Source organism: Ancylobacter moscoviensis (assembly GCF_007559435.1).
Lineage (GTDB): Bacteria > Pseudomonadota > Alphaproteobacteria > Rhizobiales > Xanthobacteraceae > Ancylobacter > Ancylobacter moscoviensis.
Window position 1 is genome coordinate 224,421 of record NZ_VMBP01000004.1, and the last position, 56,678, is coordinate 281,098.

The 56,678-nt window shown below is 67.3% G+C and carries 54 protein-coding genes and 1 tRNA gene (1 of these 55 only partly in view); 21 read left to right on the forward strand and 34 right to left on the reverse strand.

What is annotated here, in order from left to right; translation table 11 throughout:
• The first annotated feature begins 38 nt into the window (after nt 1–38).
• Nucleotides 39–1,025 (forward strand): lipoyl synthase, encoded by a 987-nt coding sequence (gene lipA / locus FO470_RS13465; protein ID WP_144343486.1) that lies wholly within the window; start codon nt 39–41, stop codon nt 1,023–1,025.
• 3 nt (nt 1,026–1,028) lie between these two features.
• A complete protein-coding gene (locus tag FO470_RS13470; RefSeq protein WP_144343487.1) occupies nt 1,029–1,499 on the forward strand; it encodes a type II toxin-antitoxin system RatA family toxin in 471 nt (156 codons plus the stop codon).
• Here FO470_RS13470 and FO470_RS13475 read toward each other — a convergent pair.
• Nucleotides 1,478–1,957, reverse strand: a complete 480-nt coding sequence (locus tag FO470_RS13475) for a CinA family protein (protein ID WP_246659598.1) — start codon at nt 1,955–1,957, stop codon at nt 1,478–1,480. The two genes, FO470_RS13470 and FO470_RS13475, sit on opposite strands and share 22 nt — an antisense overlap.
• A 52-nt stretch (nt 1,958–2,009) precedes the next feature.
• The gene (locus tag FO470_RS13480) at nt 2,010–3,188 is read right to left on the reverse strand and encodes a bifunctional 2-C-methyl-D-erythritol 4-phosphate cytidylyltransferase/2-C-methyl-D-erythritol 2,4-cyclodiphosphate synthase (protein ID WP_144343489.1); all 1,179 of its coding nucleotides are present in this window, start codon (nt 3,186–3,188) and stop codon (nt 2,010–2,012) included.
• 187 nt (nt 3,189–3,375) lie between these two features.
• On the opposite strand from FO470_RS13480, the gene dusB reads away from it, so the two are divergent.
• From dusB to hflX, 10 genes are all read left to right on the forward strand, one after another.
• Nucleotides 3,376–4,407 (forward strand): tRNA dihydrouridine synthase DusB, encoded by a 1,032-nt coding sequence (dusB, locus tag FO470_RS13485; RefSeq protein ID WP_186291956.1) that lies wholly within the window; start codon nt 3,376–3,378, stop codon nt 4,405–4,407.
• Nucleotides 4,404–5,534: a two-component system sensor histidine kinase NtrB gene (locus tag FO470_RS13490; RefSeq protein WP_144343490.1), complete on the forward strand. Its 1,131-nt coding sequence runs from the start codon at nt 4,404–4,406 to the stop codon at nt 5,532–5,534. The genes dusB and FO470_RS13490 overlap by 4 nt, the downstream gene beginning before the upstream one ends.
• A gap of 8 nt (nt 5,535–5,542) precedes the next feature.
• Entirely contained in the window at nt 5,543–6,988 is a 1,446-nt protein-coding gene (gene ntrC / locus FO470_RS13495) for a nitrogen regulation protein NR(I) (RefSeq protein ID WP_144343491.1), read from the forward strand.
• Nucleotides 6,989–7,170: 182 nt separating this feature from the next.
• The gene (locus FO470_RS13500; RefSeq protein ID WP_246659584.1) at nt 7,171–9,375 is read left to right on the forward strand and encodes a sensor histidine kinase NtrY-like; all 2,205 of its coding nucleotides are present in this window, start codon (nt 7,171–7,173) and stop codon (nt 9,373–9,375) included.
• 14 nt (nt 9,376–9,389) lie between these two features.
• Nucleotides 9,390–10,757 carry a nitrogen assimilation response regulator NtrX gene (gene ntrX, locus FO470_RS13505; protein WP_144343493.1) on the forward strand — a complete coding sequence of 456 codons (1,368 nt, stop codon included), beginning with the start codon at nt 9,390–9,392 and terminating at the stop codon, nt 10,755–10,757.
• A gap of 119 nt (nt 10,758–10,876) precedes the next feature.
• Entirely contained in the window at nt 10,877–12,253 is a 1,377-nt protein-coding gene (gene trkA / locus FO470_RS13510) for a Trk system potassium transporter TrkA (RefSeq protein ID WP_144343494.1), read from the forward strand.
• Nucleotides 12,254–12,266: 13 nt separating this feature from the next.
• On the forward strand, nt 12,267–13,715 hold the full coding sequence (locus FO470_RS13515) for a TrkH family potassium uptake protein (RefSeq protein ID WP_144343495.1): 1,449 nt from the start codon (nt 12,267–12,269) through the stop codon (nt 13,713–13,715).
• 21 nt (nt 13,716–13,736) lie between these two features.
• Nucleotides 13,737–14,597 (forward strand): D-amino-acid transaminase, encoded by an 861-nt coding sequence (locus FO470_RS13520; RefSeq protein ID WP_144343496.1) that lies wholly within the window; start codon nt 13,737–13,739, stop codon nt 14,595–14,597.
• A 208-nt stretch (nt 14,598–14,805) separates the two neighbouring features.
• Complete coding sequence (hfq, locus tag FO470_RS13525; protein ID WP_013166585.1) at nt 14,806–15,057, forward strand: RNA chaperone Hfq; 252 nt, start codon at nt 14,806–14,808, stop codon at nt 15,055–15,057.
• Between the two features lie 2 nt (nt 15,058–15,059).
• On the forward strand, nt 15,060–16,457 hold the full coding sequence (gene hflX / locus FO470_RS13530; protein WP_418655055.1) for a GTPase HflX: 1,398 nt from the start codon (nt 15,060–15,062) through the stop codon (nt 16,455–16,457).
• Between the two features lie 13 nt (nt 16,458–16,470).
• On the opposite strand, the gene mazG is transcribed toward hflX, so the two are convergent.
• From mazG to FO470_RS13615, 17 genes are all read right to left on the reverse strand, one after another.
• Nucleotides 16,471–17,307 (reverse strand): nucleoside triphosphate pyrophosphohydrolase, encoded by an 837-nt coding sequence (gene mazG / locus FO470_RS13535; protein ID WP_144343498.1) that lies wholly within the window; start codon nt 17,305–17,307, stop codon nt 16,471–16,473.
• A gap of 95 nt (nt 17,308–17,402) precedes the next feature.
• A complete protein-coding gene (locus FO470_RS13540) occupies nt 17,403–18,203 on the reverse strand; it encodes an MBL fold metallo-hydrolase (protein ID WP_144343499.1) in 801 nt (266 codons plus the stop codon).
• Nucleotides 18,204–18,218: 15 nt separating this feature from the next.
• A complete protein-coding gene (locus FO470_RS13545; RefSeq protein WP_144343500.1) occupies nt 18,219–18,992 on the reverse strand; it encodes a TatD family hydrolase in 774 nt (257 codons plus the stop codon).
• Nucleotides 18,989–20,545 carry a methionine--tRNA ligase gene (gene metG, locus FO470_RS13550; protein ID WP_144343501.1) on the reverse strand — a complete coding sequence of 519 codons (1,557 nt, stop codon included), beginning with the start codon at nt 20,543–20,545 and terminating at the stop codon, nt 18,989–18,991. The genes FO470_RS13545 and metG overlap by 4 nt, the downstream gene beginning before the upstream one ends.
• Nucleotides 20,546–20,581: 36 nt before the next feature.
• Nucleotides 20,582–21,616 carry a DNA polymerase III subunit delta' gene (locus tag FO470_RS13555; protein WP_144343502.1) on the reverse strand — a complete coding sequence of 345 codons (1,035 nt, stop codon included), beginning with the start codon at nt 21,614–21,616 and terminating at the stop codon, nt 20,582–20,584.
• On the reverse strand, nt 21,613–22,350 hold the full coding sequence (gene tmk / locus FO470_RS13560) for a dTMP kinase (RefSeq protein WP_144343503.1): 738 nt from the start codon (nt 22,348–22,350) through the stop codon (nt 21,613–21,615). The genes FO470_RS13555 and tmk overlap by 4 nt, the downstream gene beginning before the upstream one ends.
• Before the next feature lie 2 nt (nt 22,351–22,352).
• The gene (locus tag FO470_RS13565) at nt 22,353–23,582 is read right to left on the reverse strand and encodes a D-alanyl-D-alanine carboxypeptidase family protein (RefSeq protein ID WP_144343504.1); all 1,230 of its coding nucleotides are present in this window, start codon (nt 23,580–23,582) and stop codon (nt 22,353–22,355) included.
• Nucleotides 23,583–23,699: 117 nt separating this feature from the next.
• A complete protein-coding gene (locus tag FO470_RS13570) occupies nt 23,700–24,752 on the reverse strand; it encodes a septal ring lytic transglycosylase RlpA family protein (protein WP_144343505.1) in 1,053 nt (350 codons plus the stop codon).
• 299 nt (nt 24,753–25,051) lie between these two features.
• Nucleotides 25,052–25,681, reverse strand: coding sequence for a trimeric intracellular cation channel family protein (locus FO470_RS13575; RefSeq protein WP_144343506.1), 630 nt, complete (start codon nt 25,679–25,681; stop codon nt 25,052–25,054).
• A 92-nt stretch (nt 25,682–25,773) separates the two neighbouring features.
• Entirely contained in the window at nt 25,774–27,033 is a 1,260-nt protein-coding gene (locus FO470_RS13580) for a cysteine desulfurase-like protein (protein WP_144343507.1), read from the reverse strand.
• 126 nt (nt 27,034–27,159) lie between these two features.
• A complete protein-coding gene (locus FO470_RS13585; protein ID WP_246659586.1) occupies nt 27,160–27,744 on the reverse strand; it encodes a cupin domain-containing protein in 585 nt (194 codons plus the stop codon).
• A gap of 6 nt (nt 27,745–27,750) precedes the next feature.
• Complete coding sequence (locus FO470_RS13590) at nt 27,751–28,998, reverse strand: Zn-dependent hydrolase (protein WP_210244923.1); 1,248 nt, start codon at nt 28,996–28,998, stop codon at nt 27,751–27,753.
• Nucleotides 28,999–29,006: 8 nt separating this feature from the next.
• Nucleotides 29,007–30,509, reverse strand: a complete 1,503-nt coding sequence (locus FO470_RS13595) for an aldehyde dehydrogenase (protein WP_144343509.1) — start codon at nt 30,507–30,509, stop codon at nt 29,007–29,009.
• A 51-nt stretch (nt 30,510–30,560) separates the two neighbouring features.
• A complete protein-coding gene (locus tag FO470_RS13600) occupies nt 30,561–31,256 on the reverse strand; it encodes an ABC transporter permease (RefSeq protein ID WP_144343510.1) in 696 nt (231 codons plus the stop codon).
• A 9-nt stretch (nt 31,257–31,265) separates the two neighbouring features.
• Nucleotides 31,266–31,958 carry an ABC transporter permease gene (locus FO470_RS13605; protein WP_144343511.1) on the reverse strand — a complete coding sequence of 231 codons (693 nt, stop codon included), beginning with the start codon at nt 31,956–31,958 and terminating at the stop codon, nt 31,266–31,268.
• A gap of 118 nt (nt 31,959–32,076) precedes the next feature.
• Entirely contained in the window at nt 32,077–32,850 is a 774-nt protein-coding gene (locus FO470_RS13610) for a transporter substrate-binding domain-containing protein (protein ID WP_144343512.1), read from the reverse strand.
• A 32-nt stretch (nt 32,851–32,882) separates the two neighbouring features.
• A complete protein-coding gene (locus FO470_RS13615; RefSeq protein WP_144343714.1) occupies nt 32,883–33,686 on the reverse strand; it encodes an ABC transporter ATP-binding protein in 804 nt (267 codons plus the stop codon).
• Nucleotides 33,687–33,833: 147 nt separating this feature from the next.
• Between FO470_RS13615 and FO470_RS13620 the strand changes: the two genes are divergently transcribed.
• Nucleotides 33,834–34,895 carry an Ldh family oxidoreductase gene (locus tag FO470_RS13620; protein WP_186291957.1) on the forward strand — a complete coding sequence of 354 codons (1,062 nt, stop codon included), beginning with the start codon at nt 33,834–33,836 and terminating at the stop codon, nt 34,893–34,895.
• A gap of 57 nt (nt 34,896–34,952) precedes the next feature.
• Nucleotides 34,953–35,906, forward strand: a complete 954-nt coding sequence (locus FO470_RS13625) for an arginase family protein (RefSeq protein WP_144343514.1) — start codon at nt 34,953–34,955, stop codon at nt 35,904–35,906.
• Nucleotides 35,907–35,970: 64 nt separating this feature from the next.
• On the opposite strand, the gene ctlX is transcribed toward FO470_RS13625, so the two are convergent.
• Nucleotides 35,971–36,900: a citrulline utilization hydrolase CtlX gene (gene ctlX / locus FO470_RS13630; RefSeq protein WP_144343515.1), complete on the reverse strand. Its 930-nt coding sequence runs from the start codon at nt 36,898–36,900 to the stop codon at nt 35,971–35,973.
• Nucleotides 36,901–37,078: 178 nt separating this feature from the next.
• Here ctlX and FO470_RS13635 point away from each other — a divergent pair, with 178 nt between their 5' ends.
• Nucleotides 37,079–37,504 (forward strand): Lrp/AsnC family transcriptional regulator, encoded by a 426-nt coding sequence (locus FO470_RS13635; RefSeq protein ID WP_144343715.1) that lies wholly within the window; start codon nt 37,079–37,081, stop codon nt 37,502–37,504.
• A 246-nt stretch (nt 37,505–37,750) separates the two neighbouring features.
• Here the strand turns inward: FO470_RS13635 and FO470_RS13640 are convergent.
• From FO470_RS13640 to FO470_RS13650, 3 genes are all read right to left on the reverse strand, one after another.
• A tRNA-Ser gene (locus tag FO470_RS13640) sits at nt 37,751–37,840 on the reverse strand.
• A 67-nt stretch (nt 37,841–37,907) separates the two neighbouring features.
• Nucleotides 37,908–38,657, reverse strand: a complete 750-nt coding sequence (locus FO470_RS13645; protein ID WP_246659587.1) for an alpha/beta fold hydrolase — start codon at nt 38,655–38,657, stop codon at nt 37,908–37,910.
• Nucleotides 38,658–38,820: 163 nt separating this feature from the next.
• Nucleotides 38,821–39,096 carry a hypothetical protein gene (locus tag FO470_RS13650; protein ID WP_144343516.1) on the reverse strand — a complete coding sequence of 92 codons (276 nt, stop codon included), beginning with the start codon at nt 39,094–39,096 and terminating at the stop codon, nt 38,821–38,823.
• A gap of 560 nt (nt 39,097–39,656) precedes the next feature.
• Between FO470_RS13650 and FO470_RS13655 the strand changes: the two genes are divergently transcribed.
• The 3 genes from FO470_RS13655 (at nt 39,657) to rimO (ending at nt 42,198) form a co-directional block, all read left to right on the forward strand.
• Complete coding sequence (locus FO470_RS13655) at nt 39,657–40,226, forward strand: hypothetical protein (RefSeq protein WP_144343517.1); 570 nt, start codon at nt 39,657–39,659, stop codon at nt 40,224–40,226.
• 148 nt (nt 40,227–40,374) lie between these two features.
• Nucleotides 40,375–40,704, forward strand: coding sequence for a heme-degrading protein HmuQ (gene hmuQ / locus FO470_RS13660; protein ID WP_144343518.1), 330 nt, complete (start codon nt 40,375–40,377; stop codon nt 40,702–40,704).
• A gap of 135 nt (nt 40,705–40,839) precedes the next feature.
• The gene (gene rimO / locus FO470_RS13665; RefSeq protein WP_186291958.1) at nt 40,840–42,198 is read left to right on the forward strand and encodes a 30S ribosomal protein S12 methylthiotransferase RimO; all 1,359 of its coding nucleotides are present in this window, start codon (nt 40,840–40,842) and stop codon (nt 42,196–42,198) included.
• A 13-nt stretch (nt 42,199–42,211) separates the two neighbouring features.
• On the opposite strand, the gene FO470_RS13670 is transcribed toward rimO, so the two are convergent.
• From FO470_RS13670 to FO470_RS13710, 9 genes are all read right to left on the reverse strand, one after another.
• Nucleotides 42,212–42,976: a bestrophin-like domain gene (locus tag FO470_RS13670; RefSeq protein ID WP_144343519.1), complete on the reverse strand. Its 765-nt coding sequence runs from the start codon at nt 42,974–42,976 to the stop codon at nt 42,212–42,214.
• 16 nt (nt 42,977–42,992) lie between these two features.
• A complete protein-coding gene (locus tag FO470_RS13675) occupies nt 42,993–44,213 on the reverse strand; it encodes an ArgE/DapE family deacylase (protein WP_144343520.1) in 1,221 nt (406 codons plus the stop codon).
• Nucleotides 44,210–45,478: an allantoate amidohydrolase gene (locus FO470_RS13680; protein ID WP_246659588.1), complete on the reverse strand. Its 1,269-nt coding sequence runs from the start codon at nt 45,476–45,478 to the stop codon at nt 44,210–44,212. The genes FO470_RS13675 and FO470_RS13680 overlap by 4 nt, the downstream gene beginning before the upstream one ends.
• 163 nt (nt 45,479–45,641) lie before the next feature.
• Nucleotides 45,642–46,727 carry a BMP family ABC transporter substrate-binding protein gene (locus tag FO470_RS13685; RefSeq protein ID WP_144343522.1) on the reverse strand — a complete coding sequence of 362 codons (1,086 nt, stop codon included), beginning with the start codon at nt 46,725–46,727 and terminating at the stop codon, nt 45,642–45,644.
• A gap of 102 nt (nt 46,728–46,829) precedes the next feature.
• Nucleotides 46,830–47,753, reverse strand: a complete 924-nt coding sequence (locus FO470_RS13690; RefSeq protein WP_144343718.1) for an ABC transporter permease — start codon at nt 47,751–47,753, stop codon at nt 46,830–46,832.
• A gap of 7 nt (nt 47,754–47,760) precedes the next feature.
• Complete coding sequence (locus FO470_RS13695; protein WP_144343523.1) at nt 47,761–48,837, reverse strand: ABC transporter permease; 1,077 nt, start codon at nt 48,835–48,837, stop codon at nt 47,761–47,763.
• The gene (locus tag FO470_RS13700) at nt 48,827–50,404 is read right to left on the reverse strand and encodes an ABC transporter ATP-binding protein (RefSeq protein ID WP_144343524.1); all 1,578 of its coding nucleotides are present in this window, start codon (nt 50,402–50,404) and stop codon (nt 48,827–48,829) included. The genes FO470_RS13695 and FO470_RS13700 overlap by 11 nt, the downstream gene beginning before the upstream one ends.
• A gap of 214 nt (nt 50,405–50,618) precedes the next feature.
• Nucleotides 50,619–51,596 (reverse strand): quinone oxidoreductase family protein, encoded by a 978-nt coding sequence (locus FO470_RS13705; RefSeq protein WP_144343525.1) that lies wholly within the window; start codon nt 51,594–51,596, stop codon nt 50,619–50,621.
• 34 nt (nt 51,597–51,630) lie between these two features.
• Entirely contained in the window at nt 51,631–52,368 is a 738-nt protein-coding gene (locus FO470_RS13710) for a CDP-alcohol phosphatidyltransferase family protein (RefSeq protein ID WP_244616628.1), read from the reverse strand.
• A gap of 167 nt (nt 52,369–52,535) precedes the next feature.
• On the opposite strand from FO470_RS13710, the gene FO470_RS13715 reads away from it, so the two are divergent.
• Nucleotides 52,536–53,747 carry a UbiH/UbiF family hydroxylase gene (locus FO470_RS13715; protein WP_144343527.1) on the forward strand — a complete coding sequence of 404 codons (1,212 nt, stop codon included), beginning with the start codon at nt 52,536–52,538 and terminating at the stop codon, nt 53,745–53,747.
• Between the two features lie 3 nt (nt 53,748–53,750).
• Here the strand turns inward: FO470_RS13715 and FO470_RS13720 are convergent, their stop codons facing one another.
• Nucleotides 53,751–54,710: an AEC family transporter gene (locus FO470_RS13720; protein ID WP_144343528.1), complete on the reverse strand. Its 960-nt coding sequence runs from the start codon at nt 54,708–54,710 to the stop codon at nt 53,751–53,753.
• Nucleotides 54,711–54,880: 170 nt separating this feature from the next.
• On the opposite strand from FO470_RS13720, the gene hspQ reads away from it, so the two are divergent.
• Complete coding sequence (gene hspQ / locus FO470_RS13725) at nt 54,881–55,213, forward strand: heat shock protein HspQ (protein WP_144343529.1); 333 nt, start codon at nt 54,881–54,883, stop codon at nt 55,211–55,213.
• 110 nt (nt 55,214–55,323) lie between these two features.
• On the opposite strand, the gene FO470_RS13730 is transcribed toward hspQ, so the two are convergent.
• Nucleotides 55,324–56,067, reverse strand: coding sequence for an invasion associated locus B family protein (locus tag FO470_RS13730; protein ID WP_144343530.1), 744 nt, complete (start codon nt 56,065–56,067; stop codon nt 55,324–55,326).
• A gap of 313 nt (nt 56,068–56,380) precedes the next feature.
• On the opposite strand from FO470_RS13730, the gene FO470_RS13735 reads away from it, so the two are divergent.
• Nucleotides 56,381–56,678, forward strand: partial view of an extracellular solute-binding protein gene (locus tag FO470_RS13735; RefSeq protein WP_144343719.1) — the beginning only. Its footprint extends 1,403 nt past the window's final position; 298 of the gene's 1,701 nt are visible here — the first part of the coding sequence; the start codon lies at nt 56,381–56,383; the stop codon falls past the right edge of the window.

A 56,678-nucleotide genomic window follows, 5' to 3' on the forward strand; every position in this document is an offset into this window, starting at 1 on the left:
CGCGGTTCCGACCGTCGAGTGCAGCCAGCGGAAAGCGAATGGTCGTCGTTCTCAACACTCTCAACCGCGCTCTCGAAAAGCCTCGTCACCCGGAAAAGGTGAAGCGCGCCGAGACGCCCGTGCTGAAGAAGCCGGACTGGATCCGCGTCCGCGCGCCGGGTACGCCCGGCTGGCAGGAAACGGCGAACATCGTCCGCGCCAACGGCCTCGTCACCGTGTGCGAGGAGGCGAGCTGCCCCAACATCGGCGAGTGCTGGCAGAAGAAGCACGCGACGTTCATGATCATGGGCGACACGTGCACGCGCGCCTGCGCGTTCTGCAACGTGCGCACCGGAATGCCCGGGCCGCTCGATCGGGACGAGCCGCAGAAGGTCGCCGATGCCGTGGCCCGGCTCGGGCTCGAGCATGTGGTGGTGACCTCCGTCGACCGCGACGATCTCGCGGACGGCGGCGCCGAGCATTTCGCCCGTACCATCCGCTCCATCCGCGCTACCAGCCCGGGCACGACCATCGAGGTACTGACACCCGATTTCCTGCGCAAGGATGGCGCGCTGGAGGTGGTGGTCGAGGCGCGTCCCGACGTGTTCAATCACAATCTCGAATGCGTGCCTTCGCTGTACCTCAAGGTGAGGCCCGGCGCGCGCTACTTCCATTCGCTACGCCTACTTCAGCAGGTGAAGGAGCTCGATCCCTCCATCTTCACCAAGTCCGGCATCATGGTCGGTCTCGGCGAGGAGCGGAACGAGGTGCTGCAGCTCATGGACGACCTGCGCTCGGCCGATATCGACTTCATGACCATCGGCCAGTACCTCCAGCCGACGCGCAAGCATCATCCGGTGATGGCCTTCGTGACGCCTGAGGATTTCAAGTCCTACGAGACCATCGCCTATGCGAAGGGCTTCCTCATGGTGTCGTCGAGCCCGCTGACTCGCTCGTCGCATCATGCCGGCGAGGACTTCGCCCGGCTGCGCGCCGCACGCGACGCCAAGCTCGGGACCGCGGTCGCTCCGGCGGTTATCGCCTGAGCGATGCCGGCCTTCCGCAACAAGCGGCGCGTCCGCCATTCGGCGTCGGACATGTTCGATCTGGTGGCGGATGTGGAGCGCTATCCCGAATTCGTACCGCTCTGCGAGAAGCTGCATGTACGCCGGCGCGTGGCGAGCGGGGAGGGCGTCGACATCCTCGTCGCCGACATGGGCGTCGCCTACAAGATGTTTCGTGAGAGCTTCACCAGCCGCGTCACGCTCGACCGGCCGCGCCTGTCCATCGTGGTGGAATATCTCGATGGGCCGTTCAGCCGGCTGGAGAACCGCTGGACCTTCAAGCTGCTGGAAGAGCGGGCCTCCGAGGTCGACTTCTACATTTCCTACGACTTCCGTTCGCGCACGCTCGGCCTGCTGATGGGGGCGATGTTCGACGCCGCCTTCCGCCGCTTCGCCGAGGCGTTCGAGGTGCGGGCGGACGAGATCTATGGCCGTCAGGATCTCGCGGGCGCCTGAGCGGCCAATTCCGCCAGCATGGCAAGCGCGGTGAGCACGGAGAGCCGGCGCACCCCGGCGCGGTCCTGCCCGGCGAAGACCTCCCGGCGGACCAGGACGGCGCCCTTGTCGTTCCCCGCCGCGAAGTGCACGAGGCCAACCGGCTTTTCCGCCGAACCGCCGCCGGGGCCGGCAATGCCGGTGATCGAAACGCCGAGCGAGGTCCTTGCCATGCGCAGCAGGCCGGTGACCATCTCGCGGGCCGTCTCTTCGCTTACCGCGCCGTGGGCGGCGAGGGTGGCCGGCGAGACGCCGAGAACCTCGATCTTCGCCTGGTTCGAATAGGTGACGAAGCCCCGGTCCACCACGTCGGAGGAGCCCGCAATGTCGGTCAAGGCGCCGGCGACGAGGCCGCCGGTGCAGGATTCGGCGGTCGAGACGGTGAGGCCGCGAGCGCGGCAGAGGTCGAGCACCCGCATGGCCTCGATGTCGATGGCGTCCCGTGCGTCGTTCATGGCGGCCTCCCTGTCCTCAGTCGATCCACGGCAGGCGGACAGTGGCCGCCGCCAGCGCGGCGATGCCCTCGCGGCGCCCGGTGAAGCCGAGTTGCTCGCTGGTCGTCGCCTTCACGCTCACGCGCGCCACCGGGAGGTCGACGATGGCGGCGATGCGTTCGCGCATGGCCTCGCGATGCGGGCCGATCTTCGGCGCCTCGCAGACGATGGTGGCGTCGAGATGAGCGATCCGTCCACCCGCCGCGCGCACGAGGTCGGCGGCATGGATAAGGAAGCGGTCCGAGGAAGCGCCCTTCCATTGCGGATCGGAGGGCGGGAAGTGATGGCCGATATCACCGCTGCCGATGGTGCCGAGCAGCGCGTCAGTCAGCGCGTGCAGCACCACATCGGCGTCGGAATGGCCGGCGAGCCCCATCGTGTGGGGAATGCGCAGGCCGCCCAGCACTACATGGTCGCCGGGACCGAAGGCGTGCACGTCGAAGCCGGTGGCGGTGCGGACATCGGCGAGGGCGAGCAGGGCGTTGCGTTCCGCGGTCACGAAATCCTCGGGCGTGGTGAGCTTGATGTTGGCCGGGTCTCCCGGAAAGATCGCGACCCTGTGGCCGGCGGCTTCCGCTACCGCGGCATCGTCCGTCAGGTCGCCATTTTCAGCCTGGGCGCGGTGCGCGGCGAGGATGAGTTCGTAGCGGAAGGACTGCGGCGTCTGCACGCCGCGCACCGCGTTGCGATCGGGTCCGGTGGCAACGAAGCCGGGATCGGTGAGGGCCTTCAGCGTATCGACCAGCGCCAGCGCTGGCACGGCGGCGCCATGCGCGGCAGCGGCGGCGACGGCGTCGGCCACCAGCCGCCCGGAGACGAAGGGGCGGGCGGCGTCGTGGATCAGCACGAGATCGGGCGGATCGGCTGCCAGCGCTTCGAGACCCGCGCGCACGGAAGCCTGCCGCGTCGCGCCGCCGGTAACCGGAGGGCGCACATCGGGAAGCCCCTCGGCGACGCTGGCGAAAAGGTCGGCATGCTCGGGCGAGATGACCGGCTGCACGAAGCGGATGCCCGGCTGGCCGACGAAGCGGGCAAGTGTCCGGCGCAGCACGGGCTGGCCGGCTAGCGTGCGGTATTGCTTAGGTAATCCGTCGCCTGCTCTTTGGCCGCGGCCTGCCGCGACCACGATCACGTCCGTGCGCATGTTCGAGTGCATTCCTCCCGGCAGTGACTGCCGCTTCATCAGCGCAGGCTTGCCCCGCAGCCTCGTTTAGCGCAAAAGCGGAGCCTCATTGCAAAAGATTTGGCATAAGCCATACAGAAGGGTTGATGACGGTCGCGTCGTGGCTATTATATAGGCACCGCTGGTCGGGCTCATATAATGTGCATCGAGTGATCACCGCTTGACCCTTTCCTCCCTCGCAACGGCCAACCTGCAGATCGGCACCGTCACAGTGCCGGGGGCGGTCGTGCTCGCGCCCATGGCCGGTATCACCGATGCGCCGATGCGGCGCATGGCGCTGCGCTATGGTGCGAGCCTCGCGGTGTCGGAGATGGTCGCTTCCGGCGCGCTCGAAACCGGCCATGAGGAAACAGTGCTGCGGTCCGAAGGGGCGGGCGTCGCCGTGCATGCGGTGCAACTCGCCGGCAACGAGCCCGCTTCCATGGCGCGCGCAGCCCGCATCGCGGAAGCCGCCGGGGCGGCGATCATCGACATCAACATGGGCTGCCCGGCCAAGCGCGTCACCACGGGCCTTGCCGGCTCGGCGCTGCTGCGCGATCTCGATCTCGCCACCCGCATCATCGAATCGGTGGTCGGCGCGGTCTCGGTTCCGGTGACGTTGAAGACCCGTCTCGGCTGGGACGACGGCGCGCTGGTGGCGCCTGAACTTGCCCGCCGGGCGGAAGAGATCGGCGTCCAGCTCATCACCATTCATGGCCGTACCCGCTGCCAGTTCTATACCGGCCGGGCCGACTGGGCGGCGATCGCCAGGGTGAAGCAGGCGGTGGGCGTTCCCGTGCTCGCCAACGGCGATCTCGTCGATGCCGAGGACGCGCCGGTCATGCTGGCCGCTTCCGGCGCCGATGGGCTGATGATTGGCCGTGGTGCACAGGGGCGTCCCTGGTTCCCTGGGCAGGTGATCGAGCGCCTGCGCACCGGCCGGATGCCCGCCGATCCCGCACCGGAGGAGCAGCGCGACGTGTTGCTGGAACTCTACGACGGCTGGCTGGGCCATTACGGGCGGGAACTCGGCATGCGCTGCGCCCGCAAGCACATCGGCTGGTCGCTGGCCGCCGCGGTGGCGAGCGCCGGCCGTGCGCCGGAGATCGCCCAGGGCTGGCGCCAGCGCCTGCTTACGCTTGAAGACCCCGTGCGCGTTGCGGAAGGTATCCGCGACGCGTTCGATGACATCGCATGGAGAGCCGCGGCATGAAGTCGGTCCCCTCGCAACGAACCGGCCAGCGTGCCGGCAGCGCGACCGCCGAAGCCGTGGTGAACGCCCTGCCGCACCCCGTCATCACGGTCGCGGAGGATGATCGGCTGGTGGACGCCAATGTCGCCGCCGAAGCCTTCTTCGAGGCGTCGCTGGCCGTGCTGACGCGCCATCGGCTGCAGGAGTTCGTGCCCTTCGGCAGCCCGATCCTGTCGCTGGTGGAGCAGGTACGCACGCGCGGTGCCGCCGTGAACGAGTATCGCGTGGATCTCGGCACGCCGCGCAACGGCGGCGAGCGCATCGTCGACATCCATGTCGCGCCGCTGTCGGAAGCGCCGGGCCATGTGGTGATCATGCTTCAGGAGCGGACCATCGCCGACAAGATGGATCGCCAGCTCACCCATCGCGGCGCGGCGCGCTCGGTCACGGCTCTGGCTTCCATGCTGGCCCACGAGATCAAGAACCCGCTGTCGGGCATTCGCGGTGCGGCGCAGCTTCTCGAATTGTCGGCCAGCGACGACGACCGCTCCCTGACCCGGCTGATCACCGATGAGGCCGACCGCATCGTGAAGCTGGTCGACCGCATGGAAGTGTTCTCCGACGAGCGCCCCATCGAGCGCGAGCCGGTCAATATCCACGCGGTGCTGGAGCATGTGCGCACGCTAGCGAGCACCGGCTTCGCGCGCAACATCCGCTTCGTCGAGGAGTACGATCCCTCGCTGCCGCCGGTCCTGGCCAATCGCGATCAACTCGTCCAAGTCTTCCTCAATCTGGTGAAGAACGCCGCTGAAGCCATTGGCGATGCGCCGGACGGCGAGATTCATCTCACCACCGCCTTCCGCCCCGGTGTGCGCCTCATGGTGCCCGGCGCACCGGCCCGTGTCAGCCTACCGCTGGAGTTCTGCGTGAGGGACAATGGTCCCGGCGTGCCGGAAGACCTCATGCCCCACCTGTTCGACCCATTCGTCACCACCAAGCCCACCGGCACGGGCCTTGGCCTTGCGCTGGTCGCGAAGATCGTGGGCGACCATGGCGGCATCATCGAATGCGACAGCCAGCCCCGCCGCACGACCTTTCGTGTCCTCATGCCCATGTATCGCGCCAGCCGCGGTAACGAGAAGAGTTGAGAGCCGCCATGCCGACGGGAAGCATTCTGGTCGCCGATGACGATGCCGCCATCCGCACCGTTCTCAATCAGGCGCTGTCGCGGGCGGGCTACGAGGTGCGCTCCTGCGGCAACGCAGCCACCCTCTGGCGCTGGGTCAGCCAGGGAGACGGCGATCTCGTCATCACCGACGTGGTGATGCCGGACGAGAACGCCTTCGATCTCCTCCCGCGTATCAAGAAGGTACGGCCGGACCTGCCGGTCATCGTCATGAGCGCGCAGAACACCTTCATGACGGCGATCCGCGCCTCGGAGAAGGGCGCCTACGAGTATCTGCCCAAGCCCTTCGACCTGAAGGAGCTCATCTCCATCGTCGGCCGCGCCCTGTCCGAGCCGAAGAAGCCCGAGAATGCCCTGAAGACCCTCGGCGAGGATGCCGACAGCATTCCGCTGGTCGGCCGCTCGCCGGCGATGCAGGACATCTACCGTGTGCTGGCGCGGCTGATGCAGACCGATCTCACGGTGATGATCGCGGGCGAGAGCGGCACCGGCAAGGAACTAGTGGCGCGCGCGCTGCACGATTACGGCAAGCGCCGCAACGGACCCTTCGTTGCCATCAACATGGCGGCCATCCCGCGCGACCTCATCGAGTCCGAGCTGTTCGGCCACGAGAAAGGGGCCTTCACCGGCGCCAATGCCCGTTCCGCCGGCCGTTTCGAGCAGGCCGAGGGCGGTACGCTGTTCCTTGACGAGATCGGCGACATGCCGATGGAGGCACAGACGCGCCTGCTGCGCGTTCTCCAGCAGGGCGAGTACACGACCGTCGGCGGCCGCACGCCAATCAAGACCGACGTGCGCATCGTCGCCGCCACCAACAAGGACCTGCGCATCCTCATCCAGCAGGGCCTGTTCCGCGAGGACCTGTTCTTCCGCCTCAACGTCGTGCCGCTGCGTCTGCCGCCGCTGCGCGAGCGGGCCGAGGACGTGCCGGACCTCGCGCGCCACTTCTTCCTGCAGGCCGAGCGCGAGGGGCTGCCGCGCAAGCAGATCGACGCTGCCGCGCTGGACCGCCTCAAGCGCTACCGCTGGCCGGGCAACGTGCGCGAGCTGGAGAACCTGATCCGCCGCCTTGCCGCGCTCTATCCGCAGGAGATCATCACCGCCTCCATCATCGAGGCCGAGCTGTCGACGCCGGTTTCGACCGCGGCGCCGGAGGAGACCGGGCAGGACGAGACGCTCTCCTCCTCGGTGGAGCGCCACCTCAACACCTATTTCGGCGGCTTCGGCGAAAACTTGCCGCCTCCCGGCCTCTATCACCGGATTCTGAAGGACGTGGAATACCCGCTGCTTTCCGCCGCCCTGGCGGCGACGCGCGGGAACCAGATCAAGGCGGCGGAGCTTCTCGGGCTCAATCGCAACACGTTGCGCAAGAAGATCCGGGACCTCGACATCCAGATCATCCGCACCAGCCGCTGATCCGGTTGCGCCATCGCCCCGTGAATAAAGCGGGGAGGTGGTCGCCAATGTCACATTTTTGCACCAGTGTCATACCACTGCATCAGTGGGGCAGGCTGATTCCCGGCCCGCCGGCATGGTGATGGATGAGCGACGCTTCGACTCGCGGGCCAAACAGGGACGACGCGCTGGATCTCGGCGCGATGGGTTTTCGATTCTCCCTCTGGGGGCTCGCGCCGCTGGCGGTGCTGCTGGCGCTCGTCATGGCGCTGGCCAGCTTCATCATCCTCATCGGCATCACGCCGCTGGTGCCCTCGCAGGAAGTGGTCATCACCGTCCTGTGCCTCAACGGCGTGATGTCGCTGGTCCTGATCGGCATCATCGGCCGCGAGGTCTGGCGCATCGTCAAGGCGCGGCGACGGGGCAGGGCGGCCGCGCGGCTGCATGTGCGCATCGTCGGCCTGTTCGGTGTCGTCGCGGTGGTGCCGGCGCTGCTGGTGGCGATCCTCGCCAGCATCACCCTCGACAAGGGCCTCGACCGCTGGTTCTCGGTGCGTACCCGCGCGATCGTCGACAACGCGGTCTCCGTCGCGCAGACCTATGTGCGCGAGCATGCCTATTCGATCCGAGGCGACATTCTCGGCATGGCGCGCGACATGCAGCGCATCCGCCCGCTGTGGGACCAGGACCGCAGCCGCTTCCGGCAGGCGCTGACCGCCCAGTCTGTGGTGCGCGGCCTGCCCGCGGCGATGATCATCGACAAGGATCTCAACATCGTCGACCGGGCGACGCTGCGGGTCGGCCGCGAATTCGTGGTGCCGGCCAACCTCGCGCTCAAGGACGCGACCGAGGAGCAGCCGCTGATCTACCTGCCGGGCGACGCCGACTATGTCGGCGCGGTCATCCCGCTGAAGGAGTTCGGCGATCTCTACCTCTACGTCGCGCGCGCCGTCGATCCACGGGTCATCGACTATCTCAAGGAGACGCAGGCGGCGGTGGTCGACTACCGCAATCTCGAGCAGCAGCGCGTTGGCGTTCAGGTCGCCTTCGCCGTCCTCTACGCGGTGATCTCGCTCACCGTGCTGCTGTGCGCGGTGTGGCTGGGTATCCATTTCGCCAACCGGCTGGTGGCGCCCATCCGCCGCCTCATCGGCGCCGCCGATCTCGTCGCTGCCGGCAATCTCTTCGTCGAGGTGCCCGTGCGCCGCACCGAGGGCGACCTGTCGAGCCTTGCCGAGACCTTCAACAAGATGACGCAGGAGCTGCGCACCCAGCGCAATGACCTCGTTCAGGCCCGCGACCAGATCGATACCCGCCGCCGCTTCACCGAAGCGGTGCTGTCGGGCGTTGGCGCGGGCGTAATCGGCCTCGATTCCCTCGGACGCATCTCGATCATCAACCGGCCGGCGGAGAAGTTGCTTGGCGTCGTCGAGGCGGAAGTGCTCGGCAGCGAGCTCGGTACGGTGATTCCGGAGATCTCCTCCTTGCTGGCCGAGGCGATGGAGGCTGGAGAGCGCAGTGTGCAGGGCAATACGACGCTGACCCGCAGTGGCCGCGACCGCGTGATCGCCGTGCGCGTCACCACCGAGCAGTCGCGCGAGGCCGAGCATGGGTGGGTGGTCACGCTCGACGATATCACCGAGCTGGTCGTCGCTCAGCGCACCTCCGCTTGGGCGGACGTGGCGCGCCGCATCGCCCACGAGATCAAGAACCCGCTCACCCCGATCCAGCTCTCGGCCGAGCGGCTGCGCCGGCGGTACGGCAAGGTGATCGAGGGAGACCGCGAGGTCTTCGACCAGTGCACCGAGACGATCATCCGCCAGGTCGGTGATATCGGCCGCATGGTGGACGAGTTTTCCTCTTTCGCGCGCATGCCCAAGCCGGTGGCCGAGGCGCAGGACGTCGGCGAGACGGCGCGGCAGGTGGTCTTCCTCATGCGGGTGGGCAATCCGGACATCGCCATCGACTTCGACGTGCCGGAGAACCCGGTGGTCGCGCGCTTCGACCGCCGGCTGATCTCGCAGGCGCTGACCAACATCATCAAGAACGCCACCGAGGCACTCGGCGCCGTACCGCCCGAGGAACGCACGGAGCTGCCGCGCATTCAGGTGGCGGTCCATGCGGACGAACGGATGGTGACGATCGACGTCATCGACAACGGCAAGGGCCTGCCGACCGAGAACCGGGCGCGGCTTCTGGAACCTTATGTGACAACCCGCGAGAAGGGCACCGGGCTCGGTCTCGCGATCGTGGGGAAGATCATGGAAGAACATGGTGGCGGAATCGAACTCGACGATGCCCCGAACGGACGTGGCGCCTGGATCCGCCTGCGCTTCGCGCGCGACGGGGGCCCCACCGCACACAATGACGGCAACGGCGACGCGGCATCCGCCCGGCTGGCCGGCTGAAGGAGAACGGTTTCATGGCGACCGACATTCTGATCGTCGACGACGAGGCCGACATTCGCGGGCTGGTGGCCGGCATCCTGGAGGATGAGGGCTACAGCGCTCGCACCGCCAAGGACAGCGACGAGGCGCTGGCCGCCATCGAGGCGCGCCGGCCGCATCTGGTCTTCCTGGACATCTGGATCGAGCGCTCGAAGCTCGATGGCCTGCAGCTCCTGGAGGTCATCAGGAAGAACCATCCGGATGTCCCGGTGGTGATGATCTCCGGCCACGGCACCATCGAGACGGCGGTCGCCGCCATCAAGCAGGGCGCCTACGACTTCATCGAGAAGCCGTTCAACTCGGACCGGCTGATCCTCGTGGCCGAGCGCGCGCTGGAGACGCTGCGCCTGAAGCGCGAGGTGCGCGACCTGAAGCAGCGCACCCCGGTAGCGCAGCAGCTCGTCGGCCGCTCCTCGGTGATGAACCAGCTGCGCCAGTCGATCGAGCGCGTGGCTCCGACCAACAGCCGCATCATGATCGTCGGCCCCTCCGGTTCCGGCAAGGAACTGACGGCCCGCATGATCCACGCGGCCTCCTCGCGCGCCGGCGGGCCGTTCGTGGTGATCAACGCCGCGGCGATCACGCCGGAGCGCATGGAGATCGAGCTCTTCGGCATCGAGGGGACGGACGGGCAGGGCCGTCAGGTCGGCGCGCTCGAAGAGGCGCATGGCGGCTCGCTCTTCATCGACGAGATCGCCGACATGCCGCGCGAGACGCAGAATCGCATCCTGCGCGTGCTGGTCGACCAGAATTTCCTTCGGGTGGGCGGGGCGACCCGCGTCTCGGTCGACGTGCGCATCATCTCCTCGACGGCGCGCAATCTGGAGAAGGAGATCGCCGAAGGGCGGTTCCGCGAAGACCTCTATCACCGCCTTGGAGTGGTACCGATCCGTGTGCCCCCGCTGGCCGAGCGTCGCGAGGATGTGCCGGAACTGGTCGAGTTCTTCCTCGAGCACATCTCGCAGGCGACCGGCCTTGCCCGTCGACGCATTGCCGACGATGCGCTCGCCGTGCTCCAGTCGCATGACTGGCCCGGCAATGTGCGCCAGCTGCGCAACAACATCGAGCGGTTGCTGATCCTCGCTTCCGGCGACGCCGAGGCGCTGGTGACGGCGGACATGCTGCCGCCGGATGTCGGCTCGCTTGTGCCCAGCCTGCCGAGCGGCAATGGCGGCGAGCATCTGATGGGCCTGCCGCTGCGCGATGCGCGCGAGGTGTTCGAACGGGAGTATCTGGTTGCCCAGATCAGCCGCTTCGGCGGCAACATATCGCGCACGGCCGAGTTCGTCGGCATGGAACGCTCGGCGCTGCACCGCAAGCTCAAGGCGCTCGGCATCGGCTGAGCGCCTGCTCCTCGCATGATCCATCTCCGGCCGGCTGCGAACCTGCTATAGAGTGAATCGAGCAGGTTGAGCCGAAGGCGCCGGTCGGGCGTTATCGGGCGGGTTCGAGCGGGGTTTTCATGAAGGTCGTCATTTGCGGGGCGGGGCAAGTTGGGTTCGGCATCGCCGAGCGGCTTGCCGCCGAGCAGAACGACGTGTCCATCATCGACACCTCGCCGCGCCTCATCCAGGCGGTGACCGACACGCTCGACGTGCGCGGCTTCGTCGGCCACGGCTCGCATCCCGACGTGCTCGCCCGCGCGGGGCTCGAGGCGGCGGACATGCTGATCGCCGTGACCTTGCACGACGAAGTCAACATGATCGCCTGCCAGGTCGGTCACGCGCTGTTCGATGTGCCGACGAAGATTGCTCGTGTGCGCGCGCAAAGCTATCTGCAGGGCCACTGGCGTGACCTGTTCTCGCGCGATCATCTGCCGATCGACGTCGTGATCTCACCGGAGCTGGAAGTCGGCGAAATGGTGCTGCGTCGCCTCTCTCTGCCGGGGGCGGTCGACACGGTGAGCTTCGGCGACAGCAATGTCGTGGTGGTCGGCGTGCGCTGCCAGGAGGATTGTCCGGTCCTCGACACGCCGCTGCGCCAGCTCACCGACCTGTTCCCGGACCTGCGGGCGGTCGTCGTGGCGGTGAACCGCAACGGCAAGACCTTCGTCCCGCGCTCCACCGACGCGCTGCTCGCCGGTGATCTCGCTTACTTCGTCGCCCAGAGCGATCAGGTCAGCCGCACGCTGTCGATCTTCGGCCACGACGAGCCGCCGGCGCAGCGCATCGTCATTGGCGGTGGCGGCAATATCGGTCTCTACGTCGCGCGGGAGCTGGAACAGCGCAATCCGAAGGCGCGCGTGAAGATCATCGAGGACAGCGCCGAGCGGGCGGAGTCTATCGCTCAGGAGCTGTCGCGTACGGTGGTCCTTCGCGGCAGTGCGCTCGACCGCAGCATTCTGGAGGAGGCCGCAGTCGGCGATGCCGACACGGTGATCGCCGTCACCAATGACGACCGGGTCAACATCCTGTCCTGCCTGCTGTCGCGCGAGCTTGGCGCCAAGCGCATGCTGTCGCTGCTCAACGATCCCGCCTATCCGGCCTTCGCGCGCGGACTGGGCATCGACGCCTATGTGAACCCGCGCCAGATCACCGTCTCCAAGATCCTGCAATATGTCCGCAAGGGCCGCATCCGTGGCGTCCATTCGCTGCTGAACGGCGCGGGCGAGGTAATCGAGGCGGAGGCGCTGGAGACCTCGCCGCTGGTCGGCAAGCCGCTCAAGCAGCTCGACCTGTTCGACGGCATGCGGATCGGTGCGGTGATCCGGGCGGGGAGGGTGCTGCTGCCGCGCGGCGACACCGTCATCCAGGCCCGCGACCGGGTGGTGATGTTCGCCCTCGCCGACAAGGTCAAACGGGTGGAGCAGCTCTTCCGGGTGAGCCTGGAATTCTTCTGAGAGGCGGGACGAGATGATCGCGGTCGTCCGCCACAGCGCGCTCACCGCCGGAGTGATGGCCGGCTTCCTGCTGCTCGCCGCGCTGGTCTCGCTGTTCCGCAACGAGCCCGGCGCCGACGTGTTTCTGCTGACGGCGGTGCTCACCGTGTTCGGCGCCGGCGCCATGTATCTGGCGGTGCGCAACCGCGGCGGGCGGCTGGACCGGCTCGCCGCCTACGGGCTGCTCCTCGTCGTGTGGCTGGGCGTTCCCGTCATCGCGGCGGTGCCCATCGCGGCCACCACCTCCCTCGGCCCGATGGCTGCCTGGCTCGAAGCGGTATCGGCCTTCACCACGACAGGTGCCATCCAGATCCACGACCTCGACAACGTCCCGCGCGCCACGCTCGGCTGGCTGCTGACGCTGCAATGGGCCGGCGGTCTGCTGACCCTGCTCGGTTTTGTCGCCGTCCTCGGACCGGCGGGGATCGGCGGCCTGCCGGATCGCAGCGCCCGCACGAACCTGCTGGGCGTCACCGAGCAGACCGCGCTCGACGACGCGCTCCGGCTGGTCCTGCCCATCTATCTCGGCGCGACGGTGCTCTGCACGCTGCTGCTGTTCATGACCGGCGTGCACATGTTCGATGCGCTGGGCCTTGCCGGGTCGGCGCTGTCGACGGGTGGCCTGTTGCCCGATCCGGACGGCATCGCCGCCTATGGACACTTCGCGGTGAAGATGGTGCTGATCGTCTTCATGCTGGTCGGCGGCACCAGCGTGCTCTGGCATCGTATGTTGCTGTCGCGCCGTTTCCGGCTCGCCTTCGGCCAGTATGAGAACCTCGCGCTGCTCGGCCTGTGCTTTGGCCTGGGCATCATCGCCGCCGCCATCGGCTACCGCACGCCCTATGGCGGTCTCTCCCTGCCCATGGCGCTGGAGGACGGCCTGTTCACGGCGGTCTCGCTGGTGACGACCACCGGCATCGAGCCGCATGGCGGCGCCTTCGCCAGCCTGCCGCTCACCCTCATCATCGCGGTGGTGTTCATCGGCGGCGCGAGCTTCTCCACCGCCGGCGGCATCAAGATCTACCGGGCCGGGATCATGTTCCTGCAGAGCTTCCGCGAGCTTGAGCGGCTGGTCCATCCCAATGCGGTGCGTCCGCGCCGGCTGGGGCAGCAGAACGTGACGCTGCAGATGATGAAGGCGATCTGGATCATGTTCGGCGTCGCCTGCACGGTGATCGCCGCGCTCTCCGCCGCCATCGCGCCGGCCATGCCGAGCTTCGAGGCGGCCTTCGTCTCCATCGTCGCCGCGCTGAGCAATGTCGGCCCCATCTACCCGGTCGGTTGGCAGGAGGGGGTGGTCTGGCCTGAATGGGGCGCTCTGCCGGCCTACGCGCAGATTATACTCGCCCTCGCCATGATTCTCGGCCGGCTGGAGATCCTTGTCGTGCTGGGGCTCGCCAATTTCGCGCTGTGGCGGCGGTGACGCCGCGGGAATGGAACCCTGATGTCGCGCATCGCCTATGTGAATGGACTTTATGTGCCGCACGCCGAAGCGGTCGTGCATGTCGAGGATCGCGGCTACCAGTTCGCCGACGGCGTGTATGAGGTGTGCGAGGTGCGCGGCGGCCACATGGTGGACGAGCGCCGTCACATGGAGCGCCTCGTGCGCTCGCTGAACGAGATCCGCATTCGCCAGCCCATGCCGCTGGCGGCGCTTGGCGTGGTGCTGCGCGAGACGGTGCGGCGCAACCGGGTGCGCAACGGTTTCGTCTATCTGCAGGTCACGCGCGGCGTGGCGCGGCGCGACCACTATTTCCCGGATCCGGAGACGCCGCCATCCATCGTGGTCACCGCCCGCGCCGCAGATCCCGCCAAGGGCGAGGCGGTGGCGGCACAGGGGATTGCCATCATCACCGTGCCGGACAATCGCTGGGAGCGGGTGGACATCAAGACGGTTGGCCTGCTGCCCAATGTCCTTGCCAAGGAGGCTGCCCGGCAAGCCGGCGCACGCGAAGCCTGGTTCGTCGACCGCGACGGCAATGTCACGGAAGGCGGCTCCACCAACGCCTGGATCGTGACTGGGGACGGCAAGCTGGTGACCCGCCCGGCGGAGAGCGGCATCCTGCGCGGCATCACACGCACGGTGATGATGGAAGTCGCCGAAAAGCTCCAGCTGCGCGTCGAGGAGCGTGCCTTCACCGTCAAGGAGGCGCTCGGCGCGCGTGAGGCGTTCGTGACCTCGGCAACGAACTTCGCCACGCCGGTGGTGCGAATCGACGGCCAGTCCATTGGAGACGGCAAGCCGGGGCCGGTGGCGCGCGCCCTGCGCGAGAACTTCCATAAGGTTGCCGAGATCGCCCGCTGATTCCGGCGAAGGGGTTGGGGGTAAAGCTCCACGCCGACGAAGGGACTTGCCAAGTCGAGCCAACTTGGCGAAAGCTTCTTGCGCGATAGGCATGGTGTGCCATGCTTACGCTGCACGTCTTCATGCATGTCCGCCCCCGGACGGGGCGCAAAGGTGAAGGCGACCGCGCCGACTACGAGCAACAACAAACAAACGGATCAAAAAAACCATGGCCGCGGAACGTTCCCAGAACCTCCAGGACACCTTCCTCAACCACGTCCGCAAGAACAAGACGCCGCTCACCATCTTTCTGGTCAACGGTGTGAAGCTCCAGGGAGTCGTCACCTGGTTCGATAATTTCTGCGTGCTGCTGCGCCGGGACGGCCATTCGCAGCTCGTCTACAAGCACGCCATCTCGACCATCATGCCCGGGCATCCGGTTCAGCTGTTCGAACCGGACGAGACCGGCGAGAAGGGCTGAATTTGGAGCTTAAGGGTTCCCGGCGGTCGCCGGCCGGACGTGATGCCGGCCTTCCACCGGAGCATGGCGCCGATGGCGACGCGACCCGCGTCGTCGTGGTCGTGCCTCATCTCACGCGCCGCGGGGCAGGCGAGGACGACCTCCGCCGTTCGCCCGAGGCGCGGCTCGACGAAGCGGTCGGCCTCGTCCTCGCCATCGATCTCAAGGTGGTGTCCAGCCAGCTGGTCGGCCTTTCCCAGGTGCGTCCCGCGACCTATCTCGGCGGAGGCAAGGTCGAGGAGATTGCCGGCATCGTGAAGGCGGAGGAGGCGGGGCTGGTCTTCGTCGACGCCCCGCTGAGCCCGGTGCAGCAGCGCAACCTCGAAAAGGCCTGGTCTGCCAAGGTCATCGACCGGACGGCTCTCATTCTGGAGATCTTCGGCCAGCGCGCCCGCACCAAGGAGGGCGTGCTGCAGGTCGAGCTCGCCCATCTCAACTACCAGCGCAGCCGTCTGGTCCGGTCCTGGACGCACCTCGAGCGCCAGCGCGGCGGCTTCGGCTTCCTCGGCGGTCCCGGCGAGACGCAGATCGAGGCCGACCGGCGGCTCATCGGCGAGCGCATCGTCAAGATCGAGCGCGAGCTGGAGCAGGTGAAGCGCACCCGCGCGCTGCATCGCGCCAGCCGCAAGAAGGTGCCTTATCCGGTCGTCGCGCTGGTCGGCTACACCAATGCCGGCAAATCGACGCTGTTCAACAGGCTGACCCGTGCCGACGTGATGGCGCAGGACCTGCTCTTTGCCACGCTCGACCCGACGCTGCGCGCGGTTCAGCTGCCCTCCGGCGAGCGGGTGATCCTGTCCGATACCGTCGGCTTCATCTCCGATCTGCCGACGCAACTCGTCGCCGCCTTCCGCGCCACGCTGGAAGAGGTCATCGAGGCCGATCTCATCCTGCATGTGCGTGACATGTCCCATGAGGACGCCGAAGCGCAGGCGCATGACGTCGAGACCGTCCTGTCCGATCTCGACATCGATCCGGACGACGATCACCGCCTCATCGAGGTATGGAACAAGATCGACCGTCTGGACGACGAGGGCAAGGCGAGCTTGTTCAACACCGCGTCGCGGCGCGAGGGCGATGCGCGGCCGATCCCCGTCTCGGCGCTGACCGGGGAGGGGATGGACGCCCTCCTCGCGGCCATCTCCCAGCGTCTTTCGCGGGAGCGCGTCAGCCTGAGGGTGGATCTCGACGCGACGGACGGCGGCGGATTGAGCTGGCTCTATCGCCACAGCGAGGTGCTGGAGCGTCGGGAGGATTCCGACGGAAGGCTGCATCTCGCCGTGCGGGTGCCGCCGGACCGCGCCGAGCATATTGAGCGTCGCTTCGGCGCCCGCCGCATCAAAGGGGCAGGGGGCGGCTGAGCGCGGCCCGGCCCTATTCGTCCGGCGCGGCGGTCGTCTTCGCCGCCTGCCAGAGCGCTTCCATTTCATCGAGGCTCGCTTCGGCGGGGCGCCGGCCTTCGTCGGCCAGCCGGTCCTCGATATAGGCGAAGCGGCGGACGAACTTCTGGTTCGTGCCGCGCAGCGCCGCTTCCGGGTCGATATCGAGATGGCGGGCGAGATTGGCGAGCGCGAACAGCAGGTCGCCGACCTCTCCGGCGGCGGCCTCGCGATCTCCGGCGGCGATCTCGGCTTCGACCTCGTCGATCTCCTCGCGGATCTTGTCGAGCACCGGCCGGACATCCGGCCAGTCGAAGCCGACACGGGCGGCCTTGGTCTGGAGCTTCACGGCGCGGGTGAGGGCAGGTGCTCCCGCTGGCACGCCATCGAGCGTGCGCCCTCCTTCGGGTTCCGGCGGCAGGCCGTGGCGGGCGCGCCGCTCGGCACGCTCGGCCTTTTCCTCGGCCTTGATCTCATCCCAGGCCGCATTGACGGCCGCCACGTCGCGTCCGCGTGCGTCGCCGAAGACGTGGGGATGACGGCGTATCATCTTCGAGGTGATCGCCTGCACGACGTCGCCGAAGTCGAAGGCATCGCGCTCCTGCGCCATCCGCGTGTGGAAGACCACCTGCAGGAGCAGGTCGCCCAGTTCGTCGCACAGATCATCGAGATCATGGCGCGCGATCGCGTCCGCCACCTCATAGGCTTCCTCGATCGTGTACGGCGCGATGGAGGAGAAGTCCTGCTCCAGATCCCAGGGGCAGCCGGTCTCCGGCGTGCGCAATGCCGCCATGATGTCGAGCAGGTGCTGGATGTCACGGGAGGGCCTCAAGCTCGGGTCTCCATGAGTCGCATAAGACATATTATGGAAAACATATCCATGATTTTCGACGCCGTTTGACATGAGCGTTGCGCCCTAACAGGCTGTCAGAGCGTGATTTTCATGCCGTCATAAGCCGGCGTCACGCCTTCCGGCAGTTCGTGCGCCAGCGTGCGATAGTCGAGATCGGTGTGCAGGTTGGTCAGCACAGCGCGGCGCGGCTTCAGCCGCTCGATCCAGGCCAGCGCCTCGCTCAGCGAGAAATGCGTCGGATGCGGCGCGATGCGCAGTGCGTCGACGATCCACAGGTCGAGATCGGCGAGATACGCCAGGCTGTCGTCCGGCAGGTCGTGCAGGTCGCTCGAATAAGCGAGTCCGCCGATGCGGAAGCCATAGGACGTGATGGCGCCGTGGTACTGGCGGAACGCCGTCGCCTCGATGACGCCGGCCGGACCATCCACCGCGATCGTGTCGCCGGCCCGGAAACGGTGCTCGGCCAGGATCGGCGGATAGTCGCTGCCGGGCGGCGTCTCGAAGCAGTAGCCGAACCGCTGGTGCAGGATCGCCGAGGTCTCCGCATCCACATGCACCGGAATGCGCTTGCGGTGCATGATGGTCAGCGGGCGCAGGTCGTCGATGCCATGCGTGTGGTCGGCATGCTCGTGGGTGAACAGTACGCCGTCGAGCCGGTCGACCTCGGCATCGAGCAATTGCTCACGCAGATCGGGCGAGGTGTCGATCAGCAGGCGCGTCGGCTGCCCGGCATCCGGCTCGAAACGCTCCACCAGCATGGAGCAGCGCTGACGGCGGTTGCGGGGCTCCGCCGGATCGCAGGCGCCCCACCCCTGCCCGACTCGCGGCACCCCGCCGGAGGAGCCGCAGCCGAGGATGGTGAAGGTAAGCGCCATGGCGTGGATGAGCCTTCAGGATGCGCGGGAGAAGAGACGGAAGAAGTTTCCGGTCGTCAGCGTGGCGATGTCCTCGATGGACACGCCGCGCGTCTCCGCGAGTATACGGGCCGTTTCGACGACATAGGAAGGCTCGTTGCGCTTTCCGCGCCAAGGATTGGGCGCGAGATAGGGCGCGTCCGTCTCCACCAGGATGCGGTCGGCCGGCAGCGCGGCGGCGATCTCGCGCAGCGGCGCGCCGGACTTGAAGGTCAGGATGCCGGAAAACGACACGTAGCCGCCCAGCGCCACCGCGCGGCGGGCGAGTTCCGGCCCGGCGGTAAAGCAGTGCAGCACGAAGGCGAACGCGCCCCGGGCGCTTTCCTCCTCGAGGATCGCCGCCACGTCGTCATCCGCCTCGCGGGCGTGGATGACGAGCGGCAGGCTGGTGCGGCGCGCCGCCTCGATATGCAGGCGGAAACCGGCATGCTGCGCCTCGCGCGGCGCCGTATCGTAATGGTAGTCGAGCCCGGCCTCGCCGATGGCGACCACCTTGGGATGGTCCGCCTCGCGCAGCAGTTCGTCGAGCGTGACGTCGGCTTCCTCGCCGGCATTGTGCGGGTGGGTGCCGACGGAGCAGAACACGTCGTCGAAGCGCTCGGCGATCGCCCTCACCTCCCAGGAACGGCGTACGCGGGTGCCGATCGTGACCATGCGGCCGACACCCGCCGCCCGTGCCCGCGCGACGACCGCCTCGAGCTCCGCCGCGAAGTCCGGGAAATCGAGATGGCAATGGCTGTCGACGATCATGCCGGCTCCGAGGCCTCGGGCTCGACATAGCGCGGGAAGACCGGTGCCGGCGCCGGCAGCAGCGTGCCGCCCTTGAGCCGGCCGGCTTCACCGAGGCTGGCGAAGCCGCGCGCGTCCGGGGAAAGCGCCAGCAGGTCCAGCAACTTGCCGGCGCTCACCGGAATGAAGGGCTGGGCGAGCAGCGCCACCTGCCGGATCACCTCTGCGGTCGTCCACAGCACGGTGCCGAAGCGTTCCGGGTCGGTCTTGCGCAGCTCCCACGGCGCCGCACCGGCGAAATAGCGGTTGGCGTCGGCCACGACCTGCCAGATCGCGCCGAGCGCGTGATGGATCTGCTGGCCGTTCATCGCCTCGCGCACCCTGGCGCCCATGGCGTCGGCGCTGGCGAGGATTTCCGCGTCGTCGGCCGAGAGCGGGCCGGGCGCCGGCAGCGTGCCTCCGAGGTTCTTGGCGATCATGGACAGCGAGCGCTGCGCCAGGTTGCCCAGGTCGTTGGCGAGGTCGGCATTGGTGCGCGCAACGATGGCCTCGTGGCTGTAGGAGCCGTCCTGGCCGAAGGGAATCTCGCGCAGCAGGAAATAGCGCAGCGCGTCGACGCCGTAGGCCTTGGCGAGATCGAAGGGGTCGATCACGTTGCCGACCGACTTCGACATCTTCTCCCCGCGGTTATGGATGAAGCCGTGGGCGAACACCGTCTTCGGTGGCTCCAGCCCGGCCGACATCAGGAAGGCTGGCCAGTACACCGCATGGAAGCGGATGATGTCTTTGCCGATGACGTGCAGGTTCGCCGGCCAGTAGCGCCTGAAGCTCTCGCTCGCCGTGTCGGGATAGCCGACGCCGGTGATGTAGTTGGTGAGCGCGTCGACCCACACATACATCACATGCTCGGGCGCGTCCGGCACGGGAATGCCCCAGGTGAAGGTCGTGCGGCTGATCGAGAGGTCCTGCAGGCCACCCCTGACGAAGCTCGTCACCTCGTTGCGCCGCACGTCCGGGCGGATGAAGTCCGGGTGAGCGTCATAATAGTCGAGCAGCTTCTGCTGATAGGCCGAGAGGCGGAAGAAATAGCTCTTCTCTTCGGTCCACTCCACCGGCGTGCCCTGCGGGCCGAGACGCACGCCATCGGCGTTCACCGTGGTCTCGTCCTCTGCATAATACGCTTCGTCGCGTACGGAGTACCAGCCGGAATAGGCGCCGAGATAGATGTCGCCGCTTTCCACCATGCGGCGCCAGATTTCCTGCGAGGAGGCGATGTGGTCCTCGTCCGTGGTGCGGATAAAGCGATCGTAATCTACGCCAAGAAGTGCGTCCATCTCCTTGAAGCGTGTAGCATTTTTGGTCGCCCACTCGAACGGCGTCAGCCCCTGCTTCTCGGCCGTCTGCGCCATCTTCAGCCCGTGCTCGTCGGTGCCGGTGAGGAAGAAGACGTCGTAGCCGTCCAGCTTCTTGAAGCGGGCGATGGCGTCGGACGCGATCTTCTCATAGGCGTGGCCGATATGCGGCGAGCCGTTGGGGTAATCGATGGCGGTGGTGATGTAGAAGGCGGGCTTCAAGGTCGCTTCCTGCGGCGTGTCCGGCTTCCGCTCCGGTCAGGGGCGCAGGGCCTCGTTGAGCGACGCGAAGATCCGAAAGACGAGGGTCTTGCGGTCGAGATTGTAGACGTCGGCGTCGACCGCGGCGCGGCGAACCTTCTCCCACACCTCCGGCAGGCGTGCAAGGCGCACGGAGGCGGTCTGGCGGCGGCCCGTGGCGTGGTCGCTGATCCATCCCTCGACGGTGCCGACGAAGCTCTCCAGCGCCCCTCCCCGGTCGCCCTGAAGCCGCTCGCCGAGCGTGTGCAGCGCCTTGGGGTCGATGTCGGGAAGGCCCTCCAGCAGCACGTTGGTCGCGTTGCGCACCGCCAGCCCGTCACCGGAGAGCAGCGCCAGTGCCTCGCGCACGCTGCCGCCCGAGGCGTCCGCCGCCTCGGCGAAGCGGTCGCGGTCGAGGTCCGGCATGGTGGGAGCGAGGTTCGCCAGCGCCTCCACCACCTGTTCCCCCGTCAGCGGCCGCAGGTTCACCATGCGGCAGCGCGAGCGTATGGTCGGCAGCAGGCGGCCGGGTGCATGGCTCACCAGCAGGAACAGGGCGCGCGCTGGCGGTTCCTCCAGCGTCTTGAGCAATGCGTTCGCGCCCTGGACGTTCATCTCGTCCAGCGTGTCAACGATGCAGACACGCCAGCCGCCCAGCGCGGCGGTGGAGCCGAAGAAGCTGCGCACCCGCCGCACGGTCTCCGCCGGGATGGTCGCCGGCAGCTTGCCGCTGTCGGAGGGCGTGCGGCGCAACACCAGAAGATCGGGATGGGAGAGGGCCGTGACCTGTCGCGCAGCCGGATGGTCGGGGTCGACGGTGATGGAATGTGCGGGCGCTGCCCCACCGGAAAGCACGAAGCGCGCGATGGCATAGGCCAGCGTCGCCTTGCCCACGCCTTCGGCACCGCCGAGGAGCAGGGCGTGCGGCAGGCGGCCGGCATCCCATGCGGCGCGCACAAGAGCCTGCGCCTCGTCATGGCCGATGAGGCGCCGGTTCTCCCGCGGTGAGGGTGCCGTGCCGAAGCGGTCGGCCTCCAGGGCTACTTCGCTCACGTGGCGGCACTCCGGCGGCGCGCGACAGGCTTGAGCCGCTGGCGGACCGCGCTCCAGACGGTGCTCGCGACCGTATCCGCATCGCCGCGCGCATCGATCAGCACGCAGCGTTCGGGCTCGGCCTCGGCGAGTTCCCGGAAGGCATCGCGCAGGCTGCGGTGAAAGCTCAGCCCCTCGCTTTCGAAACGGTCGGCCGCGATGCCCGAACGGGCCGTGGCTCGCGCCAGCCCCTCCTCCGCCGGTATGTCGAGGATGATGGTCAGGTCGGGTTTGGTCTCGCCCACCGTCACCGTCTCCAGCGCCGCGATCAGGCGGGGATCGATATTGCCGAGCGCTCCCTGATAGACTCGTGTCGAGTCGGCGAAACGGTCGCAGACCACCCAGGCGCCACGCGCCAGGGCCGGCCGGATCGTCGCGTCGAGGTGGTCGGCGCGGGCGGCGGCGAACAGGGCGGCCTCGGCCAATGGCCCGAGAGGCTTGGCGGCGCCGGAAAGGATGAGATGGCGGACGATCTCGGCGCCGGTCGAGCCGCCCGGCTCGCGCGTCGCCACGGCGTCGATGCCCATGGAGGCGAGCCGCTCCTGCAGCCGGCGCACCTGCGTGGACTTGCCGGCGCCCTCCCCGCCTTCGAAGGTGATGAAACGGCCGGGCTTGCGCCGGACGCGCGGCGGCGTGCGCGCCGGCGTTATCTCGGCAGCGGCGTTTGCGGGCGTGTCGATCCTGCGAGGCGGCATGTTCAGCCCGTCAGCTTGGCGTAGCCCTGACGCAGCAGGCTCACGACCAGCTCGTAGGCTCCATCCATCGCCCGCCGCCACAGGGGCCCCTGTGGCACGGTTTCCGCCGCGGCCAGCGGCACGTCCAGCGCGAGCTGATCACCGCGATAGACCTGTAGCCGCGCGAGCACCGCCCCCTTTTCGACCGGAGCGGGAATCGGACCCTCGTAGCGGATGCGCGCGGTGACCTTCTCGTCGCCGGTGCGCGATACCAGCACATAGATCGGTCCCGTACCGACCAGCGGTGCCCCGCCCCGCGCCCCGCCATAGAGCGTTGCCTCGCCGACCACCTGTCCCGGCTCGAAGAGCAGCCGCGACTCGAAGGAGCGAAAGCCCCATTCGAGCAGCCGGCGGGCATCCTCGGCCCGCTCCTTCTCGGTCTTGGAGCCCATGATGACGACGATCAGCCGCTGACCGTTCTGGATCGCGGAACCGACGAGGTTATAGCCGGCGTCCTTCTGGTAGCCGGTCACGAAGCCGTCCGCGCCAAGGCTCATGCCGAGCAGTGGATTGCGGTTGCTTTGACGGATCTTGCTCCAGAGGAAGTCCGGCTCGCTGTAGATCTTGTAGAGGTCGGGATAGCTGCGGATGATGTGCGCGGCGATCTTCGCCATGTCGCGCGGCGTCGTCTTCTGGGCCGGATCGGCCAGGCCGCTGACATTGACGAAGGACGAGCCCGTGAGGCCGAGACGCTTGGCCTCCTCGTTCATCTTCACCGTGAAGGCCAGTTCGTTGCCGGCCATGCCCTCGGCAAGCACGATGGCGGCGTCGTTGCCGGAAGGCACGATGGCGCCGCGCAGCAGGTCGCTGACCTTGATCTGGCTGTTCAGGGCCGCGAACATGGTGGCGCCGCCGGAAGGCGCCCCGCCCCGCCGCCAGGCGTATTCGCTGACCTTGTATTCGGTATCGGGCGACACTCGCCCCTCGGCGATCTCGCGGAAGACGACCGCCATGGTCATCATCTTAGCGATGCTCGCGGGCGGGCTCGACGTATCCGCCGCGCGCTCGAACAGCACGGAGCCGCTCTCGAAGTCGATGAGGATGGCCTGCGGAGAGGCGATGTCCGGCTGCGACTGGGCAAGCGCGGGTACGGCAAGGGCAGCGAGGCCGACGACGAGGAGCGCGGCGCAGGCTATCCGGCGGATGATCGGCAGGCCGGACAGGTGCCGGTTGGGGCCTATCATGCTCAGCATGCTCAACAACCCTCCTCCGGCAGAGTTAGCAGCCGGCGGAGGCCGCTGCAATGCGGCTCCTCGGCGGCGGCGTGGCCGGAGGAAAAGAAACCCCGCGAGGCGCGGGGTTTGGAAGGATCAGTAAAGACCGCGCCCGGAGTCGGCGGTCATTTCGGCGCCGGGCTCGGCATAGCCGAGGACCGGCTGCGGCCCGACAACCCAGCCCGCCGGCATGCCGCCTTGAGCGGGAGCGGCGGCAGGTGCCGGCTTCGGCGCGCGCACCGGCGGCTGCAGGCTCGCCACCTGCACGACGGGAGCGGGAGCCGGGGCAGCGCGAGGAGCCGGAGCGGCGGCCACGACGGGCGCCGGGCGAGGCTTGCTGGCGACGCGTGCCGGAGCCATCGCGGCCGTACGCACCGTCGTCGGGGCGGAGGCCATCTCGTCGCCGTTGCCCAGATCGAACGGGCGGCCCGAAGGCACCGGCACATCGCCGGCCGGGGCGACGCCACGCATGGAGCCGGCGGAGGCGACCATCACGCCGGACATCTGGGCCGGCTGGCCGTTCTGGCGAAGCGTGGAGGCGAGCTGGATATCGTCGGAGCCTTCCAGCGGCGCCCGGCCGACATATTCGACCCGGACGCGGGCCGTGCCGCGATTCTTGAAGCCGAGCAGGTCGGCCGCGCGCTGCGACACGTCGATCACGCGGTTGCCGTGATACGGCCCGCGATCGTTGACGCGCACCACCATGGAACGGCCGTTCGCCATGTTGGTGACGCGCACATAGGAAGGCATCGGCAGTGTCGGATGCGCCGCGGCGATGGAGTGCATGTCGAAGACTTCGCCGTTGGCGGTCAGGCGGCCGTGGAAGTCATCGCCGTACCAGGAGGCGAGACCTTCGGCGCGATAATTGGTCGATTCCGTGGGAACGTAGGTCTTGCCGGCAACGACATAGGGCTTGCCGACGCGATAGGTGCCACCGCCCTTCGGCACCGGCTGACCGGCCGCCACGACGCGCGGGCTGGCGGAGACACCGTATTTCGGGTCGATCTTGCTGGTGAGCTTGGAACCGCCATTGCAGTTGGCGACCAGGAGGCCCACGCCGCAGAGCGCGACGACCCGGCCGATCCGGGCGGCGGTTCCGTTTGCCACCCACGTGCCGCCGGCACGAGCAAAAACTGGAAACGTCCCCATGCACCCCAACCAATCGTGAGCGCCCTGCCCTTCCGTCCGGCTCGTTCATCGTCCGGACAGGCGGAGGCGCACCTCACCCGAGATCGCGACAGAATACCGACGATCCCACTCCTTGTCTCTCAGGAGGCTGCCTCAGTGAGGCGAAAATGGGGCGCGTCGGCTGTTATGGTGAACGAAGGGTAAGTAACGGCAGGGCAAGAGCAATCCACGCAAGGCATGGCACTGGTGTCACGTGTCTGCCTCGAATTCGCCTTGTGGTTGCATGCCGCTGCGTCGTGGCTATGCACCGAACGGAGCGCCTAGTGGAGCTGATCGGTGTAGACGAATTTCGGCATGCTCCAGCCGAAGCGCAGCGCGAGCAGGCGCAGGGCGAGCCCGGTCGCCATGGCGAGGCCCATCAGCACCTCGTGCGGAATGCCGGTCTGCTGGCCAGCAACATAGATTCCGCCAGTCACTATGGAGACGGTGGCATAGAGTTCGGCACGGAACAGCAGTGGCACGTCGGCACAGAGTATGTCGCGCAGGACGCCGCCCACGCAGCCGGTGATCATCCCGGCGGCGACGACGATGATCACCGGCATGCCGAGCCCCATCGCGATGTTGCAGCCGATCACCGTGAAGACCACGAGGCCGACGGCGTCGAGGAACAGGAACAGCCGCCGCAGATGGCGCATATGTCGGGCGATGGCGATAGTCGCCAGCGCTGCCCCGCCGGTCAGCACGAGATAGATCGGATGCTCGACCCACGAGAGCGGATAGCGGTTCAGCAGCACATCCCGCACCGAGCCGCCGCCCAGCGCCGTGATGCAGCCGAGCAGGTAGACGCCCACCCAGTCCATCTGCCGCCGCCCCGCGGCCAGCGCGGCGGTCATCGCCTCGGCGACGATGGCGACGAGGTAGAGGATGTGAAGCAATGCCGCCGAATCCATGCCCGCTGCCCTCCGGTCGTGGCCGCCGCGCCGGGGTTCGGCGGGCGGCCGATTCGTCGGGGCATTCTAGGGCGATCCGGCGCGCCGGGCCGCTAGCGGCCGCCCAGCGACCGGTCGACGGCGCCGATCACCCGGTCGATTTCCTCGGCCGTATTGTAATGTACCGGCCCGACGCGGATGCCGCTGCCGAGGTCGAGAATGCCGAGCCGCCGGTTGGCTTCGAGTCCGTAATTGTGCCCGCTCCAGACCTGAAGGCCATCGGCCGCCCAGGACTTCACGAGGTCCGCCGACGACGCCTCCTCGACGAAGAAGCTGACGGTCGAGACACGCCGGCCGATCGCCGCCGGATCGGTGATGCCGAGGATGCGCACGCGGTTGAACGGTTTCAGGCCGTCGATCAGCCGCTGGGTGAGCATGTCGTCGTGCTGCTTCATCACCTTGAAGCCCGCCGCGAGCTTTTCGCGCAGCCCCGCCGTGCCAGCGGTTCCCGCGTCGAAGCGCGACAGGCCGGCGATGTAATCGATCGCCGCATGCACGCCGGCGAGCTGCTCGCGGTTCGTGGTGCCGGTGGTGAAGCGCCAGGGCAGATCGTTGGAGGCGGCGCGCACCTTGTAGGGGCGCAGCCGGTCCAGCACCTCGCGCCGGCCCCAGAAGATGCCGTAATGCGGACCGAAGAACTTGTAGGCGGAGCAGACGAGGAAGTCACAGCCGAGCGCCTGCACGTCGATGAGGCCGTGCGGCGCGTACTGGACCGCGTCGACATAGACCAGTGCTCCCGCCTCGTGCGCGATGGCCGAGATGGCGGCGATGTCGTTGATCGTGCCGGTCACGTTGCTGGCGTAGCATACGGCGACGAGGCGCGTGCGCTCGTTCATCAGCGCCTTGAGATCGGCGAGGTCGAACTCGTAGGTCTCCGGCGAGAAGTCGAGCCAGCGCACCACGAGGCCCTTGTCCTCCGCCAGCATCAGCCAGGGGGCGACATTGGCGTCGTGGTCCATGCGGGAGAGGACGATCTCGTCGCCTTCCTTCAGGAGCGAGCCGATGCTGCGCGACATGGCGAAGGTCAGCGTCGTCATGTTCTGGCCGAAGAACACCTCCCCGGTCTCCGAAGCGTTCACCAGCGTGGCGGCGGCGCGGTGGGCCTTGGCGACGAGCTCGCCGGCCTCGACGGAGGTGTCGAAATAGCCGCCGAGATTGCTGTTCGTGTGCAGCATGGCCGCCGCCATGCGATCGACCACCGAAAGCGGCACCTGCGTGCCCGCCGGATTGTCGAGGAAGGCGACCGGCTTGCCGTCGCGCTCGCGGGCGAGCCCGGGAAACTGCCGCCGGACATCCTGCACATCGTAGGCCATGAGCATTCTCGCGCTGAGGGGAATGAGGCTTCCTGCTTAGGCAGCGATCTCGGTTAAGTCAAGCAACTTTCCTAAATGGATATATACTTGACAGGCAAGCGCGATGCTGACGATCGCGGCCCGACGCTAGAAGGTGGGGGGCGTGTTCACCCACAGCACCCGCGCCTCCGCCTCCCCATCGTTTCGGTAGCCGTGCGGGAGGGAGGAGTCGAAATAGAACGAATCCCCCTCACCCAGCGCGCGCTCATGCCCGTCGACGACCAGCGTGAAGGCGCCGGCCAGCACGTAGCCGAACTCCTGCCCGCCATGGCTGATGAAGTCCGGGCTGCCGCCGCCGGAGGGGATGACGTGGATGTTGATCTGCAGGAGCTGGTCGGGCCGGTGCGGCACCAGCCGCTCCAGCACGACCTGGTTGCCGGCGCGCAGATGCCCCGTCTCCAGTCGCGGGCGTTCCTTGGCGCGCACGACCGTCACCGCTCCCTCGCCCTCGGGCGCGGCGGCGAAGAGCGTGCTCATATTGGTGTCCAGCGCCTGCACCAGCTTGTGCAACGTCGCGAGGGATGCCTGCGAACGCCCGTTCTCCAGCTTTGACAGATAGCCTTCGGTGACGCCGACACGCTGGCCGAGCTCGCTGAGGCTCAGGCCCATCAGAAGCCGGGCATGTTTGAGTTTGGCGCCGATCCTGACATTGGCGTCGGGCGTTTCCATCATTCCCCCTCAGTGCGGTCCCACGTCCCCCATCGCATGGCGCAGCACGGCCCGTGCCAGAACCTCACAGCCGTCGGCGACATGGATTGGATCGGTCCACTCATTCTCATTGTGGCTGATACCGTCGCGCGACGGTACGAAGATCATGGCGCTCGGCGCCACGGTCGCCAGATTGCTGGCATCGTGCATCGCCCCGCTCGGCAGGCGGCTGGTCGCGATGCCGAGCTCGGCCGCCGAGGTCTCGATGTTCGCCTGCATCGCCGGATCGAAGCGTACGGGGGCGACGTCCATCAGCCGCTCGACCGTGCCCTCCACCCCTTCCGTTCCGTGCAGGGCAACGACTTCTCGGCGAATAGCCTCGTCGATGCGGTCGAGGTGGCTGACTTCCGAATGGCGCAGGTCGACCGTCATGTTCACACGGCCCGGCACGGTGTTGATCGAGCCGGGCTCGACGCTGACGCGGCCGAAGGTGATGCGGAAGGCGTCATCGAGCGCCAGCGCGGCGGTTCGCATGTCGACCGCGAGCCGCGCCGCCGCCATGAAGGCGTCGCGCCGGTCGCGCGCGGGCGTAGTGCCCGCATGGCGGTCCTCCCCGGTGAAGTCCACCGACAGCCACCGAACGCCCTGCACGCCTTCGACAACGCCGACGGAGACCCCTGCCCGCTCGAGCACCGGCCCCTGTTCGATATGGAGCTCGTAATAGCCGGCGATGCGCGCCGTCAGCCGGGTCGAGCCGCCATAGCCGATGCGGTGAAGCTCCGGATAGAAGGGCACGCCGCCGACGCCGCTGATCGCCGAGGTGTCGTAGGAGCGGATGGCGCCCACGAAGCCGCCGGAACCGGTCAGGCCGGGCGAGAAGCGCACGCCCTCCTCGTTCGTCCAGTTGACCACCGTCACGGCGTGTTCTGTCTCCACGCCGAGTTCGTTCAGCGCACGCACCGTCTCCAGCCCGGCCAGGACGCCGAGGACGCCGTCGAAGCGTCCACCATGCGGCTGGGTGTCGAGATGACTGCCGACCAGCACATGGGCGGCGTCGCGCGACCGGCCGGAACGCGTGGCGAAGATGTTGCCGAACGGATCGACGCTCACCTCGCAGCCGGCTTCCCGGGCCCAACGCACGAAGAGGTCGCGGGCCTGCCGGTCCTCGTCGGTCAGCGCGAGCCGGCAGCAGCCGCCATGCGGCAGCGCGCCGATCTCGGCCATCGTCATGAGGTTCGACCACAGCCGGTCGCCATCCGTCAGGCGAGGCGGCCTCACATGCGCGTTCATAGCGAAATCCAGGTCGTCTTCAGGTCGGTGTACTTGTCGAAGGCATGCAGCGAGAGGTCGCGCCCGCTGCCGGATTGCTTCACACCGCCGAAGGGCGTGCGCACATCCACCGCGTCGACGGTGTTGACGCTGACCGAGCCGACATGCAGCGCCCGGGCGACGCGGTGCGCCTGCCCCAGGTCGTCCGTCCACACGGACGCGCCGAGGCCGTAGATGGAATCGTTGGCGAGCCGGACCGCCTCCGCCTCGTCCTCGAAGGTCGAAATGGCGAGCACCGGGCCGAACACCTCCTCGCGCGCGATCCGCGAGAGCGGGTCGACGCCGGTGAAAACGGTCGGGGCGACGAAGCAGCCGCCGGTTTCCGTCAGCACCCGTTCGCCGCCGCAAGCCAGCGTGGCGCTTTCGCTGCCGATGGCGATGTAGTCCATGACGCGGAGCGTGTGCTCTTCCGTCACCATGGCGCCCATGCCGGACGCCGGATCGAGCGGGTCGCCGGGCCGGTAGGCGTCGACCTTCGCCAGCAGGCGCTCGGTGAACGCATCGGCGATGGAGCGGTGCACGAAGACGCGGGAGGTCGCCGAGCAGACTTCTCCCTGATTGAAGAAGATGCCCTGCGCGGCGAAGCCGGCGGCTCGGTCGAGGTCCTTCGTCTGCGGGAAGACGAGGTTGGCGCTCTTGCCACCGCATTCCAGCCAGATGCGCTTCATATTGGAGGCGCCGGCATAGGTGAGGAACCTCTTGCCGATCTCCGTCGATCCGGTGAAGGCCACGCAGTCGATGCCCTCATGCAGGCCGATCGCCTGCCCCGCCTCATGGCCGAAGCCCGGCAGCACGTTGAACACGCCATCGGGAATGCCGGCCTCGGCGGCGAGTTCGGCAAGGCGCAGCGCGGTGAGCGGCGACTGCTCGGCAGGCTTGAGGATGACGCTGTTCCCCGCCGCGAGGGCCGGGGCGCATTTCCATGCCGCCATCTTGAGCGGGAAATTCCACGGCACCACCGCGCCGATCACGCCGACCGGCTCGCGGTCGATCAGCGCGAAGGCCCCCTCGCCCGCTCGCACCACCTCGCCATTCAGTTTGTCGCAGGCCTCGCCGTACCAGCGGAAGACCTCGGCGGAGGTGGGGATGTCCAGCATCGCGGAATCGCGCAGTAGCTTGCCCATGTCGAGCGTCTCGAGCAGCGCGAGTTCCTCGCCATGGGCGAGGATCAGGTCGGCGAGCCGCACCAGCACGCACCGCCGCTCGGCGGGATCGCGCCGCGACCACACGCCGGCCTCGAAGCTGCGCCGCGCGGCGGCGACGGCGAGGTCGACATCGGCGGCATCGCAGGCGGCGACGTCGGCGATCTTCGCCCCGGTCGCCGGGTTGACCGTCTCGAAAGTCCGGCCGTCGGCGGCGTCGCGGAAGCGCCCGTCGATGAAGGCCTGCGAGCGGATGCGCAGTCCGGCGGCCAGCGTCTTCCAGTCGGAGGGAGTCCTCTCGGATAGCGGTTCGGTCATGATGCTTCCCGTGGCTCGACCGCCCGCGGCGGCCGGCGCATGGCGCGCGGCTCAGATGCCGGCGCGCCGCAGGTGGACCAGCAGCCTTCTTTCAAGAAGGCCGAACGAAAGGCGGATGACGCCGACGATCGCGAGGTAGATCACGCCGGCGATGGCGAAGCCCTCATAGGTAAAATAGTAGATCGTATTGAAGTTGCGCCCTGCCCCCACCAGGTCGATCACCGTCACCAGGCTGGCGATGGCGGTGGCGTGGAGCAGGAAGATGATCTCGTTTTCGTAGCTCGGCAGCGCGCGGCGGAACGCGTTCGGAAGCACCACGATGCGCAGCGTCTGGAACGGCGTCATGCCGACCGCGCGCGCCGCCTCGACCTCGCCATGCGGCACCGCCTCGATGGCGCCGCGCAGGATCTGTACGAGATAGGCGCAGGTGCCGAGCGAGAAGGCGATCAGCAGGCAGGTCCACGCCTCGCGCAGCCATGGCCAGAGCACGCTGGTGCGGATGAAGGCGAACTGCGCCAGCCCGTAATAGAGCAGGTACACCTGCACGATCAGCGGCGTCCCGCGGAAGACGTAGCTTACCGCCTCGATGATCGGCGCGGCGACCGGCATCTTGCGCGTCAGCACCAGCGCCAGCGGCACGGCGAACACCGACGCGATGATGGTGGAGACGACCAGCAGCAGCACGGTGTTGCGCAGGCCGGTCAAGAAGAGCGGGATATGGTCGAGGGCGACCTGCCAGGCATACATGGCGGCACCTCAGACTGAGGCCGCGCGGGTGCCGCGCGCCAGGTGCCGGCCGAGTCGGCGGAAGACGAGGTCGGACAGCCCGGTATAGGCAAGGTACAGCGCCGCCACGACCAGCATGAAGGTGAAGGGCTCGCGGGTGGAGCGGCCGATCGACAGCGCGGCATAGACAGCATCCTGCAGGCCGATGACCGACACCAGCGCGCAGGCCTTCACCAGCGTCAGCCAAATGTTCCAGAAGCTGGGCAGGGCCAGCCGCATCAGCGGCGGCAGCACGACGAGGCGTGCCAGCGTCAGGGTCGGCATGCCGAAGGCGACGCCCGCCTCGATCTCCCCCTGCGGGATGCCGAGATAGGCGCCGCGGAACGTCTCGGTGAGATAGGCGCCGAAGATGATGCCGACGGAAACGATGCCGGCGGTGAAGGGCTCGATGCGGATCGGCTCCACCTGCATCGCGTCGGCCGCCGCGTTGAGCGCGGTCTGGCCGCCGAAATAGATGAGCAGCATCAGCACCAGCGGCGGCATGCCCCGCACCACCACCGTATAGATCAGTGCCAGAGCCTTCACCGGAGTGCTGCCCGCCAGCCGCGCCCAGGCGCCGACGAGGCCGATTGCCGTCGCCAGCACCATCGCGCTCAGGCTGAGCACGACCGTCACCAGCATGCCGCGCAGGACGATAGGCAGGAAGTCGGCGAGCACATCCATAGGAACGGGCCTTGTGGGTCGGATCTTGCGGCGTCAGCCGCGGTGCTGGCGTTGGTCGTCCGGTTCGGAAAGCCGGGCGAAGGCCGGCGCGCCGCGAGGGACGCGCCGGCACGGCGCCTCACTCGTAGATGTCGAAGGCGAAGTACTTGTCGTTGATCTTCTTGTAGGTGCCGTCCGCGCGGATTTCCTTGAAGGCCTTGTCCAGGGCGTCCTTCAGGGCGGTGTCATCCTTGCGCATGGCGACGCCGGCGCCCTCGCCGAGGCACTGCACGTCGCGCACCGGCTCGCCGGCCAGCGCGAAGCCCTTGCCGTCGGCGCCCTTGAGGAAGGAATCGGTGATCGCCACCGTGCCGTTGAAGGCGAGGTCCAGGCGGCCCGAGGTCAGGTCGAGATAGAGCGCGTCGGAGTTCGGGTAGACCGTCAGGTTGGCCTTCGGATAGGCCTTCTTCACGTAGCACTCATAGATGCCGGGCACAGCACCGACGGTGACGCCGCCGAGCGTCGGATCCTTGAAGTCCGCCTTGACGTCCGACTTGCCGACGAAGGAAGCCGAGGGGCGATAATAGGGATCGGTGAAGAGCAGCTGCTTCTTGCGCTCCTCGGTGATGCCCATCGAGGAGAAGATGGCGTCGTAGCGGCGGGTCTGCAGGCCGGCGACGATGCCGTCCCAGTCCTGCTGCACGAACTCGCACTTGCGCTTCATCTTCTCGCAGGCGGCCATGGCGATGTCGACGTCGAAGCCGGCGATCTTGCCGTCCGAGGTCAGCAGGTTGAAGGGCGGATAGGCCGCCTCGGTGGCGAAGACGATGGTCTTGTCCTGCGCGGCGGCCGGCACGGCGAGCGCGCCGGCGAGGCAGGACAGGACGAGCCCGAAGGCCAGATGCTTTTTCATGAATAATTCCCCTGTGGTGATTGGAGCCACCGTCAGACGGCGGCCCGGGTCAGAAAGGCACGAAGTCGTTCCGAGCGCGGCTGGCGCAGGACCTCCTGCGGCGGTCCCGCTTCCTCCACCTCTCCCTTGTGCAGGAAGAGCACTTTCGAGGAGACGTCGCGGGCGAAAGCCATTTCGTGCGTGACCACGATCATGGTCCGCCCTTCCTCGGCGAGACCGCGAATGACCTTGAGCACCTCGCCGACAAGCTCGGGATCGAGCGCGGATGTCGGCTCGTCGAACAGCACGGCAGCCGGCTCCATGGCGAGCGCGCGTGCGATGGCGGCGCGCTGCTGCTGGCCGCCGGACATGAAGGCCGGATAGGCGTCGCGCTTCTCGTAGAGGCCGACACGCTGGAGGTAGTGCTCGGCCTTCTCGCGCGCTTCGGCCTTGGACTTTCCTTGCACGTGAACGGGCGCGGCCATGACGTTTTCGAGCACCGTCATGTGGGACCAGAGATTGAAGCCCTGGAACACCATGCCGAGCGAGGAGCGGATGCGCCGCACCTGCGCCTTGTCATGGGAGACGAGGCCCTCCGGGCCCGGCCTCAGGTCGAGCTTCTCGCCCTGGATGCTGATCTCGCCGCTGGTCGGCATCTCCAGCAGGTTGAGGCAGCGCAGGAAGGTGCTCTTGCCCGAGCCGCTGGCGCCGATGATCGAGATCACGTCGTGATTGGCGGCCTCCAGCGAGACGCCGCGCAGTACCGTCAGCGAGCCGAAATCCTTGCAGATCCGGTCCGCCACGATGATCGGCTGAATGGCGCCGGCGGCACCGCTTTCCCTGTCCACGCTCGGCATCGACTGGCTCCGTTTGGGCGTAACTGACATTCAACGTTTCCGCATGTCAAGTATGTTGACATATAGGATAAATATATTCACAGAAGGCATGTCCTGCGCTTCGCCCCTTGGGCGATGCCGTCCTTCGACCGACGCCGGAAACGCCTCATGCGCATCTCGATCGACCGTCTGCACGCCCTTTATGCGAGCGTCGCTCGCGTCCACGGCGCGAGAGACGAGGAAGCGACGATCTTCGCCGACGGCCTGCTGCGCGCCGATATGCGGGGGCACCACACGCAGGGCCTCGGCCTGCTGCCCTATCTCGACGATCTCTACGAGGCCGGCGTCATGCATTTCGGCCGCCCGATCACCGTCGAACGTGAGTCGTCCGCTGCCGCGCTGATCGATGGTCATGGCGGCAGCGGCCATGTTGTCGGCAAGAAGGCGATGGATATTGCCATCGCCAAGGCGGAAAGCGCCGGCGTCGGCTTCGTCACCGTCAAGCGCTCGGGCGATTACGGCATGGCCTCGAACTACGCGCTGCAGGCGCTGGACCGGGGCATGATCGGCATCTCGATGAGCACCGGCCCGCTTCTCGTCGCGCCCTGGGGCGGGCGCGACGCCTATTTCTGCACCAATCCGCTCGCCATCGCCGTGCCGAGCGGCGAGCGCGATCCCATCGTCATCGACATGGCCACGAGCGCCGGCTCGATGGGCAAGGTCGTCCTCGCCGCGCGCGACGGCAAGCGTCTCGACGAGAAGGCCGTCGTTGATGGCGAGGGCGTCTATACCGACGATCCGCTGCGCGTGATCCTGAATGTGATGGACCGCGAGTCGCGCATGTCCGGCGCTCTCCTGCCCTCCGGCCCCAAGGGGTTCGGCATGCTGCTGATGGTCGAGCTGCTCTCGGCGCTGCTCAGCGGCGAGCGCGACTGGCTGGGTGAGCGGCCGGCCGATCCCACCGGCCGCGCGGCCTATTACGCTCACACCTTCATCGCCATTTCGGTGTCGCAGTTCCAGGATCCGGCCGCCTTTGCCGCCGCGGCCGACCGCATGATCGCAACGTTGACCGGTTCCCGTCCGGCGCAGGGTTTCGACGCCGTGCGTTTGCCGGGCGGCGGCGCGGCCGCGACCGAGCGCGAGTACCGTGCCAACGGCATCCAGTTGCGCGACGAGGAATGGGCGATGGTCGAACGTCTGGCGCAGAAGCGCGGCATTCCTCTCGCCTGAGGGTGCCGTGCGAGCCCGCCCTGCTCTCTTTTCCAGAAACCTTCCGAGGCTTCCTTCATGACAGACAAACCCGATCTCGCCGCCCTCTTCGGCTCCAGCGCCTCGACCTTCATGGGCATCGAGGCCTGCACGGACCTGGACAGCCTCAAGGCTCCGGTCGCGCTTATCGGCGCGCCCTGTGCCAGCCCCTACAGCGCGGTCGGCGCCTATTGCCGCCACGCGCCGGATGCGCTGCGTGAGGCGACCGTGCCGCTCGCCGCCAATCTCTGGCACTATGATTTCGACCTCGGCGGCCCGGTCTTCCCCAGCGCCGAGCTCGCGGCGGTGGACTGTGGCAACCTGCCCTTCGACGAGGCCGATGCCGCCGGCAACCGCGAGATCATCCGCAAGGCGATCACCACCATCCGGGCGCGCGGCGCGGTGCCGATCACCGTCGGCGGCGACGATTCCATCCCGATCCCGGTGATCGAGGCGCTCGGCGCCACCGGCGAGAGCTACACCATCCTGCAGATCGACGCGCATATCGATTGGCGCGACGAATATATGGGTGAGAGCCAAGGGCTTTCCTCGACCATGCGCCGGGCTTCCGAGATGAAGCATATCGAGCGGATCGTACAGGTCGGCGCGCGCAGCATCGGCTCGGCGCGGCCGCAGGACTATCAGGACGCGCTGGACTGGGGCGCGAAGTTCGTCACCGGCTACGAGGTCCACAAGCACGGCGTCGAGGCGGCGCTGGCCCTCATTCCGGAAGGATCCAACATCGTCGTCTCGATCGACGCCGACGTCATGGACCCGGCACTGGTTCCAGGCGTCATCGGCCGCTGCCCCGGTGGGCTGAGCTACTATCAGATGACCGACCTCATCAAGGGCGCCGCCGCGCGCGGGCGCATCGCCGCGATGAACTTCGTGGAGTTCATGCCGGAGCGCGATGTGGCGGGCCTCGGCGCGCTCAACGTGGCTCGCCTCATCACCACCTCGATGGGCGTGCTGGCGCGGCAGGCGGCGCGCTGAGAAAGACCGGGCGGCGCCCCTTGCCGGCGCCGCCCTCTTCACCGCGTCGGGATGTCGTCCCGTGTCAGCCACGGGGCGACAGGTGGATGCCGGCGAGCATGCAGCGCACCGAGCCGCCGGCCATTTCGATCGTCGGGACGTCGAGCGGCAGGATGCTGACCGAGCGCTCCAACGTCGCGATCTGATCGGGGCGCAACGCCCGCGCGGCGCGCGACGACAGCGCGAGGATGCGCCCGTTGCGTCCGTGCAGTTCCATGGCGTTGCCGGCGAAGTCGCCGATCTGCTCATGGCTGAGGTCGATGACGGCGCGACCGGTGTCGGCGAGCCGCGTTGCGATCTCGGTGCGACGCGCGGCATCGCGGATCGTGTCGAGGCCGATCAGGCAGAACTCGGTGCCGATGCACATCAGCACGTTGGTGTGGTAGATCGCCCGCCCCTGCGCGTCGACGGCGTCGAACACCACCGGCTCGAAGTTGAAATGGGTGCAGAAGCGCTCCAGCGCTACCTCATTGCTACGGTTGGAACGCGCCGCATAAGCCACCCTCTCGATATGGTCGAGAACCATGGCGCCAGTACCTTCAAGATAAACGCCGTCCTGTTCGAGGCCGGAATAATCTATGATGTCCTGAACCCGGTAGAATTGTTTTAGTGTATCGATGATATCGTTGCGCCGTTCGCCTCGACGACTTGTAGAATACATAGGATATATTGCTATATGTCCACCAGTATGTGTCGAGAACCAGTTGTTCGGGAAGACTGAATCGGGTGTCGCACCGCTCTCGTCTTCGAACAGCTGAACGGTGATGCCCGCGTGTTCGAGTGCTGCCGCTACACCTGTCGCCTCGCGGTAGGCCGCCTCGGCAAGGGTCTCGCGGGCGCCCGTCGCCGGGCAGGTCTGGAACGCATTGTCCGCCGCCGTCGCCTCGTTCGGCGTGAAGTGGTGTGGGCGGATCATCACGACGCTTCGTGGCGCCTGGACGGAAATTCTCGGCATCGTCCTCATGGTGCATTCGGCTCCCGGCTGCGCGCCGGACCAGGGCCGGCGCCGCGCGCCTCAAAATACGAACATGCACCATGCTAAAGCAGAGCAGTTTGCGCTCGAAATTCCTATCGAGTTAACTTATTTCTCGATTCGAGAGCAGATTGCTTCCATCAAGGGTACATACTGTACCATGCATGTCTTCGACGAATTCGACCATCGCCTCATCGCTGCCCTGCGGGAGGACGGACGTGCGCCGGTGTCCAAGCTGGCGGCGATCCTGGGCGTCACCCGGGCCACCGTGCAGAAGCGTCTCGACCGGTTGCTTGAGTCCGGGGCCGTGCTCGGCTTCACGGTACGCTTCCGTCAGGACCATGACGGCTTGGCTATCCGGGCGATCATGATGGTAGAGGTGACGGGACGTTCGACCACCGCCGTCATCAAGCAGCTTCGCGGGATGCCAGAGCTTCACTCGCTGCACACGACAAACGGAACATGGGACCTGATCGCCGAGATCCATGCCCCCAGCCTCAGCGATTTCGATCGTGTGTTGCGTGAGGTCCGCACGATCGATGGTGTGCTGAACAGCGAGACCAGCATCATGCTGAGTTCGGTGTGAGCGCCCCGTGTGGCAGATGGCAATGTGCCGACCAGATCGTCGATCGCCTGGACGTTGCTGGGATGGCTGTACAGGTTGCACATAACCCCTCCCCCGCATAAGCGTGCGAACGAACGCAGAACGCATTTCGGGACTTTCGGCGCCAAGGCGTGCGCTTCTGCCCCAATTGGTGCCGTTTTGTTCGCCGCAAGCGGCGGCGCGACACCATGCGTATAAGGAAATAAGCGCTTGAAATAACGTCGTTTTTGGCGGAAGGGGTGGGATTCGAACCCACGGTGGGCTTGCACCCACGGCGGTTTTCAAGACCGCTGCCTTAAACCACTCGGCCACCCTTCCCCGGCTATCGCCGCAGCCCTTGTTTCGAAACTCGCTCGCTTTGGCAAGCGCGTTCGCGCGGGCAAGGTCAGCCGCCGTTGCGAGGCGTCTCGGAGGTGGCGCTGTTCGGCAGGGTCTGGGCGGACGCCTTCGGCTTCGGGGAAGCGGCGGGCGCCTGCGCACTGGACCGGGTACCGTCAGCTTGTGCGGGCTTCGCGCGAGATTGTCTGGCGTTCGAAGCGCCGGCTGAAGCCACTTTTCGCCGCGACAGCCACGAGCCTGTCTCCTGCAGGATGAGCTGCTTGACCGCGGGATGAGTCGGAAGCTGGGCGTGATTGACGAAGCGAGCTCCCGCCGCCCAGGCACTGATGTTTGTGGCGCCGCGCACGCGGGTGAAGCCGGGGCCGGCGATATTGATGCAGCGCGCGACCGGACAGGGCGGCGGCGCGGGAGCGGCGTCAATGGTGATGATGAGCGGTGCAGGATAGCCGGAACGCACCAGCCGGGCAGCGTAACGCATGGCGGTCTCGCCGCCCATGGAATGCCCGATGATGATATCGGGCACGAGCCCTTGAGTCCTTGCCATCAGGTGGGAGTCGGTACGGGTGCGGAAGCCCTGCTGCTGCAGCGGTCGTGCCAGCGACGAGACACCGATGTAATTGCTCTCGACATAGACGCCGAGGCCATCCAAAAGCAGAATCAGTGGTGCCTGAGGCGCCGCCGGCCGCTCTTGCGCCGCCGTGATCGTCGGGCTGGTCGGCGTCTGGGCGGAGGCGGGTGCGATAGCGGATATGAGGCCGGCGAGCAGCACGGCCGATGCAAGATGAACAGGCTTCAATTCGATCGCTCGCTTGGCGGATTACTTCGCACCCCGGCGACAGATTTACCCCATCGCCGGCGCAATCGCCATTGTCTTTGTGTACCAACATCCGCCGGAAGACAGGCGAAACGCGGGAAGGTTAACTCCCTCCCCGCGTCTGAATTCCGAGGGCGTCGCCTGTTCAGGCGGCGCGGCTCCAGTGACCGCTGTCGTGGCGCAGGTGACAGGCGTCGGTCCAGGTCGAGAACGCAACCCAGGCGTCGTGCTGCTGCTGCGGCTGGCGGGCCGATTCCATCTGTGTCAGCAGCATCTCGGCGTACCGGCCGAGATGGTCGTGGCGCAGCGACCGTATGAAGTGGATGGCACTGTCGAGAGATTCGATCTCGAGGTCTTCTCGTCCGACACGCACATGGATCGGCTGGGGCTGAAAGGCGGCACGCTCAATCGCGTTCGTCATCGTGGAACCTCCCTGTGCTCGGCTTTTTTGGTTGATCCGGCCCGGTGGCGACATTCCGCGCCGGCAGTCTCTTCTTTGCATTTCAATTTGGCGCGTAAATGACGCAGTCAAGGAATATCGCCGATAACGCCTCATCCGCAGCGGCACTGCGGGGTTCCCAGCGCGCACATTTCGGTGATCAGTGATGTTCGCCATGAAGAATACGGCGCATCGTACATGGAATGTGGCATCCCAGGACGATCCGGATGTTTAAGGGGGCGCTCGCTTTTCCAAGGAAAGATATTGCATCTCTGAGCCATGTGCTCTTGCCCCCGCGTGAGGCTAGATGACATCGTTTGCGAAAATTTGTGATAAATCCTATCTAGATACATCAATTGTTTGTCTTGGGTAAAATATAAACATCACAATCAATATTATTGTCGCGAAAACGATATCGCTGTTGCGAATTGAATGCACTATCTATGTTGCCGTGCAACGTCGAATACCTATTGCGGGCTAGTGATTACATCATGTTACGGTAGGGCGGGCGGCGCAAAGACCGCCCTGAGGAGGAAACGCCAATGACCATCCGTAACAGGCTCGCCGTGTTGGCCGCGGCGGCCAGCATTCTCGCCATAGCGCCCGCGGTGGCGCAGGACGAAGCGCCCCACGTGAAGTCGGCGACGGCCTATGTCCAGAAGAACATAGAGCCTTGGCTGAGTGACCCTGTGGTCGTCACGGCCATCGTCGAGTCCAACAAGAAGCACAAGAAGCTGATGCAGGAGGAGATCACGGCGCTCGACAAGGCGTGGGTCGCCAAGGACCAGGCGCTGATCGACGGCATCCGCAAGAACAAGCTGTCTGAATTCCTGATCAAGAAGAAGGAAGCCTCGGGCGGTGTCATCACCGAAGCCTTTGTGATGGACAATCGCGGCCTGAACGTCGGCCAGACGGACGGTACTTCCGATCTGTGGCAGGCCGATGAGGCCAAGTGGCAGAAGACGTATGCTGTCGGCCCCGGCACGATCTTCGTGGACAAGGTCGAGGAAGAGGACGGCAAGAAGATCGCTCAGGTCAGCGTCACCATCTCCGACAAGGACACGGCCATCGGGGCCGTCACTTTCGGTATCGATGTCGACAAGCTGAAGTAGTTCCGATACCGGCGGTCTCTCCCGGATATCGGCGGGCGGCGTAAGCCGCCCTTCTTTTTGCGTGCGGCTTCCCGTCAAGGACCCGCATCGACCTTAGCTGCGCCATCAGCTAAGTCTGTTCTGTGCCGGGTCGATAAAGGAGAAAGCCATGTTCCTCGCCATGAACCGTTTCAAGGTGAAGCACGGATCCGAGGAGGAGTTCGAGGCCGTGTGGCGCCAGCGCGACAGCTATCTGCAGCGCGTGCCGGGCTTTGTCGCATTCAACCTGCTTCGCGGTCCTTCCAAGGACGACCACACGCTTTACGCGTCTCATTCGGTCTGGCGCGAGCGGGCCGATTTCGAAGCTTGGACTCGTTCGGAAGAATTCCGCATGGCGCACCGCAGCGCGGGTGGCAACAAGCCGCTCTATATCGGTCATCCCGAGGTCGAACTGTTCGAGAGCGTCATCGCCCAGCAGGCCGGCGAGCAGGCCGCTTGAGCCAGTTGGGCTCGTCGGCACTTTTCGCGTCACATGATGGCGACGCGGGGCCGGGCTGCCGCGTGCGCAGTTGACGGAATGGATCGCGTGCCGTAACCGCTCGCGATCCTGAAAATCCCGGGTGCCGCACCGATCATGGCCGATATCGCGTCGTCCGACGCCCTTTCCTCCGCGCGCGTGGACGCGCCGCGCATTTCCTTCGTCTCGCTGGGCTGCCCGAAGGCGCTGGTGGATTCCGAGCGCATCATCACCAGCCTTCGCTCGGAGGGCTACGAGCTGTCCCGTCATCACGAGGGCGCGGACCTCGTGATCGTGAACACGTGCGGCTTTCTCGACAGCGCCAAGGCTGAGAGCCTCGCCGCCATCGGCGACGCCTTGAAGGAGAATGGCAAGGTCATCGTCACCGGCTGCATGGGTGCCGAGCCCGAGCAGATCCGCGACGTGCATCCGGGCGTTCTCGCCGTCACCGGCCCGCAGCAATATGAAAGCGTGCTGGCGGCGGTTCATCAGGCGGTGCCTCCCCAGCACGACCCCTTCGTTGATCTCGTGCCGCCGCAGGGGATCAAGCTCACCCCGCGCCATTACGCCTATCTGAAGATTTCCGAGGGATGCAGCAACCGCTGCACCTTCTGCATCATCCCGAAGCTGCGTGGGGATCTGGTCAGCCGTCCGGCAGCCGATGTGCTGCGCGAGGCGGAGCGCCTGGTCTCGGCCGGGGTGAAGGAACTCCTCGTCATCTCGCAGGATACGTCCGCCTACGGCGTCGACGTGAAATATGCGACGAGCAGGTGGAAGGATCGCGAGGTCCGTGCCCGCTTCCTCGATCTGGCGCGCGAACTCGGCACGCTGGGGGCATGGGTGCGCATGCACTACGTCTACCCTTACCCGCATGTCGACGAAGTGATCGGGCTGATGTCCGACGGGGTGATCCTCCCCTATCTCGACATCCCCTTCCAGCATGCCTCCCCGACCGTGCTGAAGCGCATGAAGCGCCCGGCCTCGAACGAGAAGACGCTGGCGCGCATCCAGAAATGGAGGCAGGATTGCCCGGATCTGACGCTGCGCTCGACCTTCATCGTTGGCTTCCCAGGTGAAACCGACGCGGAGTTCGAGGAGCTCATCTCCTTCCTCGATGAAGCGGAACTGGATCGCGTCGGCTGCTTCAAATACGAGCCCGTCGCCGGCGCCCCGGCCAACGATCTCGGCGCCGCCGTTCCCGACGAGGTGAAGGAGGCGCGTTGGAAGCGCTTCATGGAAGTGCAGCAGCGCGTCAGCGCCCGTCGCCTGAAGCGCAAGGTTGGCACGCGCCAGCAGGTGATTATCGACAGCGTGGGACCGGCGGTAGCTTTGGGGCGCTCTCGGGCGGATGCGCCGGAAATCGATGGTAGCGTCCACGTAGCAGCGCGGCGGCCGCTGCGGGTTGGCGAGATCGTCACGGTGAAGATCGAGCGCGCCGACGCGTACGACCTGCACGGCACCGCCGTCGGCTTCTGACCGCCGCGCAAACCTATTCCAGGATGCGGCGAAGCTCTTCGGAGGGCACGATGCTCTCGTCCACCGTCGGCCAGGAAAGCGCGACGGTGTAAGCCAGTGTCGTCGAAAAGGCGATCGAGAACGTCACCAGGGCGACGATGAGTTGCGGCCGCTTGCCGACGTGTAGCGCCGCCAACCCGATCTGCGACAGCACGCCGAGTATCAGCACCACGATCCAGCGGTGCGGTGCGAGATCCGCATGGAGAATGAAGTAGCGATCTGTCCGCAGACGTCGCAACTGGATCTCACCGGACAGTAGCGCGCTACGCATGTGGCTCGCTACCGTCGTGTCCGCCTCGGCCCCGGCGACGGCACGCGCCAGCCCCTCGAATGCCTGCGACACCTCCGGCCGGGGCGCGACCCAGCCTTCGTCCCATTCGTAGCGGGACAGGGAGCGCGCATAGGCGCCGACCGCCTCGTCGACGGGCGCGCAGCTCGGACCGCATACCCGCGCGATGTCGAGCATGGCGTCGAGCTGCTGCACTTCCTGCAGCACCGTCTGCGCGTAGCGGTTCTCGCGGTTCCAGATGTCGCTGACCATGAAGGCCAGAAACAGGGCGAAGGGCAGCGTGAGCGCGCCGAGATAGGAGGTCTGCAGGTCCCTCGGATGGAAGACCGCAACGGCGCGCGGGCGCATGGCGAGATGGTAGCAGACCCATCCCGTCAGAAGCGGCACGGTCCCGACGAAGAAGACGAAGAGCGGGAAGTACTGGCTGACGAACAGGCGGCTCCAGGTCACGCCGGCGATCTCCGGCTCAGGCTGTCAGCAGGTCACGGAGCGTGGCCTCGATCACCTGTGTCGCCGCCTTGAGGTCGGAGATCCGCACATGCTCGTCGGCAGCATGCGCGTTCGCCTCGAGGATGGAGCGGGGACCGGCACCGTAGAGCACGGTGGGAATGCCGGCGGCCGTGTAGTGCCGGGCATCGGTGTACAGCGGCACGGCGGTCGCCGGCGGCGTCTCGCCCAGCACGGCGGCTGCGTGCTTCTGGATGGTCTCGACCAGCTTTTCGGTGCCCGGAAGGGTGCGCAGCGGCTCGGCGAGGATGATGCGGCGGCATTCGATCTCGATGCCGGGCCGTCCCGCGACTGCCTGCTCGATCAGAGCGCTCAGTTCGGCTTCGACGCTCGCGCCGTCTTCCTCCGGCGTCAGGCGGCGGTCGACGCGCATGACGATGCGGTCGGGCACGACGTTGGTGTTGATGCCGCCGGAGATGAGGCCGACCGTGATCTTGGGTGAGCCGATGCCGGGCGTCGCGCTGATGATGCCGTAAAGCCGGCGCCGCTCGGCATAGATCGCGTCGAGAATGGCCGTGGCAGCCTCCAGCGCATCCGCCCCGGTCTCCGGCATGGCGGCGTGCGCCTGCTTGCCGCGCACCACGATCTCAAGGTGCAGCGCGCCGTTATGCGCCACGACGACGGCGTAGGAGAAGCCGGCGGAGATGGCGTAGTCCGGCTTGGTGACGTCGTGCTCCAGCAGCCATTTCGGCCCGACGAAGCCGCCGGCTTCCTCGTCATAGGTGAAGTGCAGCTCGACCGTGCCGTCGAGGCCTTCCGGCTTTTCCTTCAGGCCGAGCAGGGCGAAGGTATAGGTGGCGAAGTCGGACTTGGAGACCGCGGCGCCGCGCCCGTAGATCGCCCCGCCCTTCTCTTCCGCTCCGTAGGGATCGTAGGTCCAGCCCTGACCCGGCGGAACGACGTCGCCATGGGCGTTGAGCGCGATCACCGGCCCCTTGCCCGAGCCGAACCGCTCGCGCACGACGAGGTTGATCACCGACTTCATGCCATAGCTCTTCACGAAGGGCTCGGGCACCACATGGCGTTCGACGGTGAAGCCGAGCTCTTCCAGCAGCTGGCCGGCAACCTCGGCATGCGGTGCGCAATCGCCCGGCGGATTGTCGCTCGGCACGCGCACGAGCGCCTTGAGGAAGTCGACCTCGCGGGCCAGCTTCTGCGTATCGTCGCCAAGGTTGCTCACGTCGGTGCTCCGCTTGTGCTGCTGTCGAGTTGCGGGAGTTGAAAGCGCTCGATGAAACGGATGAGCGCGGCTGCCGCCAGTCCCATGTCGTCGGGCGAGGTGTATTCCGCCGGGTTGTGGCTGACACCGTTCCGGCAGCGCACAAAGAGCATGCCGATGGGGCACAGCTTCGACATCGCCTGTCCGTCATGGCCGGCACCGGAGGGCAGCGACGGCGCGCGATGGCCGAGGTCGGCCACGGCGTTACGCAGCCGGAGCTGCAGGTCGCGATAGCACGGCACGGTCGCGACCTCGTGGAAGGCCGAGATCACCACGCCGAGATGGCGCTGGTCGGCGATGCGGTGTGCCTCGCGCTCGAAGCGCGTCAGCGCCTCGCGCCGCGACATGTCGGAACTGGAGCGCAGGTCGATGGTGAAGACGACGCGCGACGGGATGACGTTGATCGAGCCGGGCTCGACATGCATGCGCCCGACGGTGGCCACCATGCCGTGCGGGTCGGCCTTGGCGATGCGCTCGACTGCGAGGGCCATCTCGGAGGCGCCGAGCAGGGCGTCGCGGCGCATGCGCATCGGCACGGTGCCGGCATGGCCCGCCTCGCCCGTCACGGTGACGGACAGGCGCGAGGCACCAGCAATGGCGGTGACGACGCCCAACGGCTCGCCCTCGGCCTCCAGCACCGGCCCCTGCTCGATATGGGCCTCGACATAGGCGATGACCTTGCCCGGATCGTAGGCGGCGGCCGGTATCTCGTCGGGGTTCTTGCCGTACGCGACCAGCGCGTCGCGCAGGCTGATGCCCTCGGCGTCGACGGCGGCAAGGCTGGCGGGCGGGAAGACACCGGCGACCGCCGAGGAGGCCGACAGGGTGGTCGGAAAGCGCGTGCCTTCTTCGTCGCCGAAGGCGAGAACGTCGATGCCGTAGGGAGGCCGGAAGCCGGCGCGTACCATCTCCTGCACAGCGAGAATGCCCAGTATGACGCCCATCGGGCCATCATACTTGCCGGCATTGACCACGGTGTCGATGTGCGAGCCGATGAGCAGGCGTGGCGCGTCACGGCCGGCGGGATGCCAGTGCCCGCGCACGGTGCCCATCGCATCCTCGCTCACCGCGAGGCCGGCTTCGGCCATCCAGCGCGCGACGATATCGGCCGCGCGGCGATGCTCGGGGGTGAGAAAGAGCCGGGTGAGATGGTCGGGGCTGGCGGAGATGGCGCCGAGTTCGTCGATCATCGCCGCCGCGCGCGCTCCAAGAGCAGCGATGTCCAATGGAATTTTCATCGTGTCGACGCTGCGCTTCTCGCCCTTCCGCGCTTGCGGGTGATGCCGTCGCGCTCCAGCCTGCGCAATCGCATATGCAACCGTCTTTGGCAACGACGGCGGCACCGGGATGCCGATGCCGCCATGCGTCGGATGCGTGGCTCGCGCGCGGCTATTTGCCGGGCACCGTATCGGTGATGCCCTTCACGTACCAGTTCATGGACAGGATGTCCTTGTCCGGCAGCACCTCGCCTTCCTTCACGACGAGCTTGCCCGCCTGATCGTAGATCGGCCCCTTGAAGGGGTGCAGGGTGCCGGCGGTGATGGCGGCCTGCGTGGCCTCGGCCATCTTCTTCACGTCGTCGGGCATGTTGGTGTAGGGCGCCATGACGACCTCGCCGTCCTTCATGCCGCCCCAGGTGTCGGTCGAGGTCCAGGTGCCGTCGAGCGCGGCCTTGGTGCGCTCGATGTAATAGGGCGCCCAGTTGTCGACGATCGAGGTGAGCTGGGCGTTGGGGCCGAACTTGATCATGTCCGACGCCTGCCCGAAGGCCTTCACGCCGCGCGCCTCGGCGGCCTGCATGGCGGCGGGGCTGTCGGTGTGCTGGGAGATCACGTCGGCGCCCTGGTCGATCAGCGCCTTGGCGGCGTCGGCTTCCTTGGCCGGGTCGAACCACGAGTTCACCCAGACGATCTTGATCTTCATATCCGGGTTGACCGACTGCGCCCCGAGCATCAGCGCGTTGATGCCGGAGATCACTTCCGGGATCGGGAAGGAGGCGATGTAGCCGATCGTTCCGGTCTTCGAGGTCTTCGCCGCGATCTGGCCGATGACGTAGCGGCCCTCATGGAACTTGGCGTTGTAGGTGGAGACGTTCTTGGCGGTCTTGTAGCCGGTGGCGTGCTCGAAGAAGACCTTCGGGTAGCGCTTGGCGACCTTCAGCGTCGGCTCCATGTAGCCGAAGGAGGTGGTGAAGATGAGCGTGTTGCCGGCGCGGGCGAGCTGCTCGATCACCCGCTCGGCGTCGGGGCCTTCCGGCACGCTCTCGACATAGGTGGTCTCGACCTTGTCGCCGAGCTCCTTCTCCACCGCCTGCCGGCCCTGATCGTGCTGGTAGGTCCAGCCGAAATCGCCGACCGGGCCGATATAGACCCAGGCCGCCTTCAGCTTCTCCGCCGCCCGCGCCTCGATCGGGCTGCCGCCCGCGAGGACGGCGCCCGAAGCGAGGGCGACCGCCATGGCGAGAATCTTGCGCATGAACGTCTCCGCTCCATCAATCGCGGCCAATCTGTTGCCGGCGTCGCGCGGGCCGCGTCGCGCGCCGGGGGCCGTCGGGCCAGTCGAAACCGTGCGTCCTCGTCAGCGATCCGGCACGAAGGGCACGCCGAGTGAGGCGGGGGCCCCCTGCCCGCGCTTGAGCGCCGAGATGACGACGAGCGCCGCGATCGTCGCGAGATAGGGCAGCGACGAAAGCAGCTGTGCGGGGATGCCGAGCCCGAAGCCCTGGACGTGGAGTTGCAAGATCGATACCGCGCCGAACAGATAGGCTCCTCCCAGCAGCCAGAGCGGCCGCCAAGCGGAGAACACCACCAGCGCCAGCGCGATCCAGCCGCGACCGGCGGTCATGTCGCTGGCCCAGAAGGGCGTGTAGGCGAGCGACAGATGCGCCCCGGCGAGGCCGGCGCAGGCGCCGCCGAACATCACCGCCAGCGTACGTATGCGGCGCACGGGATGGCCGAGCGCGTGGGCGGCCGCGTGGTTCTCGCCGACCGCCCGCAGCACCAGACCGGCGCGGGTGCGGGCGAGGCCCCAGGTCACGGCGATGAGCAGCAGGATGGAGGCGTAGACGAAGGCGTCCTGGCCGAACAGGGCCGGCCCGATCACCGGCAGATCGGTCAGCCCGGGAATGGCGAGCGCCGGCGCGGCGTCGACCCGCGTGCCGACGAAGGAGGAGCCGATCAGGCCGGCGAGGCCGAGGCCGAGAATGGTGGTGGCGAGCCCCGACGCCACCTGGTTGGTGGCGAGCCATATGGCGAGCACGGCGAAGACGAGGGAGAGCATCGCCCCCGCCAGCACCGCGGCCAGCGTGCCGAGCAGCAGGCTGCCGGAGGAATAGGCGGTGGCGTAGCCGACCGCCGCGCCGACGATCATCATGCCCTCGACGCCGAGATTGAGGGTGCCGGCGCGCTCGGCCACCAATTCGCCGAGCGAGGCGAGCAGCAGCGTCGTCGCCGCCGCCACGATGCTGGCGAGGACCGCCCCGAGGATGGTCGCGTCAAGCATGGCAGTGTCAAGCATGGCTCGCGCCCTCCACCCGGCGGATGCGGTAGCGCACCAGCACGTCCGCCGCCAGGATGGCGATCAGCAGCGTGCCCTGGAAGACGCGGGTGACGTCGAAGGGCAGGCGCATCGAGATCTGCGCCGCCTCGCCGCCGATATAGGTCAGCGCCAGGACGAGGCTGGATACGAGGATGCCGACCGGGTGCAGGCGGCCGAGCATGGCGGCGATGATCGCGGTGAAGCCGTAGCCGGGCGAGATGGTGGGCTGCAGCTGGCCGATGGGGCCGGCCACCTCGACGATGCCGGCGAGCCCCGCCAGCGCGCCGGAGACGGCGAAGACGCCGTAGGTGACGCGCTTCTCGTCGAAGCCGGCGAAGGCCGCGGCGCGGGGCGCCGAGCCGCCGAGCTCGATGGAGAAGCCGATCAGGGTGCGGCCCAGCACGAAGGTGGCGACCACCACGGTGACGAGCGCGAGGATGACGCCGCCGTGCAGCCGCCCCTCCCCGAACAGCAGCGGCATCAGTGCGACGTCGTCGAAGGTCACGCTCTGCGGGAAGTTGAAGCCCTGAGGGTCCTTCCACGGGCCGCGCACGAGATAGTCGAGCCCGTACTGGGCGACATAGACCAGCATCAGGCTGGTGAGGATCTCGCTGGAGCCGAAGCGCACCCGCAGGAAGGCGGGGATGAGGCCCCAGAGCGCGCCACCGATGGCGCCGAGCAGCAGCATCGCCGGCAATACCCAGGGACCGGCCTCCGTGCCGTGGGTCGCCAGCGCCAGCCAGGAGCCGAGCACTGCGCCGGCGACGTATTGCCCCTCCGCGCCGATGTTCCAGCGGTTGGCACGGTAGCAGAAGGCGAGGCCGATGCCGATCAGCAGCAGCGGGCATGCCTTCACCACCAGCTCCTGCAAGGTCCAGGGATCGCCCAGCGGTTCGATGAAATAGATGGTGAAGGCGCGTACCGGATCGTGGCCGAGCGCGACGAACATCACCGCGCCGACGATCAGCGTGACGACGAGCGCGACCAGCGGCGCCGCCGCGAGGCGCAGCGTGGAGATGTTCTCCTGCCGTTCGAGCCTAAGCGGCATGGCTGCCCTCCCCGGCCGGCGCATGATGCGCGCCGTTCGTCTGTGCGCCGCCCATGGCGAGGCCGATGGCCTCGCGCGAGGTCTCGGCGACGGGAACGGGCGTGGTGAGCCGGCCCTCGCTCATCACCGCGATGCGGTCGGCGAATTCGAGCAGTTCGTCGAGGTCCTGGCTGATCACCAGGACGGCGCAGCCCTCCGCCGCCTTCTCGCGCAGCGTGGTGCGGATGAAGGCCGCGGCGGCGGCGTCCACGCCCCAGGTCGGCTGGTCGACGACGATCAGGACCGGGTCGCGCAGCACCTCGCGGCCGATGACGAATTTCTGCAGATTGCCGCCCGACAGGCGCCGCGCCTTGGGGTCCTTGCCGCCGAAGCGCACGTCGAAGCCCTTCACGATCCGCCGGAAGAAGGACTTCAGGATCGAGTGGCGGATGACGTCGTATTTCACGATGGCGCCGTCACCATGGGTGGTGAGCAGCACGTTGTCGGAGAGTGTCATATCGGGCGCGGCGGCATGGCCGAGCCGCTCCTCCGGCACGAAGCCGGCGCGCAAGGCGCGGCGCTCGGTCGGTCCGAGACCGCCCGCCGGCATCTTGTCGATGACGATGCTTTCGGGATCGTCCACCAGCTTCTCGCCCGACAGCGCCTCGAACAGGGCGGTCTGCCCGTTGCCGGCCACACCGGCGATGCCGACGATCTCACCGGCGCGGATTTCAAGGTCGATATCGTGCAGCGCCGAGCCGCGCGAGCCGTCGCCGGCGACGTTGAGATGCCGCAGCAGAAGGCGCGGCTCACCGAGTTCGTGCCGGATGAGGCGCGGCGGGCGCGGCACCTCCGCTCCCACCATGAGCCGGGCGAGGCCAGCCGAGGATTCCTGCCTGGGATCGACCTCGGCGATGAATTTGCCGCCGCGCAAGACGGTTGCCCGATGGCAGAGCCGGCGCACCTCGTCTAGCTTGTGGCTGATGAACAGCACCGCCCTGCCCTCGCCGGTGAGCAGATCCACGGTACGGAACAGGCTCTCGGACTCGTCCGGCGTCAGCACCGAAGTCGGCTCGTCGAGGATCAGGACGCGCGGGTCGCCCAGCAGGCAGCGCACGATCTCCACCCGCTGGCGCTCGCCCACGGAAAGATCGCCGACCCGCCGGAACGGTTCGACCGCCAGGCCATAGCGGCTCACGCAGTCATCGATCCGCCCGGCGAGCGTCGCCAGCGGCTCGTGCCCCGGCAGCCCAAGCGCGACGTTTTCCACGACCGTCATGGCGTCGAACAGGGCGAAGTGCTGGAACACGACGCCGATGCCTTTGGCGCGCGCGCTCGCGGGATCGGGAAAGAGGATGGGTGCGCCGTCGTAGAGAAGCTCGCCGGAATCGGGCTGCAGCAGACCGCACAGCATCTTCACCAGTGTCGACTTGCCGGCGCCGTTTTCACCCAGCAGCGCGTGCGTCTCGCCGGCCCGGATAGAGAGGCTGACATGGTCATTGGCGACGAGCGCGCCGAAGCGCTTGGTGAGCGCGACGGCTTCCAGCACGGCAACCGGGCTGGCTGTTTCTCCGTCGGCCGCCATCATCGCGTCATCCATATCGCCACCGATACGTAACGGTCGATGTCGTCAAGCCGGTGGGGAAACGGGGATCGGTCTTCTGCTCGCGGATCATGCACGCTTCGATGTGACCGTAGACAAGAGGTCAGCATGGCATGCCGCCTTTATGGGGCAAGCCCAAAGTCTGGTCCGTCCGATCCGGTTTCTGGCGCGTTTCGCGCCAGTCGCCGGCGCGCCGGCATCAGGGCAGAAGGACGGTCGAGCCGGTGGTGCGGCGCGATTCCAGAGCCCGGTGCGCTTCCGCCGCATCGGCAAGCCTGAAGCGCTGATTGACCGGGATATGAACCACGCCCGAACCGACCGCACCGAACAGATCGTTGGCGTTTTCGAGCAGGGCGGCGCGTGTGGATATGTGGGTGAAGAGCGTCGGTCGCGTCGCGTAGAGCGAGCCCTTCTGCGACAGGGCGAGCAGGCTGAAATTCTGGATGGCACCGGATGCGTTGCCGAAGCTGGCAAAGAGCCCGCGCGGCTTGATGCAATCGAGCGAGGCCGGATAGGTCGCCTGCCCCACGCCGTCATAGACGACATCGCAGAGCGCGCCCTCGGTGATCTCCTTCACCCGCTCGGCGAAGTTCTCCTCGTTGTAGTTGATCGTGTAGGCGGCGCCGTTGGCCCGGGCGAGTTCCGCCTTCTCGGCGGAGCCGACGGTGCCGATGACGGTGGCGCCCAGATGCGCGGCCCACTGGCACAGGATGAGCCCGACGCCGCCGGCTGCGGCATGGACGAGGATGGTGTCGCCGGCCTTCACCTTGAAGGTCTGGCGCAGTAGATAGCGGGCGGTCATGCCCTTGAGCATCATCGCGGCGGCGGTCTCGTCGCTGATCGTCTCCGGCAGCTTGACCAGCACCGCCGCGGAGATGATCCGCTCCGTGCAATAGGCCCCGAGGGAGGAGCCATAGGCCACGCGGTCACCGGGCTTGAGGTCGCCGACGCCCTCGCCGACCTCGACGACGATGCCGGCCGCCTCGTTGCCGGGAATGAAGGGAAGCCCCTGCGGCACCGGGTAGAGGCCACTGCGGAAATAGGTGTCGATGAAATTGAGACCGATCGCCGTGTGGCGCAGGCGAACCTCGCCCGGTCCGGGAGAGCCGAGCGAGATCTCTTCGTATTTCAGAACCTCGGGACCGCCGGTCTCGTGAATACGAATCGCCCACGCCATCGTCACTCTCCTGCCAGTCTCGCCAATGCCGTCGTCAGTCGTGCGGCCCATCCGCGCGGCGGCGCGACGGAATCAGGCCGAACAGGGTGAAGTAGACCGCGCAGGCGCACAGGCCGACGGTGACCCAGAGGTCCGGCCGCATGTCGTCCACGACGGCGATGATGGCCAGCACCGCCCAGACGGCCAGCAGCGCGATGGTCAGCAGGCGCAGGCGCACGACCCGGAACGGATGCACGAACTTGATCGGCAGGAAGGTGCCGACCGACAGCACCGCGACAACGCCGGCGATGACCCACGGATTGAGCGGCAGCAGGAAGAAGTAGAACACCACGAGGTTCCACACCGCCGGGAAGCCCTGGAAATACAGGTCTTCGGTCTTCATCGAGGTGTCGGCGAAATAGAGCGCGCTGGTCACCAGAATGGCGACGCTGGCGAGCACGCCCATCCAGAACGGCATGAGCCCGGCGCTCGCCACGGCGAAGGCCGGCACGAGGCAATAGGTCAGGTAGTCGACGACCTGATCGAGCGTCTCGCCCGACCAGCGCGGCAATACTTCGCCGACGCGGGCGCGCCGGGCCATGGTGCCGTCGATGCCGTCGACGAAGAGAGCGGCGCCCAGCCAGGCGAACATGATCGCCCAGCGCCCTTCCACGGCCGCCATGAGCGCCATGAGGCCGCAGACGGCGCCCGAGGCGGTGAAGATGTGGACGGCGAAGGCCAGCGTGCGTCGGCCGGCCGGGCGCTCGCTGAGCGACTTGGACGTGATCGCCACCGGATCTTCTCCCCCGACTGCCGGCTCCATACCGTTGCCGCCTGCTTCTTCCACGTTACGCATATAGCATGTGCCCGCATTGATCCGCATTGCCAGACCACGCGGGGCTGCTTATCCCACACTCGCGGGCCGGCTTATAGTCCCGGCGACTGCGGATGGAGGCCCATATGACATCTCGCCCGCAAGCGGAACAGACGGTCGCCGTGATCGGCGGCGGCGCCAGCGGCCTCGTCGCGGCGCTGGCTCTGGCCTCCGGCGGCCTCGCCGTCAAGCTGGTCGCCCCTTCCCGCGCGCCGGACCCGCGCACGACGGCGCTCATGGACGGCTCGGTGCGCGCCCTGCAGACGCTCGGCCTGTGGGATGCGCTCCGCCCCAATGCCTCGCCGCTGCGCATCATGCGGCTGATCGACGATACGGGCCGACTTCTGCGCGCGCCGGAGGTCGAGTTCCGCGCCAGCGAACTGGAGCTCGACGGCTTCGCATGGAACCTCGAGAACGAAACGCTGCTCGCGGCGCTCGACGAGGCGGTGGCGGGCGAATCCCGCATCCAACGCATCGCCGCCAGCGTCCGGCAGGTCGTCGAGGGACCGGAGCGGGCGCGCGTGGAGCTCGACGACGGCGCGTCGATCGATGTCGCGCTGGTCGCGGCGGCGGACGGGCGCAACTCGCCCAGCCGGCGGGCGGCGGGGATCGGGATGCGGGTGCGCGAGTATCCTCAGGTGGCCGTGACGGCGACGCTGGCGCACAGCCGGCCCCATGGCGACGTCTCCACGGAATTCCACACGAAGACCGGCCCCTTCACGCTCGTGCCGCTGCCCGGCGAGCGGTCGAGCGTGGTCTGCGTGGTGTCGGCGGTGGAAGCGGAGGAACTCGCGGCGCTGGAGCCGGAGGCGTTCGCGCGCGTCATGGAGCGCAAGGCGCATTCGATCCTCGGGCGGATGGGCCTCGTCTCGCCGCGCGGGCATTTCCCGCTGAGCCAGCGGACCGCCGAGCGCTTTGCGCGCGGGCGGATCGCGCTGATCGGGGAAGCCGCGCACATCATCCCGCCGATCGGCGCGCAGGGGCTCAATCTCGGCATCCGCGACGCGGCCACGCTGGCGGAGCTGGCGAGCGACGCCGTCCGCGCCGGCGAGGATATCGGCGGTGCGTCGGTGACCGACGCCTATGAGCGCCGCCGCCGGGCGGACGTGGCGAGCCGCGGCTTCGCGGTGGACCTTTTCAACCGCTCGCTGCTCTCCGACCTGCTGCCGGTCGCCGGGCTGCGCGGGCTCGGCCTCTGGCTGCTCGGACAATCCTCCGGGCTGCGCCGGGTGGTCATGCGCGAAGGCGTGGGGCCGACGCGCGACGTGCCGCGCCTGCTGGCGGGAATGCGGCTGTGACCGTCAGTTGAGGCCGTAGGGCAGCATGTCGTGCTGCACGGCGTAGAGCATCGCCGTGACCGTGGCGACGGAGACGACCGTGCCGATCAGCACCCCGCCCGAGGCGCCGGCGACGTAGGTCTCGTACTGCTTCGCCATGATGAAGGCGTTGAGGGCCGGCGGCAGGCTGGCCATCAGCACGGCGGTGGCGATCCAGACCGGCTCGAAGCCGCCGACGCTCGTCAGCACCAGCCAGACCAGCGCGGGATGGACGACGAGCTTGATGGCGAGGAGCCACGGCACCTCGCCCTGCATGCGCTCCATCGGCCGCAGGGCGACGGAGACGCCGAGAGTGAACAGCGCGCAGGGCGCGGCGGCGTTGCGCAGGAATTCGAGCGTCTTCTCGACGGCCGCCGGCGGGTGGAACTCGAAGAAGGCGGCGGCGACGCCGAGGAAGGTGGCGACGTTGAAGGGGTGCGTCACCACCCGCCGCACCACCAGCAGCAGCGTGGCGCCGAGGCTGTGCCTGTCCCGCCCGCTCACCGCCATCAGCACGGGCACGATGGTGAAGAAGAACAGGCTGTCGAAGACGAAGATCAGCGCGGTCGGCACGGAAGCCGCGGCGCCCAGCGCGCCGAGCGTCAGGCCCGGCCCCATATAGCCGACGTTCGAGTAGGAACCGAGGATGGCGGCGATCGTGGCTTCCGGCAGATTGCCCCGCCGCAGCCACAGGCCGACCAGCAGCGACAGCGCGAAGCAGGCGGCCGTCGTGAGGGTCGTCGCGGCGATGAAGGTGCCGTTCGTCAGCTCGTGGAAGGGCGTGCGCGCCACCAGCGAGAAGAACAGAGCCGGCAGCGCCACATAGACGATGAAGAAGCTGAGCCAGGCGAGCCCGCTCTCGGGGATGCGCGCCAGCCGGCCGCACCCCAGCCCCAGGAAGATCACACCAAAGAAGGGAAGCGCCAGCGCCAGGACTTCGGCCATGCCGGCTGGCTACCGGCTCGCCCGAGGGTGGTCAACCGCTAACGAAGCTTCCCGGAGCGCGACTTTCGCAGCACTGTGCCTTCGGCACGGGCACGGTCGTTGCATCAGCCTCCGGTTGACACGAAGCAGGCGCACCCGTAGGGCTCGCCGTGAGGAAGGTCAGCGGGTTCATGATGAAAGAGCGGAACGCAAAATACCGCATCGGACAGGTTGTCCGTCATCGTCTCTACCCGTTCCGAGGCGTGGTTTTCGACGTCGATCCCGAATTCTCGAACACCGATGAGTGGTGGGAATCGATCCCCGAGCAGATCCGCCCGACCAAGGACCAGCCCTTCTACCACCTGCTCGCCGAGAACGCGGAGACCGAATACGTCGCCTATGTTTCCGAGCAGAATCTCGAACCCGATACCTCGGGCGAGCCGGTGCGCCATCCGCAGGTCGAGGAAATGCTGGCGGCGGACGGCGACGGCGGCTGGCGCGTGCGCAGCGAGCGGCTGCAATAAGGTGACGGCGCTCCGGCGCTGCCGAGCTATCCGGCCGGTAAACAACCCCGCACATACAAGAACGCCCGGCACATGGCCGGGCGTTTTCGTTTCGGAGAGCTGACGCGGCCTTACTGGGCGGGCTGCGCGTTCTTCAGCTTCTCGGCACCGAGCTTTTCGAGGCCGGCCTTGGTCTGCTGCTCGCGCTGCTCGGCCTCGGCCTTGAGCGCTTCCTGGCGGGTCTTGACCTGCTCCTGGATCTTCTTGAGCTGCTCCTCGAAGACCTTCTGGTCGGTCTGCGGGCCATCATAGACCTTGGCGAAGTCGCCGAGGCCGATCGGATAGGAGATCAGGCGGCCGACGGCGTTCGCGACCTGAAGCGTCAGGCCGGGGGCCTTCTTCATGCGGTCCACGAAGCCCTGATCGACCTGGATGTCACCGCGGCACACGCGCTCGTCGCACATGACGAAGGTGCCGAGCATCGGCTGCTCGTTGGCGAGCGCGATGCGGAAGCCGTTGCGGAGCAGGAGGCCGGTGGGGAACGCGACGGTGAAGGCCTTCTTCGGATCGTCCTTCACCTCGAAGATGCCGAAGCGCACGAGGAACTGCCCGGTGTCCGTGATGATGGACTGCTCCATCTCGCAGACTTCCTTGTTGATCGACGGCTCCTGGCGGCAGCGCTTCACCCACGGGATCGGGATGGCGGGGATCTGCTGCGGAGCGGCGGCCTGCTGACCATTGGCCGGCGCCTGCTGGGCGTTGGCCGCCGGCTTGGCCGGCTTCGGCTGCTGCTGCGCAACCGCGGCGGAGCCGGCGACGGCGAGCGCAAGGGCAGCACCCGCAAGGCTGCGCGCGAAAGTGGAGCGTATGATCATATCGAGTTCCTGTCGTGCGAACCGCAACGTGAGCGAAGGCGGCAGACGCCTCGGCGCCGTATCGGGATCGAGGGGCTGTCTCCCGTCCAAATGAGGCGACACAGTGACCCTCGGGAATTTCGGTGTCCTGTTCATGCTAGAACTCTGCCATGGCCGCGAGCCGAATCTGTGACCAGGGAGCCGAGGCGTGATCGATATCACCCGGCGCGCCTTCGGGCGCAACGTATTAATCGCCGGGTGCGGGGCGGCATTCGGCTACTCTCCACTGTCATTCGCCCGCGCGGAAGGCGCCGCGGCCCGCCACGGCATCGCGATGCATGGCGAGCCCCTCTATCCCGATGGATTCACGCACTACAAGAGCGTCAATCCCGACGCACCGAAGGGCGGACGGCTGACGCAGGGTGCGGTCGGCACCTTCGACAGCCTGAACCCCTTCATCGTGCGCGGCACGGCCCCGCCCTTCGTGCGCTGGAACATCGTCGAAAGCCTCATGGCCCGCAGCCCCGACGAGGCGTTCACCTGCTACGGTCTGCTGGCGCGCAGCGTCGAGACGGACGACGCCCGCAGCTATGTCGCCTTCGAGCTCGATCCCCGCGCCCGCTTCTCGGATG

Bases quoted from the DNA above. Each gene is read 5' to 3' on its own strand.
- lipA (WP_144343486.1), top strand. From the start codon at position 39: ATGGTCGTCGTTCTCAACACTCTCAACCGCGCTCTCGAAAAGCCTCGT.
- FO470_RS13470 (WP_144343487.1), top strand. From the start codon at position 1,029: ATGCCGGCCTTCCGCAACAAGCGGCGCGTCCGCCATTCGGCGTCGGAC.
- FO470_RS13475 (WP_246659598.1), bottom strand. From the start codon at position 1,957: ATGCGGGTGCTCGACCTCTGCCGCGCTCGCGGCCTCACCGTCTCGACC.
- FO470_RS13480 (WP_144343489.1), bottom strand. From the start codon at position 3,188: ATGCACTCGAACATGCGCACGGACGTGATCGTGGTCGCGGCAGGCCGC.
- FO470_RS13490 (WP_144343490.1), top strand. From the start codon at position 4,404: ATGAAGTCGGTCCCCTCGCAACGAACCGGCCAGCGTGCCGGCAGCGCG.
- ntrC (WP_144343491.1), top strand. From the start codon at position 5,543: ATGCCGACGGGAAGCATTCTGGTCGCCGATGACGATGCCGCCATCCGC.
- FO470_RS13500 (WP_246659584.1), top strand. From the start codon at position 7,171: ATGGGTTTTCGATTCTCCCTCTGGGGGCTCGCGCCGCTGGCGGTGCTG.
- ntrX (WP_144343493.1), top strand. From the start codon at position 9,390: ATGGCGACCGACATTCTGATCGTCGACGACGAGGCCGACATTCGCGGG.
- trkA (WP_144343494.1), top strand. From the start codon at position 10,877: ATGAAGGTCGTCATTTGCGGGGCGGGGCAAGTTGGGTTCGGCATCGCC.
- FO470_RS13515 (WP_144343495.1), top strand. From the start codon at position 12,267: ATGATCGCGGTCGTCCGCCACAGCGCGCTCACCGCCGGAGTGATGGCC.
- FO470_RS13520 (WP_144343496.1), top strand. From the start codon at position 13,737: ATGTCGCGCATCGCCTATGTGAATGGACTTTATGTGCCGCACGCCGAA.
- hfq (WP_013166585.1), top strand. From the start codon at position 14,806: ATGGCCGCGGAACGTTCCCAGAACCTCCAGGACACCTTCCTCAACCAC.
- FO470_RS13540 (WP_144343499.1), bottom strand. From the start codon at position 18,203: ATGGCGCTTACCTTCACCATCCTCGGCTGCGGCTCCTCCGGCGGGGTG.
- FO470_RS13545 (WP_144343500.1), bottom strand. From the start codon at position 18,992: ATGATCGTCGACAGCCATTGCCATCTCGATTTCCCGGACTTCGCGGCG.
- tmk (WP_144343503.1), bottom strand. From the start codon at position 22,350: ATGCCGCCTCGCAGGATCGACACGCCCGCAAACGCCGCTGCCGAGATA.
- FO470_RS13565 (WP_144343504.1), bottom strand. From the start codon at position 23,582: ATGCTGAGCATGATAGGCCCCAACCGGCACCTGTCCGGCCTGCCGATC.
- FO470_RS13570 (WP_144343505.1), bottom strand. From the start codon at position 24,752: ATGGGGACGTTTCCAGTTTTTGCTCGTGCCGGCGGCACGTGGGTGGCA.
- FO470_RS13575 (WP_144343506.1), bottom strand. From the start codon at position 25,681: ATGGATTCGGCGGCATTGCTTCACATCCTCTACCTCGTCGCCATCGTC.
- FO470_RS13580 (WP_144343507.1), bottom strand. From the start codon at position 27,033: ATGGCCTACGATGTGCAGGATGTCCGGCGGCAGTTTCCCGGGCTCGCC.
- FO470_RS13585 (WP_246659586.1), bottom strand. From the start codon at position 27,744: ATGATGGAAACGCCCGACGCCAATGTCAGGATCGGCGCCAAACTCAAA.
- FO470_RS13595 (WP_144343509.1), bottom strand. From the start codon at position 30,509: ATGACCGAACCGCTATCCGAGAGGACTCCCTCCGACTGGAAGACGCTG.
- FO470_RS13600 (WP_144343510.1), bottom strand. From the start codon at position 31,256: ATGTATGCCTGGCAGGTCGCCCTCGACCATATCCCGCTCTTCTTGACC.
- FO470_RS13605 (WP_144343511.1), bottom strand. From the start codon at position 31,958: ATGGATGTGCTCGCCGACTTCCTGCCTATCGTCCTGCGCGGCATGCTG.
- FO470_RS13610 (WP_144343512.1), bottom strand. From the start codon at position 32,850: ATGAAAAAGCATCTGGCCTTCGGGCTCGTCCTGTCCTGCCTCGCCGGC.
- FO470_RS13615 (WP_144343714.1), bottom strand. From the start codon at position 33,686: ATGCCGAGCGTGGACAGGGAAAGCGGTGCCGCCGGCGCCATTCAGCCG.
- FO470_RS13620 (WP_186291957.1), top strand. From the start codon at position 33,834: ATGCGCATCTCGATCGACCGTCTGCACGCCCTTTATGCGAGCGTCGCT.
- FO470_RS13625 (WP_144343514.1), top strand. From the start codon at position 34,953: ATGACAGACAAACCCGATCTCGCCGCCCTCTTCGGCTCCAGCGCCTCG.
- ctlX (WP_144343515.1), bottom strand. From the start codon at position 36,900: ATGCCGAGAATTTCCGTCCAGGCGCCACGAAGCGTCGTGATGATCCGC.
- FO470_RS13635 (WP_144343715.1), top strand. From the start codon at position 37,079: ATGCATGTCTTCGACGAATTCGACCATCGCCTCATCGCTGCCCTGCGG.
- FO470_RS13650 (WP_144343516.1), bottom strand. From the start codon at position 39,096: ATGACGAACGCGATTGAGCGTGCCGCCTTTCAGCCCCAGCCGATCCAT.
- FO470_RS13655 (WP_144343517.1), top strand. From the start codon at position 39,657: ATGACCATCCGTAACAGGCTCGCCGTGTTGGCCGCGGCGGCCAGCATT.
- hmuQ (WP_144343518.1), top strand. From the start codon at position 40,375: ATGTTCCTCGCCATGAACCGTTTCAAGGTGAAGCACGGATCCGAGGAG.
- rimO (WP_186291958.1), top strand. From the start codon at position 40,840: ATGGCCGATATCGCGTCGTCCGACGCCCTTTCCTCCGCGCGCGTGGAC.
- FO470_RS13685 (WP_144343522.1), bottom strand. From the start codon at position 46,727: ATGCGCAAGATTCTCGCCATGGCGGTCGCCCTCGCTTCGGGCGCCGTC.
- FO470_RS13690 (WP_144343718.1), bottom strand. From the start codon at position 47,753: ATGCTTGACGCGACCATCCTCGGGGCGGTCCTCGCCAGCATCGTGGCG.
- FO470_RS13695 (WP_144343523.1), bottom strand. From the start codon at position 48,837: ATGCCGCTTAGGCTCGAACGGCAGGAGAACATCTCCACGCTGCGCCTC.
- FO470_RS13700 (WP_144343524.1), bottom strand. From the start codon at position 50,404: ATGATGGCGGCCGACGGAGAAACAGCCAGCCCGGTTGCCGTGCTGGAA.
- FO470_RS13705 (WP_144343525.1), bottom strand. From the start codon at position 51,596: ATGGCGTGGGCGATTCGTATTCACGAGACCGGCGGTCCCGAGGTTCTG.
- FO470_RS13715 (WP_144343527.1), top strand. From the start codon at position 52,536: ATGACATCTCGCCCGCAAGCGGAACAGACGGTCGCCGTGATCGGCGGC.
- FO470_RS13720 (WP_144343528.1), bottom strand. From the start codon at position 54,710: ATGGCCGAAGTCCTGGCGCTGGCGCTTCCCTTCTTTGGTGTGATCTTC.
- hspQ (WP_144343529.1), top strand. From the start codon at position 54,881: ATGATGAAAGAGCGGAACGCAAAATACCGCATCGGACAGGTTGTCCGT.
- FO470_RS13730 (WP_144343530.1), bottom strand. From the start codon at position 56,067: ATGATCATACGCTCCACTTTCGCGCGCAGCCTTGCGGGTGCTGCCCTT.